At 64.5% G+C, this 57,061-nt stretch carries 53 protein-coding genes and 1 pseudogene (2 of these 54 only partly in view); 33 read left to right on the top strand and 21 right to left on the bottom strand.

Annotation, left to right across the window (positions count from 1 at the left end; genetic code table 11):
• Both LB538_RS09335 and LB538_RS09330 read right to left on the bottom strand, forming a co-directional pair.
• Nucleotides 1–1,732 carry the 5' portion of an NADP-dependent malic enzyme gene (locus LB538_RS09335; protein WP_095766100.1) on the bottom strand. It extends 548 nt beyond the left edge of the window, so 1,732 of the gene's 2,280 nt are visible here — the first part of the coding sequence; its start codon is at nt 1,730–1,732; its stop codon lies beyond the left edge, outside the window.
• Nucleotides 1,733–1,867: 135 nt separating this feature from the next.
• Nucleotides 1,868–3,052: a glycosyltransferase gene (locus tag LB538_RS09330; protein ID WP_224526990.1), complete on the bottom strand. Its 1,185-nt coding sequence runs from the start codon at nt 3,050–3,052 to the stop codon at nt 1,868–1,870.
• 166 nt (nt 3,053–3,218) lie between these two features.
• On the opposite strand from LB538_RS09330, the gene mutS reads away from it, so the two are divergent.
• From mutS to LB538_RS09315, 3 genes are all read left to right on the top strand, one after another.
• Entirely contained in the window at nt 3,219–5,951 is a 2,733-nt protein-coding gene (gene mutS, locus LB538_RS09325; protein WP_224526992.1) for a DNA mismatch repair protein MutS, read from the top strand.
• Between the two features lie 77 nt (nt 5,952–6,028).
• Nucleotides 6,029–6,493, top strand: coding sequence for a DUF1348 family protein (locus LB538_RS09320; protein ID WP_224526995.1), 465 nt, complete (start codon nt 6,029–6,031; stop codon nt 6,491–6,493).
• A 64-nt stretch (nt 6,494–6,557) separates the two neighbouring features.
• Nucleotides 6,558–7,127, top strand: a complete 570-nt coding sequence (locus LB538_RS09315; RefSeq protein WP_224526998.1) for a TetR/AcrR family transcriptional regulator — start codon at nt 6,558–6,560, stop codon at nt 7,125–7,127.
• A 9-nt stretch (nt 7,128–7,136) separates the two neighbouring features.
• Here LB538_RS09315 and LB538_RS09310 read toward each other — a convergent pair whose 3' ends face one another.
• From LB538_RS09310 to LB538_RS09295, 4 genes are all read right to left on the bottom strand, one after another.
• Nucleotides 7,137–7,946 (bottom strand): MBL fold metallo-hydrolase, encoded by an 810-nt coding sequence (locus tag LB538_RS09310; protein ID WP_224527000.1) that lies wholly within the window; start codon nt 7,944–7,946, stop codon nt 7,137–7,139.
• Nucleotides 7,947–8,373: 427 nt separating this feature from the next.
• Nucleotides 8,374–9,219 (bottom strand): aldo/keto reductase, encoded by an 846-nt coding sequence (locus tag LB538_RS09305; RefSeq protein ID WP_224527003.1) that lies wholly within the window; start codon nt 9,217–9,219, stop codon nt 8,374–8,376.
• 88 nt (nt 9,220–9,307) lie between these two features.
• Entirely contained in the window at nt 9,308–9,697 is a 390-nt protein-coding gene (locus LB538_RS09300) for a DUF305 domain-containing protein (protein ID WP_224527005.1), read from the bottom strand.
• 41 nt (nt 9,698–9,738) lie between these two features.
• Nucleotides 9,739–12,237 carry a heavy metal translocating P-type ATPase gene (locus LB538_RS09295; RefSeq protein WP_224527007.1) on the bottom strand — a complete coding sequence of 833 codons (2,499 nt, stop codon included), beginning with the start codon at nt 12,235–12,237 and terminating at the stop codon, nt 9,739–9,741.
• Between the two features lie 185 nt (nt 12,238–12,422).
• On the opposite strand from LB538_RS09295, the gene LB538_RS09290 reads away from it, so the two are divergent.
• Together LB538_RS09290 and murJ are read left to right on the top strand one after the other, a co-directional pair.
• Nucleotides 12,423–15,224: a [protein-PII] uridylyltransferase gene (locus LB538_RS09290; RefSeq protein ID WP_224527011.1), complete on the top strand. Its 2,802-nt coding sequence runs from the start codon at nt 12,423–12,425 to the stop codon at nt 15,222–15,224.
• 39 nt (nt 15,225–15,263) lie between these two features.
• Nucleotides 15,264–16,871, top strand: a complete 1,608-nt coding sequence (gene murJ, locus LB538_RS09285; RefSeq protein ID WP_224527013.1) for a murein biosynthesis integral membrane protein MurJ — start codon at nt 15,264–15,266, stop codon at nt 16,869–16,871.
• On the opposite strand, the gene LB538_RS09280 is transcribed toward murJ, so the two are convergent.
• Nucleotides 16,846–17,250: a type II toxin-antitoxin system VapC family toxin gene (locus tag LB538_RS09280; protein ID WP_095766110.1), complete on the bottom strand. Its 405-nt coding sequence runs from the start codon at nt 17,248–17,250 to the stop codon at nt 16,846–16,848. The two genes, murJ and LB538_RS09280, sit on opposite strands and share 26 nt — an antisense overlap.
• Nucleotides 17,250–17,495, bottom strand: a complete 246-nt coding sequence (locus LB538_RS09275) for a type II toxin-antitoxin system VapB family antitoxin (protein WP_095766111.1) — start codon at nt 17,493–17,495, stop codon at nt 17,250–17,252. The genes LB538_RS09280 and LB538_RS09275 overlap by 1 nt, the downstream gene beginning before the upstream one ends.
• A gap of 233 nt (nt 17,496–17,728) precedes the next feature.
• On the opposite strand from LB538_RS09275, the gene trpS reads away from it, so the two are divergent.
• The 3 genes from trpS to LB538_RS09260 all read left to right on the top strand — a co-directional run bounded on the left by trpS (nt 17,729) and on the right by LB538_RS09260 (nt 20,157).
• On the top strand, nt 17,729–18,796 hold the full coding sequence (trpS, locus tag LB538_RS09270) for a tryptophan--tRNA ligase (protein ID WP_224527015.1): 1,068 nt from the start codon (nt 17,729–17,731) through the stop codon (nt 18,794–18,796).
• A gap of 98 nt (nt 18,797–18,894) precedes the next feature.
• Entirely contained in the window at nt 18,895–19,386 is a 492-nt protein-coding gene (locus tag LB538_RS09265; protein ID WP_095766113.1) for a universal stress protein, read from the top strand.
• A gap of 201 nt (nt 19,387–19,587) precedes the next feature.
• Complete coding sequence (locus LB538_RS09260; protein WP_095766114.1) at nt 19,588–20,157, top strand: NifU family protein; 570 nt, start codon at nt 19,588–19,590, stop codon at nt 20,155–20,157.
• Between the two features lie 157 nt (nt 20,158–20,314).
• On the opposite strand, the gene LB538_RS09255 is transcribed toward LB538_RS09260, so the two are convergent.
• Complete coding sequence (locus LB538_RS09255) at nt 20,315–20,932, bottom strand: L,D-transpeptidase (protein ID WP_140802045.1); 618 nt, start codon at nt 20,930–20,932, stop codon at nt 20,315–20,317.
• A gap of 227 nt (nt 20,933–21,159) precedes the next feature.
• Here LB538_RS09255 and cueR point away from each other — a divergent pair, with 227 nt between their 5' ends.
• Nucleotides 21,160–21,549, top strand: a complete 390-nt coding sequence (cueR, locus tag LB538_RS09250) for a Cu(I)-responsive transcriptional regulator (RefSeq protein WP_095766116.1) — start codon at nt 21,160–21,162, stop codon at nt 21,547–21,549.
• A gap of 13 nt (nt 21,550–21,562) precedes the next feature.
• On the opposite strand, the pseudogene LB538_RS09245 reads toward cueR, so the two are convergent.
• Nucleotides 21,563–22,032, bottom strand: a pseudogene (locus tag LB538_RS09245) (nucleoside deaminase).
• Nucleotides 22,033–22,157: 125 nt separating this feature from the next.
• On the opposite strand from LB538_RS09245, the gene LB538_RS09240 reads away from it, so the two are divergent.
• From LB538_RS09240 to LB538_RS09220, 5 genes are all read left to right on the top strand, one after another.
• On the top strand, nt 22,158–22,403 hold the full coding sequence (locus tag LB538_RS09240; protein ID WP_224527017.1) for a hypothetical protein: 246 nt from the start codon (nt 22,158–22,160) through the stop codon (nt 22,401–22,403).
• Between the two features lie 409 nt (nt 22,404–22,812).
• Entirely contained in the window at nt 22,813–23,160 is a 348-nt protein-coding gene (locus LB538_RS09235; RefSeq protein ID WP_224527019.1) for a hypothetical protein, read from the top strand.
• Nucleotides 23,161–23,251: 91 nt separating this feature from the next.
• Entirely contained in the window at nt 23,252–23,752 is a 501-nt protein-coding gene (locus LB538_RS09230; protein WP_224527021.1) for an MmcB family DNA repair protein, read from the top strand.
• A 180-nt stretch (nt 23,753–23,932) separates the two neighbouring features.
• Nucleotides 23,933–24,679 (top strand): SDR family NAD(P)-dependent oxidoreductase, encoded by a 747-nt coding sequence (locus LB538_RS09225; protein ID WP_224527022.1) that lies wholly within the window; start codon nt 23,933–23,935, stop codon nt 24,677–24,679.
• A gap of 42 nt (nt 24,680–24,721) precedes the next feature.
• A complete protein-coding gene (locus LB538_RS09220) occupies nt 24,722–25,756 on the top strand; it encodes an RNA polymerase subunit sigma-70 (protein ID WP_224527024.1) in 1,035 nt (344 codons plus the stop codon).
• Here the strand turns inward: LB538_RS09220 and nhaA are convergent.
• The 5 genes from nhaA to LB538_RS09195 all read right to left on the bottom strand — a co-directional run bounded on the left by nhaA (nt 25,753) and on the right by LB538_RS09195 (nt 33,063).
• The gene (gene nhaA, locus LB538_RS09215; RefSeq protein WP_224527027.1) at nt 25,753–26,943 is read right to left on the bottom strand and encodes a Na+/H+ antiporter NhaA; all 1,191 of its coding nucleotides are present in this window, start codon (nt 26,941–26,943) and stop codon (nt 25,753–25,755) included. The two genes, LB538_RS09220 and nhaA, sit on opposite strands and share 4 nt — an antisense overlap.
• A gap of 427 nt (nt 26,944–27,370) precedes the next feature.
• Nucleotides 27,371–27,934 (bottom strand): ActR/PrrA/RegA family redox response regulator transcription factor, encoded by a 564-nt coding sequence (locus LB538_RS09210; RefSeq protein WP_140546716.1) that lies wholly within the window; start codon nt 27,932–27,934, stop codon nt 27,371–27,373.
• Between the two features lie 293 nt (nt 27,935–28,227).
• A complete protein-coding gene (locus LB538_RS09205; protein ID WP_224527114.1) occupies nt 28,228–29,553 on the bottom strand; it encodes an ActS/PrrB/RegB family redox-sensitive histidine kinase in 1,326 nt (441 codons plus the stop codon).
• A gap of 101 nt (nt 29,554–29,654) precedes the next feature.
• Nucleotides 29,655–32,117 carry an ATP-dependent helicase HrpB gene (gene hrpB / locus LB538_RS09200; RefSeq protein ID WP_224527030.1) on the bottom strand — a complete coding sequence of 821 codons (2,463 nt, stop codon included), beginning with the start codon at nt 32,115–32,117 and terminating at the stop codon, nt 29,655–29,657.
• Nucleotides 32,118–32,172: 55 nt separating this feature from the next.
• The gene (locus tag LB538_RS09195; protein ID WP_224527033.1) at nt 32,173–33,063 is read right to left on the bottom strand and encodes a DMT family transporter; all 891 of its coding nucleotides are present in this window, start codon (nt 33,061–33,063) and stop codon (nt 32,173–32,175) included.
• Nucleotides 33,064–33,086: 23 nt separating this feature from the next.
• Between LB538_RS09195 and LB538_RS09190 the strand changes: the two genes are divergently transcribed.
• The 16 genes from LB538_RS09190 (at nt 33,087) to LB538_RS09115 (ending at nt 48,311) form a co-directional block, all read left to right on the top strand.
• Nucleotides 33,087–33,785, top strand: a complete 699-nt coding sequence (locus tag LB538_RS09190; RefSeq protein ID WP_140846461.1) for a PIG-L deacetylase family protein — start codon at nt 33,087–33,089, stop codon at nt 33,783–33,785.
• A gap of 234 nt (nt 33,786–34,019) precedes the next feature.
• Complete coding sequence (locus LB538_RS09185) at nt 34,020–35,351, top strand: ABC transporter substrate-binding protein (RefSeq protein ID WP_095766128.1); 1,332 nt, start codon at nt 34,020–34,022, stop codon at nt 35,349–35,351.
• Nucleotides 35,352–35,457: 106 nt separating this feature from the next.
• Nucleotides 35,458–36,405: a carbohydrate ABC transporter permease gene (locus tag LB538_RS09180; RefSeq protein ID WP_140544131.1), complete on the top strand. Its 948-nt coding sequence runs from the start codon at nt 35,458–35,460 to the stop codon at nt 36,403–36,405.
• Nucleotides 36,402–37,352 (top strand): carbohydrate ABC transporter permease, encoded by a 951-nt coding sequence (locus tag LB538_RS09175; protein WP_224527036.1) that lies wholly within the window; start codon nt 36,402–36,404, stop codon nt 37,350–37,352. Before LB538_RS09180 ends, LB538_RS09175 begins: the two co-directional genes overlap by 4 nt.
• Nucleotides 37,353–37,566: 214 nt before the next feature.
• Entirely contained in the window at nt 37,567–37,770 is a 204-nt protein-coding gene (locus tag LB538_RS09170) for a hypothetical protein (protein WP_224527039.1), read from the top strand.
• A gap of 2 nt (nt 37,771–37,772) precedes the next feature.
• Nucleotides 37,773–38,879, top strand: a complete 1,107-nt coding sequence (locus tag LB538_RS09165) for an ABC transporter ATP-binding protein (protein ID WP_140845640.1) — start codon at nt 37,773–37,775, stop codon at nt 38,877–38,879.
• Entirely contained in the window at nt 38,872–39,885 is a 1,014-nt protein-coding gene (locus LB538_RS09160; protein ID WP_224527043.1) for an ABC transporter ATP-binding protein, read from the top strand. The genes LB538_RS09165 and LB538_RS09160 overlap by 8 nt, the downstream gene beginning before the upstream one ends.
• Before the next feature lie 62 nt (nt 39,886–39,947).
• Nucleotides 39,948–41,588, top strand: coding sequence for a dihydroxyacetone kinase subunit DhaK (locus LB538_RS09155; RefSeq protein WP_224527046.1), 1,641 nt, complete (start codon nt 39,948–39,950; stop codon nt 41,586–41,588).
• A gap of 10 nt (nt 41,589–41,598) precedes the next feature.
• Entirely contained in the window at nt 41,599–42,198 is a 600-nt protein-coding gene (gene dhaL, locus LB538_RS09150) for a dihydroxyacetone kinase subunit DhaL (RefSeq protein WP_224527049.1), read from the top strand.
• Nucleotides 42,198–42,587: a dihydroxyacetone kinase phosphoryl donor subunit DhaM gene (dhaM, locus tag LB538_RS09145; protein ID WP_140544084.1), complete on the top strand. Its 390-nt coding sequence runs from the start codon at nt 42,198–42,200 to the stop codon at nt 42,585–42,587. The genes dhaL and dhaM overlap by 1 nt, the downstream gene beginning before the upstream one ends.
• 19 nt (nt 42,588–42,606) lie before the next feature.
• Nucleotides 42,607–42,909 (top strand): HPr family phosphocarrier protein, encoded by a 303-nt coding sequence (locus LB538_RS09140; RefSeq protein WP_095766133.1) that lies wholly within the window; start codon nt 42,607–42,609, stop codon nt 42,907–42,909.
• A 41-nt stretch (nt 42,910–42,950) separates the two neighbouring features.
• Nucleotides 42,951–44,525, top strand: coding sequence for a phosphoenolpyruvate--protein phosphotransferase (gene ptsP, locus LB538_RS09135; protein ID WP_224527051.1), 1,575 nt, complete (start codon nt 42,951–42,953; stop codon nt 44,523–44,525).
• A gap of 7 nt (nt 44,526–44,532) precedes the next feature.
• On the top strand, nt 44,533–44,964 hold the full coding sequence (locus LB538_RS09130) for a hypothetical protein (RefSeq protein WP_224527053.1): 432 nt from the start codon (nt 44,533–44,535) through the stop codon (nt 44,962–44,964).
• A 77-nt stretch (nt 44,965–45,041) separates the two neighbouring features.
• A complete protein-coding gene (gene dhaK / locus LB538_RS09125) occupies nt 45,042–46,028 on the top strand; it encodes a dihydroxyacetone kinase subunit DhaK (RefSeq protein WP_224527055.1) in 987 nt (328 codons plus the stop codon).
• Between the two features lie 266 nt (nt 46,029–46,294).
• Complete coding sequence (locus LB538_RS09120) at nt 46,295–47,320, top strand: nucleotidyltransferase family protein (protein WP_224527058.1); 1,026 nt, start codon at nt 46,295–46,297, stop codon at nt 47,318–47,320.
• A 7-nt stretch (nt 47,321–47,327) separates the two neighbouring features.
• Complete coding sequence (locus LB538_RS09115; protein ID WP_224527059.1) at nt 47,328–48,311, top strand: formyltransferase family protein; 984 nt, start codon at nt 47,328–47,330, stop codon at nt 48,309–48,311.
• Nucleotides 48,312–48,318: 7 nt separating this feature from the next.
• Here the strand turns inward: LB538_RS09115 and LB538_RS09110 are convergent, their stop codons facing one another.
• The 4 genes from LB538_RS09110 to LB538_RS09095 form a co-directional block, all read right to left on the bottom strand.
• The gene (locus LB538_RS09110) at nt 48,319–49,299 is read right to left on the bottom strand and encodes a serine kinase (RefSeq protein ID WP_224527062.1); all 981 of its coding nucleotides are present in this window, start codon (nt 49,297–49,299) and stop codon (nt 48,319–48,321) included.
• Nucleotides 49,296–49,727 (bottom strand): lasso peptide biosynthesis B2 protein, encoded by a 432-nt coding sequence (locus LB538_RS09105; protein WP_224527064.1) that lies wholly within the window; start codon nt 49,725–49,727, stop codon nt 49,296–49,298. The genes LB538_RS09110 and LB538_RS09105 overlap by 4 nt, the downstream gene beginning before the upstream one ends.
• Nucleotides 49,727–50,014, bottom strand: a complete 288-nt coding sequence (locus LB538_RS09100; RefSeq protein WP_095766141.1) for a PqqD family protein — start codon at nt 50,012–50,014, stop codon at nt 49,727–49,729. Before LB538_RS09100 ends, LB538_RS09105 begins: the two co-directional genes overlap by 1 nt.
• Nucleotides 50,015–50,127: 113 nt before the next feature.
• A complete protein-coding gene (locus tag LB538_RS09095; protein ID WP_224527066.1) occupies nt 50,128–50,217 on the bottom strand; it encodes a putative RiPP precursor in 90 nt (29 codons plus the stop codon).
• Nucleotides 50,218–50,728: 511 nt separating this feature from the next.
• Here LB538_RS09095 and LB538_RS09090 point away from each other — a divergent pair.
• The 3 genes from LB538_RS09090 (at nt 50,729) to LB538_RS09080 (ending at nt 53,921) form a co-directional block, all read left to right on the top strand.
• Nucleotides 50,729–52,636 (top strand): propionyl-CoA synthetase, encoded by a 1,908-nt coding sequence (locus LB538_RS09090; protein WP_224527068.1) that lies wholly within the window; start codon nt 50,729–50,731, stop codon nt 52,634–52,636.
• A gap of 121 nt (nt 52,637–52,757) precedes the next feature.
• Nucleotides 52,758–53,057, top strand: coding sequence for a hypothetical protein (locus LB538_RS09085; RefSeq protein WP_224527070.1), 300 nt, complete (start codon nt 52,758–52,760; stop codon nt 53,055–53,057).
• Nucleotides 53,058–53,207: 150 nt separating this feature from the next.
• Entirely contained in the window at nt 53,208–53,921 is a 714-nt protein-coding gene (locus tag LB538_RS09080) for a metallophosphoesterase (RefSeq protein WP_224527072.1), read from the top strand.
• Between the two features lie 62 nt (nt 53,922–53,983).
• Here LB538_RS09080 and LB538_RS09075 read toward each other — a convergent pair whose 3' ends face one another.
• Together LB538_RS09075 and galU are read right to left on the bottom strand one after the other, a co-directional pair.
• Nucleotides 53,984–56,365 (bottom strand): polysaccharide biosynthesis tyrosine autokinase, encoded by a 2,382-nt coding sequence (locus LB538_RS09075; protein ID WP_224527074.1) that lies wholly within the window; start codon nt 56,363–56,365, stop codon nt 53,984–53,986.
• A gap of 167 nt (nt 56,366–56,532) precedes the next feature.
• Nucleotides 56,533–57,061, bottom strand: the 3' portion of a protein-coding gene (gene galU / locus LB538_RS09070; RefSeq protein ID WP_095766145.1) for a UTP--glucose-1-phosphate uridylyltransferase GalU. The gene runs 368 nt beyond the window's last position; 529 of the gene's 897 nt are visible here — the last part of the coding sequence; its start codon lies beyond the right edge, outside the window — the gene reads right to left on this strand; its stop codon occupies nt 56,533–56,535.

Here is a 57,061-nt window from a genome sequence, read left to right as displayed (position 1 = left end):
CAATGATGCGGCGCACGTCGTCGAGCGCGGTGGAATAGTTGCGGGTCACACCCGTGACGATGCCGTCGGCGTCGCCCAGCGCCACCATGCAGGCGGCGAAATGGTTGCGGTCGTTGTTGATCAGCCGCTGGCAGTCGCGGAACAGGAAACCCTTCCGCTGCATGCGCTCGTAGAGATAGTCGGTGTAGATGCCGTTGCGGCGCGACAGCCTGGCGTTGATGATCTCGATGCCCGGCTTGTTGAGGTCGATGCCGGCATTGCGGGCATTGTCCTTGATGACGTCGTCGCGGCCGAGCAGGATCGCCGTGCCGAGCCTCTGGTTCACATAGGAGACGGCGGCGCGCATCACCTGCTCCTCCTCGCCCTCGGCAAAGACGATGCGCTTGGGCTGGCGGCGCACACGGTCGTAGATGCGCTGCAAGGTCGAGGCGATCGGGTCACGGCGCGCGGACAGTTCCTGCGCATAGCGGTCGAGATCGAGGATCGGCTTGCGGGCGACGCCGGATTCCATCGCCGCCTTGGCCACCGCCAGCGGGATCGCCGAGATCAGGCGCGGATCGAATGGCACCGGAATGATGTAGTTGGGGCCGAATTTCGGCCGGTTGCCCTGATAGGCGGCGGCGACGTCGTCCGGCACGTCCTGGCGCGCCAGCTCGGCAAGCCCCCTGGCGGCCGCGATCTTCATCTCGTCGTTGATGGTGGTGGCGCGCACATCCAGCGCGCCGCGGAAGATATAGGGGAAGCCCAGAACATTGTTGACCTGGTTTGGGTAGTCGGAGCGGCCGGTGGCCATGATGGCGTCGGTGCGGATCTCGGCCACTTCCTCCGGCGTGATCTCCGGATCGGGATTGGCCATGGCGAAGATGATCGGGTTCTTGGCCATCGACTGCACCATGGCGGTGGTGAGCGCGCCCTTGGCGGACAGGCCAAGGAAGACGTCGGCGCCGTCCAGCGCTTCGGCCAGGCTGCGCGCCTCGGTCTTGACCGCATGCGCCGACTTCCACTGGTTCATGCCTTCGGTGCGGCCCTGGAAGACCACGCCCTTGGTGTCGCATAGGATGATATTTTCGGGCGAAAAACCCATCGCCTTCATCAATTCGATGCAGGCGATGCCGGCGGCGCCGGCGCCGTTGCAGACCATTTTTGTGGTCTTCATGTCGCGGCCGGTGATCTCCAGCGCGTTGATCAGCCCGGCCGCCGAGATGATGGCCGTGCCATGCTGATCGTCATGGAAGACGGGAATGTCCATCAGCTCGCGCAGCCGCTGCTCGATGATGAAGCACTCGGGCGCCTTGATATCCTCGAGATTGATGCCGCCGAAGGAAGGCCCGAGGAAGCGCACGCAATTGATGAACTCGTCGGCGTCCTCAGTCGCCACTTCGAGGTCGATCGAATCCACATCGGCGAAGCGCTTGAACAGCACCGCCTTGCCTTCCATCACCGGCTTCGAGGCCAGCGCGCCGAGATTGCCGAGGCCGAGGATGGCGGTGCCGTTGGAGATGACGGCGACCATGTTGCCGCGCGTCGTATAGTCGAAGGCGCGGCTCGGATCCTCGGCGATGGCGCGCACGGGAACGGCGACGCCCGGCGAATAGGCGAGGCTCAGATCGCGTTGCGTCGCCATAGGCTTGGTGGCGACGATCTCCAGCTTGCCGGGTCGTCCCATGGCGTGGAACTCCAGCGCCTCCTCGGGACTGACGGAGGGGCCGCTGCTTTCCGTTTTCCTGGCCATGTCGCTGACGCTTCTCCCACCTTTTCGCGCTCTTGTGGCGCATTGTTTTGAATTACCCGCTTAAGGCTACACGCCGCCGCTGTAAACCGCCAAGCGATCCAGCGATTTTGTTCCTCCGTTGGCAGAGACAAGCGGTCAAATCTTGCCCGATGAGATCGCGGCAATCTCGCGCAGGTGCTCGCGTACCGAGGCCCAGCGCGTCAGCCCCGAGGTCCCGGCGAACGGCCATTCGGAGAAAGGCGGATCGTTGCTTCCCATGCGCTGCTTAAGCGCCGAGAGATAGGCCATCAGTTCCAGCCGTTGCGCCCGCACCCTTTCCAGCGTGCGGCCACGAATCTCCTCGCGCGGGATGGCGCGGTCGCGAAGTCGCTCGACCGCGCGGCGGATTGCGGCCGGCTCCGGCTCGGCGATAACGCAGTAGTCCGGATCGAAATAGACGTCGCGGCCGCCGATGCTCGGCGTCGAGACGATCGGCAGGCCGGCCAGCAGATACTCCATGCTGGAATACATCGCCCCTTCCACCGCCGACAGGCAGAGCCCGACCGCGGCCCGGTTGTAGACGCGGTTGACCTCGTAAGGCGGCATCCGCCCGGGCAGGCCGTCAACGAGGGGATTGGCGATGCTGTGAAGCGGCGATTGCGCCTGCAGCCGGCGGATGAAGGCGCGGTCGCCGGCCGGCGGCAATTCGCCGATCGAGGACGTCACATGGACCAGTCTTTCGATCTCGAAGGCGAGGTGGTGCCGCTTGGTGTGCGAGATGCGGCCATTGTAGACGGCATCGTACTCGACCGGCACGTCCGGCAGCGGCCGGAAGACGTCTTCCGAAATCATCAGATTGTGATTGGAGAAGATCGCTGTGCCGCCAACGCCTGCAATCAGACGGCGCTCTTCCTCTGTGTTGCAGAGGAAGATCAGGTCATGGTGGGGGCAGACCGCGGCGAACCACGCGAGATCCTTGCGTATCTGCTCGACGACGGTGGGCCTCTCCAGCGTCCAGTTCGGCATCAGAAGGAAGGTAGCGCGCGCTGACACCATGCGGCAGAGGGCAGCGAGTGCGTAAAGCGGGCGCCGGCCGCCGACAGGTATGTAGAGGATCAACGGATCGCGACTGAAGATATGGACGGGTATGTCGATGCCGCCGTCGAGGCCGGAGAGCGGCCCGCGTGTCGGCAGGATGAAGGGAAACCGTGTCCGCACCCACGCCTTGATTTTGGTTCTGGTGCGGTTGGCACGGTTGGTGGCAAGAAGCCGCACACGCCTGAGCGGCGAGCCGACCGGGCCGACCATCTCCTCGAACGTCTCGTGTCCGTCCTTCTTCATTGCCCCGCTATCTTCTCCTGATCCCGAACGATCCATATGTCGGCCGCCGGCATGAGGCAACACGCCCTACGCGTCCGTCCTGCCGATGGCAGCAACGGCCCACTCGTCCCCCGTTTTTGCAACCGCCGGCATTAAACCGCCCGCTCACATCTGCTAGCGTGCCGGGATGGATATGCGTACCCCGGAAGAACACAACGCCACGGCGGCACCGGCACCGTTTGTCACGGCCGGCGTCACGCCGATGATGGAGCAATTCATCGAGATCAAGGCGGCGAACCCGGATTCGCTGCTGTTCTACCGCATGGGCGATTTCTACGAGCTGTTCTTCGACGACGCGGAGAAGGCGAGTCAGGCGCTTGGCATCGTCTTGACCAAGCGGGGCAAGCACCAGGGCAATGACATACCGATGTGCGGCGTGCCGGTGCATGCGGCGGACGACTATCTGCAGAAGCTGATCGCGCAAGGCTTTCGCGTTGCCGTGTGCGAGCAGATCGAGGACCCGGCCGAAGCCAAGAAACGCGGCTCCAAATCGGTGGTGCGCCGCGACGTGGTGCGGCTGGTCACGCCAGGCACGATCACCGAGGACAAGCTGCTCGCGCCCTCGGAATCGAGCTTCCTGATGGCGCTTGGCCGCGTGAAGGGAGGCGCGACCAGCCAGGCCGGCTTCGCGCTGGCCTGGATCGACATTTCGACAGGCGCCTTCCGCGTTGCGGAGACGAGCGCCGAGCGGCTGCTTGCCGACATCTTCCGCGTCGACCCGCGCGAGCTGATCGTCGCCGAGCCGGTTTTCCATGATCCGGAGCTCAGGCCCGTGTTCGACGTGCTGGGCCGCGTCGCCAATCCGCAGCCGCCGTCGCTGTTCGATTCGGCCTCGGCCACCGGACGCATCGCGCGCTTCTTCGAGGTCGCGACGCCGGACAGTTTCGGCACCTTCTCGCGCGCCGAGCTGTCGGCGATCTCGGGCGCCATCGCCTATGTCGAAAAAACGCAGAAAGCGGAGCGGCCGCCGCTGTCGCGGCCCGAGCGCGAGGAGCAGGGCTCGACGCTGTTCATCGATCCGGCGACGCGCGCCAACCTGGAACTGCTGCGTACGCTGTCCGGCAGCCGCGACGGCTCGCTGTTCAAGGCGATCGACCGCACTGTGACGGGGGGCGGCGCGCGATTGCTCGCCGACCGGCTGATGGCGCCGCTGACCGATCCAACGGCAATCGGGGCCAGGCTGGATTCGGTGTCGTTCTTCCGTTCCGAGATGCGGCTCTGTCAGGGCCTGCGGGCGAGCCTCAAAAGCGTCGCCGACATGCCGAGGGCATTGTCCAGACTAGCGCTCAACCGCGGCGGACCGCGCGACCTGGGCGCGCTGCGCGCCGGCTTCGAGGCGGCCGGCGCAATCGCCGAATTGTTCGCGGCGGCCGATCTGCCCGCCGAGCTCGCTGCGGCATTGGCCGCGATCAAGGCCTTGCCCGAGGCGCTTGCCCGCCACCTCAGCGAAGCGCTCGACGACGAGCTGCCGCTGATCAAGCGCGACGGCAGCTTCGTGCGGTCGAGCTACAATGCCGAGCTCGACGAGATGCGGGCGCTGCGCGACGAATCGCGAAAGGTGATCGCCGGGCTGGAGCGCTCGCTGATCGAAGAGACCGGCATCCGCTCGCTGAAGATCCGGCACAACAATGTGCTCGGCTATTACATCGAGGTGACGGCCAATCACCATTCGATCATGACCGGCAGCGATGCCGCCAAGGCGCGCTTCATTCATCGCCAGACGATGGCCAACGCCATGCGCTTCACCACGACCGAGCTGGCGGAGCTGGAATCGAAGATCGCCAACGCCGCCGACCGGGCGCTAAGCATCGAGCTCGCCGCTTTCGACCGGCTGACCGCGGAAGTGGTGGGCGAGGCCGAACGGATCCGCGCCGGCGCCGACGCGCTTGCGGCTCTGGATGTTTCGTCGGCGCTGGCATTGCTTTCCGAAAGCGAGGGCTGGTGCCGGCCGCTGGTGGATTCGAGCCTCGCCTTCGAAATTGCCGGCGGGCGCCACCCTGTGGTCGAGCAGGCGCTCAGGCGTTCCGGCGATGGCCCGTTCGTCGCCAATGATTGCGACCTGTCGCCTCAGGGCGGCGCCAAGGCCGGCGCGATCTGGCTGCTCACAGGCCCGAATATGGGCGGCAAATCGACGTTCCTCAGGCAGAACGCGCTGATAGCCATCCTTGCCCAGACCGGTTCCTTCGTGCCGGCGCAAAGCGCCCATATCGGCGTGGTCGACCGGCTGTTCTCGCGCGTCGGCGCCTCGGACGATCTGGCGCGCGGCCGCTCGACCTTCATGGTCGAGATGGTCGAGACGGCGGCGATCCTCAACCAGGCCGGCGAGCGGGCGCTGGTCATCCTCGACGAGATCGGCCGCGGCACGGCAACTTTCGACGGCCTGTCGATCGCCTGGGCGGCGGTCGAATATCTGCATGAGAAGAACCGCTGCCGGGCGATTTTTGCCACGCATTTCCATGAGATGACGGCGCTGGCGGGCAAGCTCCCCCGGCTTCACAACGTCACCATGCGGGTGAAGGAATGGGAAGGCGACGTCGTCTTTCTGCACGAGGTCGGCAAGGGCGCGGCCGACCGCTCCTACGGCGTACAGGTGGCGCGGCTCGCCGGCCTGCCGGAAGCCGTCGTCGCCCGCGCCAAGGAAGTGCTGCACCAGCTCGAAGAGGGCGAAGTCTCGGGCAAGACCAATCGGCTGGTCGACGATCTGCCGCTGTTTTCGGTGGCGGTGAAACGCGAAGCGCCGAAACCCGCCAAAAGCGATGCGCTGGGCGAAGCGCTCGGCGCGATCAATCCGGACGAGATGACGCCGCGCGAGGCGCTGGAGGCGCTCTACCGGCTGAAGGGGCTGGCAACGAAGCAGTAGAACCAGGCGTGGCCTTGACTGATTGTACCGGTCGGTACAATGTCGGTTATCGACGATTGGAACCGACAGGAGATTTCATGAGCCGTCCGCCATTGCCGCCCTTCACGGCCGAGACAGCGGCGCAAAAGGCGCGCCTCGCCGAGGATGCCTGGAACAGCCGCGACCCGGAACGGGTCTCGCTCGCCTATACCGAGGACAGCAGATGGCGCAACCGGGCCGAGTTCATCTCGGGTCGCGGCGAGATCGTCGATTTCCTCAAGCGCAAATGGGCGCGCGAGTTGGATTATCGCCTGATCAAGGAGGTCTGGACCTGGAATGAAAACCGCATCGCGGTGCGCTTCGCCTATGAATGGCGCGACGACAGCGGCCACTGGTTCCGCTCCTACGGCAACGAGAACTGGGAATTCGACGAGGCCGGGCTGATGCGCCGGCGCGTGGCGAGCATCAACGACCTGCCGATCACGGAGCGCGAGCGGAAATACCACTGGCCGCTCGGCCGCCGGCCGGACGACCATCCCGGCCTTTCGGAACTCGGGCTTTAGAGCATGACCCCAAAAAGTGTGTAGCGGTTTTGGAAAAGATCATGCTCGAACAAGAACACTAAACATGCGGCGCATCGCTCCGGACCACGACCAGTTGCTGGCGATCGTGGCCGAGGTTTTCCGCGAGCACGGCTATGAGGGCGCCAGCCTGGCCCTGATCGGCGAGGCGGCGGGGCTCGGCAAGGGGAGCCTTTACCACTTCTTTCCGGGCGGCAAGGAAGAGATGGCGAGGGTCGTCATTGCCCATATCGACGGCTGGTTCGAGGACAATGTCTTTGCGCCGCTGCGCGACGGCGGCGATCCGTCGGCCGGGATCGAGCAGATGCTCGCGGCGACGGACAGCTACTTCCGCTCCGGGCGCCGGATCTGTCTCATCGGCGCCTTCGCACTGGAGGCATCCCGCGACCTCTTCGCCAGCCAGATAAGGGACTATTTCGGCCGTTGGGTCGCGCACCTCGCCGATGCACTGGCGCGACTTGGGCATGGGAAAACCGAAGCCGTCGAACTGGCGGAGGAAACCGTCGCCGCCGTCCAGGGCGCGCTCACCCTTGCCCGTGCCGCTGACGATGCCGGGGTATTCTCCCGTACGCTGCGCCGGCTGCGCACGCGGCTCGGGCTGTCGGCCAAGACCTAGCCCCAGTTCCTACAGAGGTTCGAAGCGGTAGCCTGTCTCGGTTCGGGAGATCCGGCCGACGCCCGGTGAATCGAGATGCGCTCCTGCAACGCACCAGGCATTGTCGGCGGCAAGGGCCAATATCTGCAGCCGGGTTATCCGCGCCTGTTCCTGGTCGGCGTCGAATTCCCATGTGATGTCCGGCCGATCGAACTGAAGCGACGGCACGTGCACAAGGTCGCCCCAGGCCAGCAATGTTTCGCCGTGGCTCGCAACACGAAAGCAGGTATGGCCGATTTCATGACCCGGCGCGGCGATCGCCTCGATGTTCGCACTCAAGTGCTGTCCCGGATCCAGAGGCTGCGCTCGGTCATGGAAGCGGCTCAACCTCGCTTCCGACCGGAACATGTCGAGCTCGGCTCGAGGGACAAGCAAGCGGGAGAGCTGCGGGAAACCGTTCCCGCCATCCGGAAGGATGAGCCCTTGGATATGGTCGAGGTGGGTGTGGGTGAAGGCGACAGTGTGTATCCGATCGAGGGCGATCTTCGCTTCGCTCAGCGCCTGCGGCAGAAAGCCCATCGTCGGGCGCCAGGCGTTCGAGGATCCGGTATCGATCAGCGTGATGTCTTCGCCGTCGTCGATGGCAAAGGCATTGACCGACAATCGGAGCGCGCCGTCGAAGAGCGGCACCTGCGGCGGCAGATCGTCGCCGAAAGGCTTGTCTCCCGGCTGGCGCAGTCTCCGGACGGGCATGTCGACGTAACCGTCGCGCAGGGAGGTGACCGTCAAGTCGCCGATTTTATAGGTCGCGTAATGAGGTCCGGCTGAAATTCGTTCCAATGCCTGCTCTCTTTCAAACGCGCATCCCGACGCGAGGTTTTCGGTTATTCCCTCGACAGGGATTTTGAAAGGTTGCCGTTTGTCTTGGTGCTAGATTTTCCGTTCATTTCCGTGAAATCATCGCAAACGCCGGGGATTGGTTGAAGCCGCCGCAACCTCGTCATTCTATGGCGGAGCAAGGAGCGAAGCGACGCGGCGCAGACCATAGAATCCATTCCGTGACATCGAGGCGTAGCAAGGGTGCAGAATTCTGCTTCGCCGCATCCCACGCCCCAGGTCACGGAATGGATTCCAGGGTCTCCGCGACGCCGCTTCGCGGCTGCTCCGCCCTGGAATGACGATCGCGATGGGCGTTTCGGCCAATCTTCAGCGCATGCCGCCTGCCATACAACAGAGCCGGCAGATCAACATCCCTGTGGCAGTGCCACTAAATCATCTCCAGGCCGCGCTTGCGCGTCGGCGGCGGGAAAGCGCGATCGAGCTCGGCAAGGTCTTCCGCCGTCAGAGCGATGTCGAGCGCGGCGGCGTTCTGGCGGACATGCTCCTGGCGGCCGGCCTTCGGGATTGCGATGACGCCGTCCTGCATCATTATCCAGGCAAGTGCGATCTGCGCCGCCGTGGCGTTGTGTCGGGCGGCGACCGCCTCGAGCCGCGCATTGCGGGCCAGCGCGCCCTGCTCCACCGGCGAATAGGCCATCAGCGGTATGCGGCGCTGCCGGCTCCACGGCGCAAGGTCGAATTCGAGCCCGCGCCGCGACAGGTTGTAAAGCACCTGGTTAGTCTGGACATTGCCGCCGGACGGCAGACTGACTAGATTCTCCATCTCGTCCGTGTCGAAATTGCTGACGCCCCAGTGGCGGATCTTGCCCTCCGTTTTTAGCGCCTCGAACGCCTGCACGGTTTCGGAAAGCGGCACACTGCCCGGCCAATGCAGCAGATAGAGATCGATGCGGTCGGTGGCGAGGCGCTGCAGGCTGCTCTCGCAGGCCCGTTTCACGCCGGCGCGCGAGGCGTTGGAGGGCAGCACTTTGGAGACCAGGAAGGTCTCGTCGCGGCGCCCGGCGATGGCTTGCGCCACCACCTCCTCGGCGCCGCCATCGGCATACATTTCGGCCGTGTCGATCAGCGTCATGCCGAGGTCCAGCCCCAGCCTCAGCGCCGCGACCTCATCGGCGTGGCGCCGTCGATCCTCACCCATCTTCCAGGTGCCTTGGCCCAGCACCGGGACGGTTTCGCCCGACGGCAGCTTCAAGGTTCTGATCAACGAGGGCATGGCCTTCTCCGCGTAAGGCTGGATCGCAGCACAGCCACAGCTGGAATCCAGACCGACGCCGGCTGGCCGCCCGGATTTCCCGCAGTGACTATTTCGCCGAATGCTTAGCGAGCCAGTCCTGCATCTGCTTGATCTCGGCTTCCTGTGCCGTGACGACGCCTTCAGCGAGCTTGCGTATCTCCGGGTCCTTGCCGTTGGCTATCACCACCTTGGCCATGTCGATGGCGCCCTGATGATGCGGGATCATGCTGCGGACGAAATCGACATCGGCATTGCCGGTGTATTTGATCGTCATGTCCTTATGCATCTTCTTCATCGCTTTCTCGTAGCCGACGGTGGCCGGGCTCTGGGCGCCCATCGCCATCTTGGACATGTCGTGCTTCATCTCCTCCGACGAGGCCGGCACGCTTTCGAGGAACACGGCGAGCAGCATTCCGGCCGCCATCAAAAGCAGCACGATTTTCTTGGCCAGGGTCATTCAAGTCTCCTTCTGTTGGATTGCGTATCTGGGGGTCTTGCTCAGAGTTTCAACGTTCTCAGCCGCAGCGCGTTGCCGATTACGGAGACCGATGACAGGCTCATCGCCGCCGCCGCCAGCATCGGCGACAGCAGCGTGCCGGTAAGCGGATAAAGCACGCCGGCCGCGACCGGCACGCCGAGCACGTTGTAGAGGAAGGCAAAGAACAGGTTCTGGCGGATGTTGCGGATCGTCGCCTGGGCGAGAGTGCGTGCCCTGACGATGCCGTTGAGGTCGCCCTTGACCAGCGTGATGCCGGCGCTTTCGACCGCGACATCGGCGCCGGTGCCCATGGCGATGCCGACATCGGCGCCGGCCAGCGCCGGCGCGTCGTTGACACCGTCGCCGGCCATGGCGACGCCGGCGCCCTTGGCACGCAGTTCCTCGACCAGCGCGCCCTTCTCATCCGGCAGCAACCCGGCGCGGACCTCGTCGATGTCGAGCCTGCCGGCGATCGCTCGTGCCGTGCGCTCGTTGTCGCCTGTCGCCATGATGATGCGCAGCCCCTTCTCATGCAGCGCCTTGATCGCCTCGGCCGTCGTAGTCTTTACCGGATCGGCGACAGCGACGATGCCGGCGAACCTGCCGCCGACGGCCACGAACATGGCCGTCTTGCCGTCGGCCTGCAGCGCCTCGGCATCGGCCGCCGGCGTTTCGACGCCGAGATCAGTCATCATGGCCGCATTGCCGAGCGCGACCTTCCTGCCCGAAACCGTGCCCGAAACGCCCTTGCCGGTGATGGCTTCGAAATCGACCGCGTCGGCCAGCTTCAGGCCGCGCGCGGCGGCGCCCTCGACGATCGCCTCGGCCAGCGGATGCTCGGAGCCCTTTTCCAGCGCGGCCGCGAGTCCCAGCAGCTCGTTCTCGTCGATGCCGTCGGCGGCAACGACATCGGTAAGCCGCGGCTTGCCCTCGGTCAGCGTGCCGGTCTTGTCGACGATCAGCGTGTCGACCGAGGCGAAACGTTCCAATGCCGCCGCTTCCTTGATCAGCACGCCGGCATGCGCGCCGCGCCCGGTCGCCGTCATGATCGACATCGGGGTGGCGAGGCCGAGCGCGCAGGGACAGGCGATGATCAGCACCGACACCGCCGAGACGATGGCGAAGATCAGGCTCGGTTCGGGGCCGACGAGCGCCCAGGCGATGAAGGCCAGGATCGCCACCAGCACGACGGCCGGGACGAAATAGAAGGACACGCGGTCGGCGAGACCCTGGATCGGCGCCCGCGAGCGCTGCGCCTTGGCGACCAGCTCGACAATGCGCGACAGCGTGGTCTCGGCGCCGACCTTCTCGGCGCGCATGACCAGCGAGCCGTTCTTGTTCAGCGTGCCGCCGGTGAGCATGTCGCCTTCCGTCTTCTCGACCGGCAGCGGTTCGCCGGTGATCATCGATTCATCGATCGCCGACCGACCCTCGAGCACGATGCCGTCGACCGGCACGGCATCGCCGGGACGGATGCGCAAGCGGTCGCCCGACTTGACGCTGTCGAGCGGTACGTCCTTCTCGGAGCCGTCGGCGCCGATCAGCCGCGCTGTCTTCGGGGCAAGGTCGAGCAGGGCGCGGATGGCCGAGCCGGTGCGCTCGCGGGCCTTGAGTTCCAGCACCTGGCCGAGAAAGACCAGCGCGACGATGACGGCGGCGGCCTCGAAATAGACCGGGACGGCGCCGTCATGACCGCGGAACTGATGCGGGAAGATGTCCGGGAACAGGGCGGCGATCACGCTGTAGAGGTAGGCGGCCCCGACACCCAGCGAGATCAGAGTCCACATATTCGGGCTACGGTTGAGGATCGATTCCCAGCCGCGATGGAAGAACGGAAACGCCGCCCACAGCACCACCGGGCTCGCCAGCGCCAGTTCCACCCAGGTCTTCGCGCGACCGTCGATGAGGGTTTCGAAGCTGAAGCCCAGCATCGGCGCCATGGCAATGATCAGGAGCGGCACGGAGAGCACCGCGCTGACCCAGAACCGGCGGGTGAAATCGACGAGCTCGGGATTCGGGCCTTCCTCGCCTGTCGGCACGCCCATCGGCTCCAGCGCCATGCCGCAGATCGGACAGGAGCCGGGCTTGTCGCGGATGATCTCGGGATGCATCGGGCAGGTGTATTGCGTGCCCTTGGGCATCGGCTGGGGCTCCGGCCGGCCGGCGAGGTATTTTGCCGGCTCCGCCTCGAATTTGGCCTTGCAACCGGGGGAGCAGAAATAGAAGCCCTGCCCTTCATGGCGAACGAAGTGCTTCGCGCACGCGCGGTCGACGCTCATGCCGCAGACGGGGTCCGTGGCCGTCAAATAGCCCTCGGGCTCGGCCTGGAATTTCGTGCGGCAGCGCTCGCTGCAGAAATGAAAGGTGCGGCCGCCATGCTCGGCCGTCGGCTTGCCGGCCGCCGGATCGACCGTCATGCCGCAGACAGGGTCGCGAATCACCGCTTCGGTGTCGGGTGCGACATTCTTCGCAGAGCAGCAGCCGCCATGCGCATGATGGTGGTGGTCGGAATGGGTCATCAGCAATACCTCGGAATTCTCGAATTGAGGCGGAGGTAGTCCTTCCAGTAACTGGAAGGTCAAGAGCCGGTTTCGACTTTTGCGAAAATCGGCCGGGCGATTGCGGATTACGCTTCTGCGCGATGGCAATCGCGGCCGCCTGCCCCATACACAGCGCCGCGAAAACAGGCTATAGACGCCGCCGAATGGCAAAGATCTCCCTGAAACTCGACGAAATCATCGATGGCGATGCGTTGCGCCGCGACTTGACCGCGTTGACGGCGGCGAGCGCCGGCGACGGTTCAGGACCGGCTGCCCGCACGGCCGTCCTCCAACTGCTCAAGGCCAGGATGGCCGAAGGGCGAAAGATCGCCGAGACCATGCTCAAGCAGGACGGCGGCGGCAATGCCTGCGCCGAGCGGCTGTCGCATCTGATGGATGAACTGATCCGGGCGCTCTATGATTTCGCCGCCACCCATGTCTATCGGGTCAAGAACCGGTCCGCGGCCGAGCGCATGGCGGTCGTTGCCGTCGGCGGCTACGGCCGCGGCACGCTGGCGCCGGGTTCCGACATCGACCTGCTTTTCCTGCTGCCCTACAAGCAGACCCCATGGGGCGAGCAGATCGTCGAATACATGCTCTATATGCTGTGGGACATGGGGCTGAAGGTCGGCCACGCCACCCGCAACATCGACGAGTGCCTCAGGCTGTCGCGCGGCGACATCACCATCCGCACGTCGATCCTCGAGGCGCGCTTCCTGTGGGGCGAACAGAAGCTCTATGAAGAACTGCTCACCCGCTTCGACCATGAAGTGGTGCGCACGACCGGGCCGGAATATGTGCAGGCCAAGCTCGCCGAGCGCGACGAGCGCCACGCCAAGGCCGGCGAAAGCCGCTATCTGGTCGAGCCCAATGTCAAGGACGGCAAGGGCGGCCTGCGCGACCTGCAGACGCTGTTTTGGATCGGCAAATATTTCTACCGCGTGCGCACCGGCGAGGAACTGGTCGAGAAGGGCGTCTTCACCGAGGCCGAATATCGCGAATTCCAGAAGGCCGAGGATTTTCTCTGGGCGGTGCGCTGCCACATGCATTTCCTCACCGGCAAGGCGGAAGAGCGGCTGCATTTCGACATCCAGCGCGAGATCGCCGAGCGGCTGGGCTATACGACGCATCCCGGCCTGTCGGCGGTCGAGCGCTTCATGAAGCACTATTTCCTCGTCGCCAAGGACGTCGGCGACCTCACCCGCATCTTCTGTGCGGCGCTCGAGGAAGAGCAGGCCAAGCATGTGCCGGGCTTCAACCGCATCTTCCTCACCTTCCAGCGGCGCAAGCGCAAGCTTGCCGGCACCTCCGACTTCATCGTCGACAACCACCGCATCAACATCGCCGACGACAGCGTGTTCGAGCGCGACCCGGTCAACCTGCTGAGGCTGTTCTGGTTCGCCGACAAGCACGGATTGGAATTCCACCCCGATGCGCTGAAGCTGCTCACCCGCTCGCTCGGGCTCGTCAACAAGTCGCTCCGGCGCGACGAGGAGGCCAACCGGCTGTTCCTCGACATCCTGACATCGGACCGCAATGCCGAGCTCAATCTCAGGCGCATGAACGAGGCGGGGCTGCTCGGCAGACTGATCCCGGACTTCGGCAAGATCGTCGCCATGATGCAGTTCTCGATGTACCACCACTATACGGTGGACGAGCATCTGATCCGCTGCATCGGCGTGCTGGCCGAGATCGAGCGCGGCGACGGCGCGAAGGTGCATCCGCTGTCGCACACGCTGATGCCTGGCCTGAGAAAGAGCCGTGAGGCGCTCTATGTCGCGGTGCTGCTGCACGACATCGCCAAGGGCCGGCCCGAAGACCATTCGGAAGCCGGCGCCAGGATCGCGCGGCGCATCTGCCCGCATATGGGGCTGTCGGCCGCCGACACCGAGACCGTCGCCTGGCTTGTCGAGAACCATCTTGTGATGTCGATGACAGCGCAGACGCGCGACCTCAACGACCGCAAGACGATCGAGGATTTTGCTTCGATCGTGCAATCGGCCGAGCGGCTGAAGCTGCTTTTGATCCTCACCGTCTGCGATATCAGGGGCGTCGGGCCGGGCGTGTGGAACGGCTGGAAGGGGCAGTTGCTGCGCACGCTCTATTATGAGACCGAACTGCTCCTGACGGGCGGCTTTTCGGAAGTCTCGCGCGCCGAGCGCACGGCCGCGGCGCGCGAGCGGCTGGCCGAGGCACTGTCTGCCTGGCCGGCGAAGGAGCGCAAGCGCTATGTCGCGCAGCACTACGAGAATTACCTTCTGGCGGTTGACCTTGCCGACCAGCTTCGCCATGCCGAATTCATCCGCGAGGCGGATGCGGCCGGCAAGAAGCTTGCCACCATGGTCAAGACGCATGAGTTCGAGGCGGTGACGGAGATCACCGTGCTGGCGCCGGACCATCCGCGCCTGCTTTCGATCATTGCCGGAGCTTGCGCCGCGGCCGGCGGCAACATCGTCGACGCGCAGATCTTCACCACCTCGGACGGCCGCGCGCTGGATTCCATACTGATCTCCAGGGAGTTCGACCGCGACGAGGACGAGCGCCGCCGCGCCGAGCGCGTCGGCCGGCTGATCGAGGACGTGCTTTCGGGCAAGAGCTGGCTGCCCGAGATGATCGAGAAGCGCACCAAGCCGAAGCGCGGCGCCAAGGCGTTCCGGATTCCGCCGCGCGCCGAAATCCGCAACACGCTGTCGAACCGTTTTTCGGTGATCGAGGTCGAGGGGCTGGACCGGCCGGGCCTGCTGTCCGAGATCACCGGGACGCTCTCCGACCTTTCGCTCGACATCGCCTCGGCGCATATCACGACGTTCGGCGAGAAGGTCATCGACACGTTCTACGTCACCGACCTGACCGGACAGAAGATCGACAGCCCGACGCGCACCGCCACCATCCACAAGCGGCTGATCGATACGCTTGAAGGCAATTCGTCCGAACGTAACGGCAAGGCCAAGGCGGCGGCCGAGTGACATCCATTTGACGCAATTTTTCTGGCAGTCGTTCCCAGCATGAGTCTAGTCAAGAAATTCGCCACCGTCGCCTCCGGCACGCTGATGAGCCGTGGGCTGGGCTTCGGCCGCGAGATGCTGATGGCGGCGGCGCTCGGCACCGGACCGGTCGCCGACGCCTTCAACGCCGCCTTCCAGTTTCCCAACACCTTCCGCCGGCTGTTCGCCGAGGGCGCCTTCAACGCCGCTTTCGTGCCGCTGTTCGCCAAGGAGATCGAGCAGCATGGCACCGACGGCGCCAAGCGCTTCTCGGAGGAAGTGTTCGGCGTGCTGTTCTCCGCGCTTCTGGCGCTGACCATCGCGATGGAACTGGCGATGCCGCTGATCGTGCGTTACCTGGTGGCGCCGGGCTTTGCCGACATTCCAGGCAAGTTCGAGACGACCGTCCGGCTTGCGACAATCATGTTCCCGTATCTCATATGCATGTCGCTCGGCGCCATGATGGCCGGGATGCTGAACTCGCTGCGCCGCTATTTCGCGGCGGCGATCGCGCCGGCCTTCCTCAACATCATCCTGATCGGCGTGCTCGCCTATGCCTGGTATCATGGGCTGGACGCGCATGATGTCGGCTTCGGCCTGTCCTGGGGCGTGCTGGCGGCAGGCATCGTGCAACTCGCCATCGTCTGGATCGCGGTGCGCAATGCCGGCATCTCGATCGGCTTCCGCCGGCCGAAGATGACGCCCAACGTCAAGCGGCTGCTGATCCTGGCACTGCCGGCGGCGATCACCGGCGGCATCACGCAGATCAACCAGCTGATCGGCACGGCGATCGCCTCGGCGCAGAACAGCGCAGTGTCGTCGCTCGCCTATGCCGACCGAATCTATCAGCTGCCGCTCGGCGTCGTAGGCGTGGCCGTCGCCATCGTGCTGTTGCCGGAACTGTCGCGGGCGCTGAAGTCGGGCAATTTGGTCGAGGCGGCCAATTTGCAGAACCGCTCGGTCGAATTCACCTTGTTCATGACGCTGCCCGCCGCCGCGGCGCTCTGGGTGATGTCTGAGCCGATCGTGCGGCTGGTCTATGAGCGCGGCGCCTTCGCCGCCAACCACTCGACGCCGATCGTCGCCTCGATTCTGGCGATCTTCGGCCTCGGCCTGCCCGCCTTCGTTTTGATCAAGGCGTTCACGCCCGGCTATTTCGCCCGCGAGGACACGCGCACGCCGATGATTTTTGCCGCCATCTCGGTCGGCGTCAACGTCGCGACGGCGCTGAGCCTGTTCCCGTCGATGGGCGCGCCGGGCATTGCGGTCGCCTCGGCAGTCGCCGGCTGGGTCAACGCGCTGATGCTGCTCGCCATGCTGATCAGGCGCGGGCATTGGGGCCGCGACATGCCGCTCTTGCGACGCATTCCCCGGCTGGTGCTTTCCGCCGTGATCATGGCCCTGGCGCTTTACTTCGCGGAGCGCCACTTTGCCGCGCAGATTGGGCCTGGCTCGCCGCTCGTGGTGAAGGCGACGACGGTGCTTGGGCTGGTCGCCGGAGGCGCCGCGCTCTACTTCATCGCCGCCTTCGGCACCGGCGGCGCCGATTTCGGGATGCTCCGGCGGAATGTGAAGCGTCGTTCACCCAAGGCGCTACCGCCCGTCAGGGAACAGTCTCCAGATCCGTGAGTCGGAATTCGTTGGCCGTAGAAAGTATCGGAACGGCGTAGTATCGGGCGCAAGCGTAGTGGAAGCAGTCCGCCATATTTAGGCGGATAGCATTGTTGCGAAACCGCGCAGCGGCCTCGACGGATAGGGATGTTGCCTCGGATGCAGGCGGAAGCTCGTGCAAGGCAATTGCCCGCTCTTCCAGAAAGCGGTCTACAATCTCCGCGCTTCTGGCGACCGGAATCGCCAGCTTTTCTGGTCGCGCGAGCGCCATCGCTGCCTCCCAAACGGCTATCGCCGACGTGAACGGTGCCGATGCCTTCATGACGGCCTGCGCGCATCGCTCGGCTTCCGTCTCGTTGCTTAGGATTGCGACGATGGCTGCGGCGTCGACAAACATCAGTCGTCGCCGGAAAGTTCATCATAAACGGACTGCGGCAGCGGTTTGCGCGCTTGTTCGCTAAGCTTGATTCCAAACTCGGCTCGCAGTCGTGCCGCCGTTTCCAGCGGCGTCTCGCGATTGCGGCGCCGCTCCAAGGCTTCGCGCATGGCGATCACGATTGCCTCGGTGATGCCGACCCCTTCAGCTTTGGCGAAAGCGCGCGTCAACCTGTCGGCTTCCTTATTGTTGATGTTGATGGTCATGGCTACATTCCTTCATGTAGTTAGAAATATGTAGCCTATGCCCGGCAAATGTCAACATACCGATGCCCATGCCAGCTCGTCCGCGCCTCTTGATCCCGCAACGTGCTTCGTCCATAAGCGCGCCGTCGCAAGACTTTCGCCGCGCGCGGTTTCCAGCCGCATGATTGGCTCCAAAAAGTCTGCAACTTTTTGGAATCATGCTTAGACGGCCCTCCACAAGCCATGAGGAATTCATGTCCGCCTTCAAGCCACTCGTCTTTTCGGGCGTCCAGCCGACCGGAAACCTGCATCTCGGCAACTATCTCGGCGCCATCAAGAAATTCGTCGCCCTCCAGGATCAGTCCGACTGCATCTATTGCGTCGTCGACCTGCACTCGCTGACGGCGCAGCTCGTGTATCAGGACCTGGGCGACCAGACGCGCTCGATCACCGCGGCGTTCCTGGCCTCCGGCATCGACCCCAAGAAGCACATAGTCTTCAACCAGTCGCGGGTCATGCAGCACGCCGAGCTCGCCTGGATCCTCAACTGTGTGGCACGCATCGGGTGGATGTACCGGATGACGCAGTTCAAGGACAAAGCCGGCAAGGACCGCGAGAACGCCTCGCTCGGCCTGCTTGCCTATCCGAGCCTGATGGCCGCCGACATCCTGCTCTACCGCGCAACGCATGTGCCGGTGGGCGAGGACCAGAAGCAGCATCTGGAGCTGACCCGCGACATCGCGCAGAAATTCAACAACGACTTCTCCGAGAAGATCGCAGCACTTGGCGTCGGCGTCGAAATGCAGGTCGGCGAAGAGACGGTGAACGGCTATTTTCCGATTACTGAACCGGTGATCGGCGGCCCGGCGGCGCGCATCATGAGCCTGCGCGACGGCTCGAAGAAGATGTCGAAGTCGGACCCGTCGGATCTGTCGCGCATCAACCTGACCGACGATGCCGACACGATCTCGAAGAAGATCCGCAAGGCCAAGACCGATCCGGAGGCCTTGCCGAGCGAGGTCGACGGGCTGGAAAGCCGGCCCGAAGCGGAGAATCTCGTCGGCATCTATGCCGGCCTCGCGGAAATCTCGAAGGAAGAGGTGCTGAAGGAGTATGGCGGGCAACAGTTTTCCGTGTTCAAGCCGGCGCTTGCCGATCTTGCCGTGGAGAAGCTGGCGCCGATCGCTTCCGAGATGCGCCGCATCGAGGGCGACCGCGCCTATGTCGACGCCGTGCTCAAGGATGGCGGCGACCGGGCCCGCGCAATCGCCGAGGGCACGATGAAGACGGTGCGCGACATTATCGGCCTTCTGCAGGACTGATCCAGCGACCTCCTCGGACCATTGCCGCGCCGACCGGCGGCTTGCCGCCGGTTCGCGGCAGTGGCAGATTGCGACCGAACCATACCGAGCAGATAGACATGGTCTCCAAACGCCTCAGCCGCGAAGCCGGCCATCGCCGCAAGTTCCTGGCGATCATCGACGACACGCCCGAATGCGAGCGCGCCGTCGCCTATGCCTCGAAGCGGGCGCAAAGCACCAGCGGCGTGCTGGTGCTGCTCTACGTCATCGAGCCGGACGACTTCCAGCACTGGCTGGGTGTGGAAAAGATCATGCGCGAGGAAGCCACGGCGACAGCTCGCGCGGCGCTCGACGGCTACGCCAACAAGGTGCGCCAGCATGCGGGGATCGAGCCGGAGCTGGTGGTGCGCGAAGGCAAGCCGACGGAAGAAATCCACAAACTGATCGAGGAAGACCAGGACATCGCCATCCTTGTGCTGGCCGCCGGCGCCGGCAAGGAAGGCCCAGGGCCGCTGGTCAGCGCGGTCGCCGGGCGGGGAGCCGCATTCCCGATCCCCGTCACGGTGGTTCCGCAGAACCTGTCCGACGAGGAGATCGACAGCCTAGCTTGAGGTGCTTCGATATTCAGGTGAGGCCGGCGTGCAAATGGCCGCCTGACCCGAATCTCGATCCACCTCGACATTCGTGATAGAAGCCGAAAAGCATTCCGCCAGCCAGCCGTTCCAGCGACGCGTTTCGCTTGAATGTCCAGCCGATAGAGCCTATTTAGAATTATTCCAAACTATCGGCCCGGGAAGGGCCTGGAGATACCCATGTTCATCCAGACCGAATCGACGCCGAACCCGGCGACGCTGAAATTCCTGCCGGGCAAGGAAGTGCTGCGCGAAGGCACAGCCGATTTCCGCAACGCCGAAGCCGCGGCTGAGGCCTCGCCGCTGGCCGGCCGCCTGTTCGAGATCCCGGGCGTCACCGGCGTCTTCTTCGGCTATGATTTCATCACCGTGACCAAGGATGGTCCGGACTGGCAGCACCTGAAGCCGGCGATCCTCGGCGCCATCATGGAGCATTTCATGTCCGGTGCGCCGGTCATGGCCGCGACCGCTCCGGCGAGCGAAGCCGGCGAGACCGGCGAGTTCTACGACAAGGCCGACGAAGAGCTGGTGCTGACCATCAAGGAACTGCTCGACACGCGCGTGCGCCCGGCCGTCGCCCAGGACGGCGGCGACATCACCTTCCGCGGCTTCGAGAACGGCACCGTGTTCCTGCACATGAAGGGCGCCTGCGCCGGCTGCCCGTCATCGACGGCAACGCTGAAGCACGGCATCCAGAACCTGCTTCGCCATTTTGTTCCGGAAGTACAGCAGGTCGAGCAGGTCGCCTGAGAACCCACTGGCCGGCCGCGTCGTGCGGCGAAGCGAATTCCGATCCAAGATCGCAAAAACAAAAAACCGGGCCCCAACAGCCCGGTTTTCTGTTTTTGGACGTCTTGTTGTTGCCTAGACGGTCCGCTTGCGAAGCTTTTGGCCTCGGCCTTCGTGATCACATCACGATGACCTTGGCGCCGACCGACGTGCGGTCGTAAAGATCGATAATGTCCTGGTTCATCAGCCGGATGCAGCCCGACGACATCGCCTTGCCGATCGAGAACCATTCCGGGCTGCCATGCAGGCGGTAGCCCATGTCGCCGCCCTTGTTGAAGAGATACATGGCGCGCGCGCCGAGCGGGTTCTTCAGGCCCGGCTCCATGCCGCCGGCGAACTTGGCGAGCTCGGGCTGGCGCTTGATCATCTGCGAGGGCGGTGTCCAGGTCGGCCATTCGCGCTTCAGCGCGATATGGGCCGTGCCGTGCCATTCAAAACCCTCGCGGCCGACGCCGATGCCGTAGCGCATCGCCATGCCGTCGCCCTCGATGAAATAGAGAAACTTGTTCTGCGTATCGACGATGATAGTGCCCGGCTTTTCCGACGAGTCGTACCGCACTTCCTGGCGGTGGTACCGGGCGGGGACCTTCTCGATCGGGATGCGCGGCAGCTGATAGCCGGCATCGGTCATCGCGCCATAGTTGTTGGTGAACATTTGCCCACCGATGGTGCTGCACCCGCTGATCGCGGTCGACAGCGCAAGAGCGGCGAGGATTGCAAATGACTTCAAGCGCATGAAAAGGTCCGACGCCCCGCCTCGATACCAGCGGCACGAGTCGGCCGCTTTGTTGCCACCATTCATGCTGGCATTTCTTTTGCTTGCCAAGCGCGCACTGCCTATATGCAAGGCCTTACGCGCCGGTAAGTGCCCGACTGCGGCATTTTCGCAACAGGCCTTACAGGATTATGAAGCAAAATCAATGGGGCGACTCAAGGAGCTGCCTGCGATGCGAGGAGAGCGCCATGAATGTCGGTGATGCCGCGGAGCGTTCCGGCCTGCCGGCCAAGACCATTCGCTACTATGAGGAAATCGGGCTGATCCGCCCGGCGCGGGCCGAGAACGGCTATCGCGATTACTCCCGCGACGATATCCACCGGCTCGCCTTCCTGCGCCGTGCGCGCAATCTCGGCTTCTCAATCGACGATTGCAGGCAGCTGATGGCGCTCTATCAGGACCGCGGCCGCGCCAGCCATGATGTGCGCGAGATCGCCGCCGCCCATGTCAGGGCGATCGAGGAGAAGGTACGCGAATTGCAATCGATGCGCTCGACGCTGCAGACACTGATCCACGCCTGCCACGGCGACGACCGGCCGGACTGTCCGATCCTGGACGACATGGCGGGCGCGGCCTAAGGGCGGAGCTCGGTCAGCGCTTCCAGAAATCGCGGTGCGGGGCGAGCATCTCGTCCGCGATTTCGGGAAAGGGGCCGAACACGTCGATCTTTTTCTGGCCGGAGGCGAAGACGGCGCGCGAGGCGAGGTTCATGGTCGGGTTCTCCGCATGGTCCCCGGTGAGCGCCAGGAGGCTGGCTTCCTCGACCCCGTAGACCAGACGCCCGATATTCGCCCAATATATCGTGCCGGCGCACATCGCGCATGGTTCGAAGGTCGAGACAGCGTGCATTGCCACAGGAACTCCGGCTCATAGGCCGCCGCGGCGCGGCGGGCGAGCTCGGTCTCGGCATGGCGCACCGTATCGAGATTGCCCTGCCGCATCAAAATGCGATCGTCCGGCCCGACCAGCACGCAGCCGAACGGATGATGCCCATGCGCCGCCGCCTCGCGCGCGACGACATCGGCGGACCGGAGGTGGGCGAGCATCTGGTCGCGGGTCATGGGAAAATTCCTTTCATGGCGAGATTGCTGCCATGAGGCATGACCAGCAAGGCTAATCTTCTCTGAACCACGGCTCAAGCATCTACTTGGCTTTGCGCTCCACCCGTTCCTGGTTTGATGCTATTTTGACGATCACCTACAATGAGATTGCCGGGATGGCCATCCACGAGGACATCGAACGGGTCGAGCAGCATATCCGCGAGATCGAACAGCGGATCGAGCGCCAGCGCGCGGTCATCACCCAGGCCGAAGAAAACGGCCTGCCGACCGACGGTCCGAGCAATTTCCTGTGGTTCCTGAAAGAGACATTGAGCCTGAGCCGCGACCACTTGGCCAGGCTTCTGGCGGATGAATTTCGAGCGGGGGACTAGCAGTAGCGGGCCTCGCCGTAGACATCTGCTGTCTTCGCGGCGGTCCGCGTCCATTATGTCTGGCATTGGCAGATCGCAATCGTCGTAGCGCTCACCATAGTTATGAGTGTTGTCTATCCCGCTATCAGAACCCTGATACGCAAGCGTTCTGCTTGACACGGCCCGCCGAAAAAAGGCAGGGGCCGAGCTAGCGAGAAATAAGGTAACATAACCTAAGCGATTCCTGATGCAGTGGCGCTGCCATACCCGCTTTTCACAGACCAAAACGCGAGCGGGCCGCAGCAAACGGCGGGCCAACCGCTGGTTTGGGGCTGGGCCACGATAGTGCCGCGCTTGTGATTGGTCTTATCTTATTATCTGGGCCCATGGTGGCCTCGGGTCAGTCGTGGCCTGCGGATCGTCTAGAGCCATGCCACAAGACCCCATCCGAATTGACCAGTTTTGGGATAAGAACCCGCTGGTGATGCCATGGATGGAGAAATACCTTCCGATAGATCGTATGTGGCAAGATGCGGTCGCCACCGTAATGGGTATTACTGCTATTACTTGTATAGGCTTGGCGATGCTTTTCCTATTCCTTCCAAATAACGTATTCACTGGGATAATATGCGTATTGCCCGGCGGCTATCTTTTAGGAAGTTTCAATGAGAGAATGTCACGCGCGCAGACGAAATTCTTCCACGCCAAGAGAGACGAGGGAAGAATTGGCAACGCCAATAATGCAACTGGCTCAAACGGCCCCGTTGCGGACAGGTAGCCACCAACCGCAGAGCGTGGGTTTGTCAACCAGATGATGGCCGGCCTGACAGGGGTTCAAACCGTGAACAAAATCTGGCATGGTGCCTCCCATGCCACTCGTTTCCCCGATTCCCCTTAACCCGCTGATCGACGGCCGCCAGTCGGAGCGCGCCATGCTGGTGCGGCGCGGCGTGCAGCGGCTGCTCACCGAAATGGGCGCGCGTGTGCTGCCGGAGCTGTCTTTGGCCACAGGGCGCCGCGCCGATCTCGTCGCGCTGACCAGGCAGGGCGACATCTGGATCATCGAGATCAAATCCTCGATCGAGGATTTCAGGGTCGACCGCAAATGGCCGGACTACCGGCTGCATTCCGACCGCTTCTTCTTCGCCACCCATCCCGGCGTTCCGGCTGACATCTTTCCCGAGGAATGCGGCTTCATCCTCTCCGACGGCTATGGCGCGGAGATCCTGCGCGATGCGCCCGAGCACCGCATGGCGGCAGCGACACGCAAGGCGCTGATGCTGCGGATTGCCCGCGCGGGCGCCGCGCGGCTCTTGGCGGCCGAGCTTGCCGGCGTCGCCGTGCCGGCGCTGGATGGCGAGAGCGAGTAGTCGTCGCGGTGTGTGGATGCTGGTGCGTAACCGCTGGCGTCCGACCGCAGGCCTGGCTCAGGCCAGCCCTGCGCCAGGCCAGCGAGAATTTTCTTCCCGCACCGATGATTTCCGCTGAACCCGATTGTCTTCACCTATAGGCGCGTCCGGATGGCCGGCGGCCTGGAAAAAGGTGATCAAATGAAACCGTTGCAAAATCAGAATGTCGTCGTCGTCGGAGGCAGCCGGGGTGTCGGCCGCTCGATCGTGGAAGCAGCGCTTGGCGCGGGAGCGACCGTGCTCGCGGTCGCCCGTGGCGCCGCCGACCTGAAGCAGCTCGCCTGGGAACGCCCGGGCTTGAGGACGCTTAGCACGGACGCGACGGCGGAAGGCGCACCGCAAGCGGTTTTCGATGCGCTGGCACCCGACGTGCTGGTGGTCTGCGCGGGCGCGCTCGCCCCTTCGGCGCCGATCCAGGAGCAAAGCTGGGAGGTCTTCTCGGTAAACTGGGAGATGGACGTCAAGGCATCGTTCCTGTTCTGTCGGGAAGCCCTCAAGGGCCGGCTCAAGCCTGGAACCCGTGTGCTGCTGATCGCCAGCGGCGCCGCCTTCAGCGGCGGTCCGCCGAATTCCGGCGGCTATGCCGGCGCCAAGCGCATGCAGATATTTCTGGCCGGCCATTGCCAGAAGGAATCGGACCGCCTCGGCCTCGGCCTGCGCTTCATGGCGCTTTCGCCGGCCCGCATCATGCCGGACACCGGGGTCGGCGATCGCGGCATTGAAGGCATCGCGGCCTATATGGGCATCCGCCCGGCCGACTTCCTGGCCAGCATGAGCGACATGCAGACGCCGGCCGATGTCGGACAGGCTGTGATCCAGCTCTCGACGGGCAAGCCGCAGGGCAGCTCCTTCACCGTAAGCGGCAGCGGCCTTGCGGCGGCGGCATGAGGCGCGCAGGATGGCGGCCGAATTCAGCTCCCCGGGCTTCCCATGACTGACGCTTCCGGCCCTATCGAGCGGCCAGGCCAGCCGGCCCTCGACCGGCTGGCCTTCGAGCGCCTGACCGTCGCCCATCGCCGCGCGCTGAAGCTCCATTGCTATCGGATGATGGGCTCGCTCAACGAGGCGGACGATCTCGTCCAGGAGACGTTCCTAAAGGCGTGGCGCGCGCGGTCGCAATTCGACGGACGCGGCTCGGCGCGCGGCTGGCTCTACGCGATCGCCACCAACAGCTGCCTCAATGCGATCAAGGCACGCTCGCTGGCGCGGCGCATTCTTGAGCAACCCGAGCGGCCGGCCTCTGAGGGCAGAGCGACCGGCGGCCCGGCCACGGAGCTCGCCTGGCTGGAGCCGTATCCGGACGCCGAGCTGCCCGACATCGCCGATGACAGGCCCGGCCCGGAAGCGCGCTATGAGGCCCGCGAGGTGGTGCGGCTCGCTTTCGTGGCGGCAATCCAGCTGTTGCCGCCGAGGCAGCGCGCGGCCTTGCTGCTTTGCGATGTGCTCGGATGGTCCGCCATCGAGACCGCGCAATTGTTGGGCGGGTCGACCGACTCGATCAACAGCGCCTTGCAGCGGGCCCGCGCGACGCTGGGCGAACGCTACCCACAGGGGCGCCCGCCGCAGCGGTCGCGGCCCAACGCGAACGAAGGCGTGCTGCTCGAACGCTACATGCAGGCTTGGCAGGCCGACAATCTCGACGGACTCGTCGAGCTGCTGCGCGAGGACGCCATCTACCACATGCCGCCATGGCGGGAATGGTATCATGGACGCCCGGCGATCGGCGCTTTCCTGGGCAGCGTCTGGGGCAATTTTGCCGGCTATCGCGCGGTGGCTATCGGCGCCAACACCCAGCCGGCAGTGGGCGTCTACGCGCTCGGCCGCCAGAATTCCATGTGGCAGCCGCATTCGCTGCATGTCCTCGAAGCCGCCGGCGACAAGATCGCCTCGCTGACGATTTATGTCCCGCCGCTCGGCCCCGCTTTGTTTCCAGCCTTCGGTCTGCCGCCGGAACCTCGGAGCTAGTTCAGATCTTCTTCCACTCCGCCGCCCGCCGGCGCCATGAGCAGGATGGCGGCGCCCAAGAGGGCGGCAATCAGCGAGCCGGCGAGGATGCCGACTTTCACCGCGTCCTGCAGCGCCGGGTCGCCGGCGAAGGCAAGCAGGCCGATGAACAGGCTCATGGTGAAGCCGATGCCGCAAAGCAGCGAAATGCCCAGCATGTGCAGCCAGCCGGCATTGGCCGGCAGGTCGGCGAGGCCAAACCGGATCGCGAGCGCCGAGGAGCCGAAGACGCCGACCAGCTTGCCGAGCACAAGGCCGGCGGCGACGCCAAGCGTCAGCGGCTCGACCAGTGCTGCAAGGCTCAGGCCGCCGAGCGAGACGCCGGCATTGGCGAAGCCAAAGATCGGGATGACGAGGAAGGGCACCAGCCCATGCAGGCCGTGTTCCAGCCTATGCAGCGGCGAATGCTCGAGATCGCGGCTGATGCCGGGAGACCGCTCCAACGGGATGGTGAGCGCCAGCGCCACGCCGGCGAGCGTCGCATGCACGCCCGACTTGAGCACCAGCACCCACAGCAATGCGCCAAGCAAGAGATACGGCCAGAGCTTCATGACCCGCATGCGGTTGAGCACGACGAGCAGCGCGATGACGACGAAGGCGGCCGCCAAATAAGCGAGCGACAGGCCGCTGGTGTAGAACAGCGCGATGATGATGACGGCGCCGAGATCGTCGATGATGGCCAGAGCGGTGAGGAAGACCTTCAGCGAGGCGGGCACGCGGCTGCCGAGCAGCGAGAGCACGCCGAGCGCGAAGGCGATGTCGGTGGCGGTGGGGATCGCCCAGCCAGAGAGCGCTGCCGCATTGTCGCGGTTGATCAAGACATAGACCAGCGCCGGCACCGCCATGCCGCCGGCGGCGGCGATGCCGGGCAGCACGCGGCGCGGCCAGGTCGAGAGCTGTCCGTCCAGCATCTCGCGCTTGATCTCGAGCCCAACCAGCAGGAAGAACACCGCCATCAGCCCGTCATTGATCCAATGCGATACGCTGAGCGGCCCGAGATAGGCGTGCAGGACGGCAAAATAAGTTTCGGCCAAAGGCGAGTTGGCGACGATCAGCGCAAGGGCTGCGGCCATCATCAGGATGATGCCGCCGGCGGCCTCGCCATCGAGGAATTCACGCAGGATCGATTTCGGCCGCTTATCTTGCATGGTCCCTCCGCCCGTCACCCCGACCTGACGGCCGGAACCTATAACGTATGATGCGCAGCCCGGCTGGCGAAGCAAGCGTTCGAGTTCACATTGACAGATCGCCTGCTTCGGCAGTTGGCCGAAACGCCCGTCTCTTCGTCATCCACGGGCGAAGCAGGAGCGAAGCGACGCGGCGCAGACCCGAGGATCCATTCCGTTACATCGGAGCGGTGCCAACGGTGCAGAATTCCGCTCCGCTGCGTTCTGCGGCCGGGATCACGGAATGGATCCCAGGGTCTTCGCGACGGAGCTTCGCTCCTGCTTCGCCTAGTGCGTTTCACCGTTTCACGGAAACGGCGAAACGCCCTATCTCTTTGTTTTTTACGCAATTCCGGACGGAAAACCGCTCACACTTTTCCTGGAATTGCTCTAGGATGACGACACTCGTTTAACGCGGCGCGCGCTTTGCGAGAATCCGCTGCAGGGTGCGGCGGTGCATATTGAGGCGGCGCGCCGTCTCGGAGACGTTGCGGTCGCACATTTCGTAGACGCGCTGGATGTGCTCCCAGCGCACGCGGTCGGCCGACATCGGGTTTTCCGGGGGCGCGGCGCGCTCGCCGGAGGTGCGGGTAAGCGCGGCGAAGACGTCGTCGGCGTCGGCCGGCTTGGACAGGTAGTCGATGGCGCCGAGCTTCACCGCCGTCACCGCCGTGGCAATGTTGCCGTAGCCGGTCAGGATGATGGCGCGGGCGTCGTTGCGCTTTTCGCGGATGACCGCCACGACATCGAGGCCGTTGCCGTCGCCCAGGCGCATGTCGACCACGGCATAGGCTGGCGGATGAGCGCGCGCCTTGGCGACCGCCTCTTCCACGCTCTCCGCCGTCTCGACCACAAAACCCCGGGTCTCCATGGCCCGGGCAAGCCGGGTGAGGAACGGCTTGTCGTCCTCGACGATGAGCAAGGAGGTGTCCTCCCCCTCGACCATTGCGCCCGTCGTTTCGTCTCCGTTCATCTTATTGGCATCCTACCGATCCAAAGCGCGCCGCGCCGAGACCCATTCTGGCGAAGGCCCTTCAAATCCTTGTTTCCGAGCATGTCGACTTCCTGAAATCGCTGCACAGTTTTGGGCGACATGCCTCACTTTTACGCAGATACAGTCCTGCAAGAGCAATGTCCAATTTTTAGAGCCGGCAACAGAGCTGCCATGCGGTAATTGCAAGGCTTTCTCACCGTTTCGCAATTCCGGACGGAAAGCTGCGGCGAAGTTGCCGAGCCCAACCGCTGCGCACTTTTTCTGGAATTGCGCTAGGCATTGTCGAACATGGTGGCCGAGGCCTGTTCCTGGTTGAGGAAGAGGCCGCGCGGCCAGGAGATCTGCACCACTGCGCCTTCGCCGAGCCCGCTCGAATTGCGGAAATCGATGGTGGCGCCGGAACGCTCCAGCAAGGTCTTGGCGATGAACAGCCCGAGCCCCAGGCCGCCGCCGGCCTCAGTGCCCTGGCGCGTCGACATATAGGGCTCGCCGATGCGGTCGATGATCTCGGCGGGGAATCCCGGCCCGTCGTCGGTGATGGAGAAGATGACCTTCTCATCGTCCCAGCTCCAGCTGACGGTGACGGCGTTGCGGGCGAAATCGACGGCATTCTCGACCAGATTGCCGAGCCCGTAGATGACGCCGGGATTGCGCTGGCCGACCGGCTCGGGACCGATGCGCTCGCCGGGCCGCAGCCGGATCGAGATGCCGAAATCGCGATGCGGCGCCGTCACCTCCTCGACCAGCGAGGTGAGCGGCATGCGCGACAGATGCGCTTCGCCTTCCGAGGAAAGGCTGGTCAGCCGCTTCAGTATCTCGCGGCAACGCTCGCTTTGTGAGCGCAAGAGCTTCACGTCCTCGCCATATTTCGGATCCTTGCCGAGCGCCTTTTCCATCTCCTTGGCGACGACAGTGATGGTGGCCAAGGGCGTGCCCAGCTCGTGCGCGGCCGCCGCCGCCAGCCCGTCCAGCGCCGAAAGGTGCTGCTCGCGCTGCAGCACCAGTTCGGTGGCGGCCAGCGCATTGGCGAGCAGGCGCGCTTCCGCAGCGACGCGGAAGGCATAGATGGCGGTGAAGGCGATCGAGGCAAACACAGCCATCCACATGCCGGCGACATAGATGAAGGGCATCGGCAGCGGCGAGCCCTCATACCAGGGCAGCGGCAAATGGAAGAACACCAGAAGCGTGGCCGCCAGTATGATCAACGCGCCAAGGATGGCCGTGAACCGCAGCGGCAGCGAAGCGGCGGAGATGACGACCGGCACCGACAGCAGCACGCAAAACGGATTGGTCAGGCCGCCCGTCATGTAGAGCAGGCCGGTGAGCTGGACGCCGTCGAAGGTGAGGATCACGAAGGCCGAAAGCGGGGTGAGCCGATGCGCCGCCGGATAGCGGAAGGTGAGCCACAGATTCATCCAGGCCGAGCAGGCGATCAGCGCAAAGCACATCGACACCGGAAGCGGGAATTTCAGGCCATAGGCGACGACCAGCACGGTCAGGCTCTGCCCGACAATCGCCAGCCAGCGCAGACGGATCAGCGTGTTGAGCCGCAGCCGCTGGCTTTGCTGGGAATCGGGCGCGCGCAGGATGTTGGTCATTGCCAAGGATTACAGCCGCAGGAGCGGAAACGATAGAGCATCGTCTTTGCCTGATGCATGTCGTTGTCCCAAAACCGCTGCGCACTTTTGGGCGACATGCATTACGTTCCGCGCGGTTTGGCGCGGCTGGTGGCGGCGGCCAGCAGCGGGTTTTCCGGCCAGACATGTTTTGGATAGCGACCGCGCATATCGGCGCGCACATCCGCCCAGGAGCCGCGCCAGAAGCCGGGGAGATCGCGCGTCGTCTGGATCGGCCGGTGCGCCGGCGAAAGCAATTCGAGCGTCAGCGGAACGGTTCCGTTTGCGATCGCCGGATGACGGTCGAGGCCGAACAGTTCCTGCACGCGGATCGAAAGCACTGGCCACTCGCCGTCATAGCGGATCGGCACGTGACTGCCGGACGGCGCCTCGAAATGGGTCGGCGCCAATGCGTCGATCTTGCGCTGCAGGTCGTGCGGGACCAGCGCCATCAGCGCCGACGACAAAGTCGCCGGCTTAATGGCTGCGAAAGAGGCATCGCCGGACAGAAACGGCAGGAGCCAATCGTCGAGGCCCTCGATAAGCGCTTCGTCGGAAACGTCGGGCCAAGGCGCCCCCAGGCCGCGATTGAGCCAGCCGAGCCGCTGGCGCAGCGCCTCCGCTTCCTTGCCCCAGTCGAGCAGCGACAGGCCGTGCTCTCTCAAGGCGTCGAGAATGGCGCGGTCTGCATCGGCGCTTGATGGCGCCGGCAGCATGCGTTCGGAAAGCGTGATGGCGCCGAGACGCGCGGTCTCGCGCACGCGCACGGCGCGGCGCTCGCGGTCGAAACTCGTCTCGCGTTTTGTCTCGATGCGGTCGGCAAGGGCGGCGCGGATATCGGATTCGCCGACCGGCGCGGCGGCGGTGATGCGGGCGTTCTGCGCCTTGCCCTGCAGGTCGGCGACCACAAGCCAGGTTTCATTGGCGAGCGGATCGGCGGCATCGACCATGGCGCCCGAACCATTGGCGAGCACGAAGCGGCCGCGCTCGCCGCGCGCCCTTGCCACGCGATCCGGCCACGCGTGGATCAGAAGGGCGCCTCCAGAGGCCGCCTCGCCGCTCTGCTCGCCACCGGCCTGCCTGGCCAAACGCTCGGCGAGCTGCCTGGCGGCATTGGCGCGAGGGGATTTCTCGCCACGAAACCGGAGCAGACGCCGCTCCAGATCGGCGCTGTCGCCGCCCAGCCCTCGCTCGGTCAAAAGCACGGCCAGCACGGCCGCTTCCCGCGCATGGCCTGTCTTCGCCGCTTCGGCCACCATATGCGCCAGCCGCACCGGCAGCGCCAGCTTGCGCATGGCGGCGCCCGCCTCGGTCAATCTGCCGGCATCGTCGATGGCGTGAAGGGCCTTGAGCAGCACCCTCGCCTCGCTGAGCGCCGGGGCCGGCGGCGGATCGAGGAAGGACAGGCTCGACGGATCGGCGACACCGAAGGCGGCGCAGTCCAGCAGCAGTCCAGACAGGTCGGCCTCGAGGATTTCGGGCGGCGTGAAGGCGGGAAGCGACGCGGTCTGCTCGGCCCGCCACAGGCGCACCGCCACGCCGGCTTGAGTGCGGCCGGCGCGGCCGGCGCGCTGGTCGGCCGAGGCCTTGCTGACGCGCACCGTCTCAAGCCTGGTCAGGCCGTTCGCCGGCTCATAGCGCGGCAGCCGCGACAGGCCGGAATCGATGACGACGCGCACGCCGTCGATGGTGATCGAGGTCTCGGCGATCGAGGTCGCCAGCACCACCTTGCGGCGGCCGGCCGGCGCCGGCCTGATCGCCGCGTCCTGCGCCCTGTTGTCGAGCTGGCCATAGAGCGGAACGATGTCGGTGTCGGCGGCGACGTTGCCCGCGAGCCGCTCGGCGGTGCGCTCGATCTCGCGCTGTCCGGGCAGGAAGGCAAGCACGCTGCCCGGCTCGCCGGCCAAAGCCGCGCGCACGGCCCTGGCCATGGCGTCCTCGATCGCCGTGCCTGCCGGCCGCTCGTCGTAGCGGATCTCGACCGGATAGGCGCGGCCCTCGCTTTCGATCACCGGCGCCTCCGACAAAAGCTTTGCCACGCGCGCGCCGTCGAGCGTCGCCGACATGACCAGCAGACGCAGGTCCGGCCGCAGCGCGCCCTGCACGTCGAGCGCCAGCGCCAGGCCGAAATCGCCGTCAAGCGAGCGTTCATGGAATTCGTCGAAGATCACCGCCGAGACGCCGGGCAGCTCCGGATCGTCGAGAATCATGCGCGAGAGCACGCCTTCGGTGACGACCAGGATCCTTGTCCGCGCCGAGGCGCGGTTCTCCATGCGCATGGCGTAGCCCACCGTGCCGCCGGGCTCCTCGCCCAGTAATTCGGCCATGCGGCGGGCGGCGGCGCGGGCGGCGAGCCGCCGCGGCTCGAGCAGCACGATCCGGCCCTCACCGAGCCAAGGCGCGTCGAGCAGCGCCAGCGGCACCAGCGTCGTCTTGCCGGCGCCGGGCGGCGCCACCAGCACGGCGCTGCTGCGCCCGGCAAGCGCGGCTGCGAGCGCCGGCAGCACGGCTGTCACAGGTAGTTCCGGCAAGGGTTTCGTCGTCATGTCGCCCGCATATCAGCGGTCGCGGTCGCCGTGCAATGTGTCGGACCCGTGCCGGTCAAAGCCGGGCACGCGTAAACGGGTTCCAGCGCACTGTGCCAAGCCGCACTTCCTCGCGCACCATGGTGAGGAGGCCTGAGGCGCCGACGACGGCAAGGCCGACCAGCGTCATCGCGTCGGGATATTCCCTGAAGAACATCGCGCCGAGAATGACCGCCCAGACGATCTGCGAATAATGCGTGGGGGCGATGCGATTGGCCGGGGCGTATTTGGCCGCCAGGAGATGAAGCAATTGGCCGCCGGCGGTGAACAGGCCGCCCAGGACCAGCCAGCCCAATTGCCACAGATTGGGGAGCGTAAATGACGTCGCGACCGCGCCGACCCCGTTGAAGAGCAGCCCATAGCCGATCAGCGAGCCCAACATGGTCGTGCGCTTTTCCTGCTGGGCAAGCGAGCGCATCAGGATGACGATGGTCGCCGCGACGAAGGCATTGGCGAAGGCGGCGAGATGGCCAAGATGCAATTCGCGGAAGCCCGGCCTCACCACCAGCATGACACCGGCGAAGCCCGCGACCACGGCAAGCCACCGCCAGGGACCGACCTCCTCCTTCAGGATGACGGTCGACAGCACGGTGACGAGCAACGGGGCGAGGAAGAGCAGCGCGTAAACCTCCGCCAGCGGAATGGTGGTGAAGGCATAGACGCTGAGCACGCCCGAGGCGATGCCGGCCCAGGCGCGTGCCTGCACGGCCCAGGGCCGCCCGGTGCGCCAGAAATCGCGCCAGCGCTCCTCCTTCGGCCGGGTGAAGAAGAGGAAACAGCCGGCAAACAAGGTCATGAAGAAGCCGATCTCGAAGACGGTGAACTGCCCGCCCAGACCCTTGATGACGGCGTCGCTGAACGAATAGTTTGCGTAGGCGAGAAGGGCGGGCAGGATTCCGTTCGGCACGATTCCATTTCCGGGAGAGAGACGTGAAGATACTGGCGCTGGGGGCACATCCCGACGATATCGAGATATTCATGTTCGGTACGCTGGCCGCCTATGCCGCGCAAGGCGCAGAACTGACTTTCGCCATAGCCACGGACGGCGCCAGGGGCGGCACGGGCGACCCCAAGGCGCTTGCCCGCTTGCGGCGCAAGGAAGCGACCACGGCGGCAGGCCTGCTCGGCGTCGAGCCGCGCTTCCTCGACTTTCCCGATGGGGAGCTCGTCGCCGATGCCGCGCTCATTGCGGCGCTGAAGGCGCTGATCGGCGAGGTGAAGCCCGACCTCGCCATCACCCATGCGCCCTACGATTATCATGGCGACCACCGCGCCTTGTCCGACGGCGTACGGCTAGCCGCATCCTTCGCGGTACCAGTGCTGCATGCCGATACGCTCGGCGGCACAGGCTTTTCGCCGACGCATTACGTCGAGATTTCGCATCATTGGGACATCAAGGCGAAAGCGATCCTCGCGCACCAGTCGCAAGGTCCGGAGCACTATGTGCACAGGGCGCGTCTGCAGAACGAGTTTCGCGCCGGACAGTGCAACGGCGCCTCCGGCGCACTGGCCGAGGCCTTCCGTTTCGAGCCGACCTTCCCCTTCGCCGACATACGCGCGCTGCTGCCGCCCGCACCGCCGATCCGGCCGCTGACGACCAGTCCAGACCCCGCCAACGCGGTCAGCTGACGTCAGCAGGACCCAGGTCCGGCGATCATTTCCCAACGATTTCAATGGTGCGTTTCGCCATGCTGCGGCGCAGCAACGAATTTGCTTGCGTTGTTTAGTAAAAAGCGCATCACTAAACAAATTACTAAACATCGGGCGGCGCATTAGCCCGCCGTGTTTGGGCCCTCGGAGGAGCGAGGGTTGAGGGCTCTTGAAACCGTCATCCGGACGCGTTTCGCAAATGGGAGGTAAGGCATGAAATCGACCTTGAAACTGGCGTTGGGACTGGCCTCGGCGATCTTTGCGTCGACAGCCGTCTCGAACGTCGCGCATGCGGAAGACCTGACGCTGTGCTGGGCGGCCTGGGATCCGGCCAACGCGCTCGTGGAACTGTCCAAGGACTTCACCAAGGAAACCGGCATCGGCATGAAATTCGAGTTCGTGCCGTGGACCAATTATGCCGACCGCTTCCTCAACGAGCTCAACTCGCACGGCAAGCTCTGCGACCTGATCATCGGTGACAGCCAGTGGATCGGCGGCGCCGCCGAGAACGGCCACTACGTCAAGCTGAATGACTTCTTCGACAAGGAGAAGATCAGCATGGACGACTTCGTGCCGGCGACCGTGGTCGGCTATTCCGAATGGCCGAAGAACACGCCGAACTACTGGGCGCTGCCGGCCATGGGCGACGTCGTCGGCTGGACCTATCGCAAGGACTGGTTCTCGCGGCCCGAGTTGCAGAAGGAATTCAAGGAGAAGTATGGCTGGGACCTCGCCCCGCCGACCACCTTCGACCAACTGAAGCAGATCGCCGAATTCTTCCAGAAGCGGCAGATCGACGGCAAGACCGTCTATGGCGCCTCCATCTACACCGAGCGCGGCTCGGAAGGCATCACCATGGGTGCCATGGACGTGCTCTACAGCTACGGCTTCCAATATGAGAACCCGAAGAAGCCCTACGAGATGGAGGGCTTCGTCAACTCCGAGAAATCGGTGAAGGGGCTGGAATTCTACAAGGCGCTCTATGACTGCTGCACGCCGCCCGGCGCTTCCAACAGCTACATGGGCGAAGGTGTCGACGCCTTCAAATCCGGCCAGGTGGCGATGCACATGAACTTCGCCTTCACCTGGCCGGGTCTGCAGAAGGACGAGAATGTCGGCGGCGACAAGATCGGTTACTTCGTCAATCCGAAGGGTCCCGACGGCGACCAGTTCGCGCAGCTCGGCGGCCAGGGCATTTCGGTGGTCTCCTATTCCGACAAGCAGGAATCGGCACTGAAATACATCAAATGGTTCGCCAACAAGGATGTGCAGGCCAAGTGGTGGTCACTCGGCGGCTATTCCTGCCTGAACTCGGTGGTCAAGGATCCGAAATTCCCGTCCAGCCAGCCTTATGCGCAAGCCTTCCTCGACTCGATGGCAATCGTGAAGGACTTCTGGGCGGAACCCAGCTACGCGCCGCTGCTGCAGGCCTCACAGAAGCGCTTCCATGACTATGTCGTGGCCGGCCAGGGCTCGCCCAAGGACGCGCTCAACGGGCTGGTCAAGGACTGGACGCAGGTCTTCCAGGACGACGGCAAGATGTAAGCTCCTCCCGAGCTTGATCCACGCGTCCCGTGCCGCCCTTGGCACGGGACGCAGTTCAGATAAATTCCACAGTCGAGACTTACCCGTGACCGAAGCAGGACTTACCATGCTCGATCGGACTGCGGACAACGTTGCCCGGGCAACACCGGAACCGTTGGCCAAGAAGATCCGGGGCATCAGCGACAAGGGCCTCGCCTGGCTGTTCATCTCGCCGACGATCCTTTTGCTGTTGGCCATCAACATCTTCCCGCTGTTCTGGGCGATCTATCTCTCCTTCACCAATTTCCGCGCCAACCGGCCGAACGAGGCGGTGAAGAACCTTGGGCTCGCCAATTACCAGCGTATCCTCGGCGACCAGGACATCTGGATCGCCATGCAGACGACGGCGCATTTCGTGTTCTGGACGATCCTCTTGCAGACCGTCATCGGCTTCACGCTGGCCTGGCTGATCGACCGCAAGTTTCGCGGCCACGCCTTCTGGACCACCATCATCCTGGTGCCGATGATGCTGTCGCCGGCGGTGGTCGGCAATTTCTGGCGCTTCCTCTACGAGCCGCAGATCGGGCTGTTTTCCTATGTCGTCTCATTCGTCACCGGCATTCCGCCGACGAATGTGCAGATGCTGTCCAATGTCGAGTTGGCGCCGTGGGCGATCATCATCGTCGACACCTGGATGTGGACGCCTTACGTGATGCTGATCTGCCTCGCCGGCCTGCGCTCCATCCCCGAATACATCTATGAGGCGGCCGAGGTCGACCGCGCCTCCAACTGGCGGCAATTCTGGTCGATCACGCTGCCGATGGCCCTGCCCTTCATCATGCTGGCGGTGCTGTTTCGCGGCATCGAGAACTTCAAGATGTTCGACATGGTCAACCTGCTCACCGGCGGCGGACCTGGCTCGACCACGGAGGTCGCCTCGATCACGCTGAAGCGGCAGGCCTTCGAGAGCTGGCGTACCGGTTATTCCTCGGCCTTCGCCATCATCCTGTTCGTCGCCGTGTTCGGGCTGGCCAACATCTACGTCAAGGCGCTCAACAAGGTGAAGCAGAGATGAGCCTGACCACCGCCCATTCCGTCGTAGCACCCTCGTCGAACGCGAAGCTGGTCGCCGGCACGATCATCATAGCCTATGCGCTGATCTCGATCGTGCCGCTACTCTGGATTTTCGCCACCAGCTTCAAGACGCCGCCGGATTCGATCGCCTATCCGCCCAAGATCGTCTTCCAGCCGAGCATCGAGGGCTATTGCAACCTCTTCACCACACGCACAAGGCAGACGCCGGACTATATCAAGTCGCTCGGACCGGCGACCGGCTTCTGCGACGAGACCGTGCGCAAGCGCAACATGGTGATCGCCGGGCCGTCGAACTTCCTGCCGCGCTTTGTCAATTCGCTGATCATCGCCTTCGGCTCGACCTTCTGCGCGGTGTTCCTCGGCACGCTCTCGGCCTATGGCTTCTCGCGCTTCAAGGTGCCTCTGGCCGACGACCTTTTGTTCTTCATCCTGTCGACGCGTTTCATGCCGCCGATCGCGGTGGCGATTCCGATCTACCTTATGTATCGCGAGCTCGGCCTCTCCGACACCGCGCTCGGCATGATCCTGCTCTATACCGCGGTCAACGTGTCTTTGGCCGTGTGGCTGCTCAAGGGCTTCATCGACGAGATCCCACGCGAATATGAAGAGGCCGCGATGATCGACGGCTATACGCGGCTGCAGGCCTTCTGGCGCACTGTGCTGCCGCAGGCGACGACCGGCATCGCCGCGACCGCCATCTTCTGCCTGATCTTTGCCTGGAACGAATACGCGTTCGCAGCGCTGCTCACTTCCGGCACGGCGCAGACTGCGCCGCCCTTCATCCCGACCATCATCGGCGAGGGCGGCCAGGACTGGCCGGCTGTTGCCGCCGGCACGACCATCTTCCTGGTGCCGATCCTCGTCTTCACCATCCTGCTCCGCAAGCAGCTCTTGCGCGGCATCACCTTCGGCGCGGTGCGCAAATGACTAGTGTGGGAATAAGTCGACCCCCACTCCGTCGAGCTTCGCTCGACACCTCTCCCCCGATCGACGGGGTAGAGGAAGGGCGCGAACTTCATTCAGCCAGGTTCCCTTCCTCTCCCTCCGGAGGGGGGAGAGGTGGCGCTGCGAAGCAGCGACGGAGTGGGGGAACCACTTGGCAACCATCTCTCCCCTTGAACGAGAAGGAAGGGAGGAACGCATGAACCGCTCTGTTGCCTCCAAGCGCTCCTCTTGGCCGCGATGGGCAAGGCGCGGCCTGATGGAAAACATCGCGACCGCGATCATCGCGATCGGCTTCCTGATGTTGTTCCAGCCTTTCGCGCTGTCGCTCTACACCTATTCCTTCTTCACCATGCTTGCCGGCACGGTGATGTTCATCATCGTCTCGAAATTCCCGGAATAAAGATGGCCGAGATCCGTGTTCAGAACTTGAGGAAGGCCTTCGGCGCATTCGTCGCCGTGCAGGATTCCAATTTCGTCGTCGAGGACGGCGAGTTCTTCGTCATGCTCGGCCCGTCCGGCTGCGGCAAGACGACGACGCTGCGCATGATCGCCGGTCTCGAGCTGCCGACCGGCGGCAAGATCCTGCTCGGCGGCGAGGACGTCACCATGCGCCGGGCGCGCGAGCGCGACATCGCCTTCGTCTTCCAGCTCTTCGCGCTCTACCCGCACATGAATGTGCGCAAAAATATCGGCTTCCCGCTGCTGGCGCAGGGCATGCCCTCGGCCGAAATCCGAAGCCGCGTCGAGGAGACAGCAAAGCTACTGCGCATCGACCATCTGCTCGACAAGTCCGTTTCCGGCCTTGCCGGCGGCGACCGGCAGCGCGTCGCGCTCGGCCGCGCCATCGTGCGGCGGCCGAAATGTTTTCTCATGGACGAGCCACTCGGCACCCTCGATACCGAGTTCCGCGACCTGATGGTGCATGAGCTGCGCGAGCTGCACAACCGCATCCATGCCACGACGGTCTATGTCACGCACGACCAGATGGAAGCGATGTCGATGGCCGACAAGATAGCGGTGATGAACCATGGCGTCATCGAGCAGTTCGGCACGCCGCGCGAGATTTACGACCGGCCGGCGACCATGTTCGTCGCCGATTTCATCGGCTCGCCGCCGATGAATTTCCTGAAATTCGGCGGCGGGCTCGCCAGGGGCGCGAAGGAGATCGTCGTGCAGGGCGCCAAGGTCGCGGTGCCGGAGGTACGCGAGGATGTGGCACCCGCCGACATGGCGCTCGGCATCCGGCCCGAGCACATCCGCTTCGACGATGGCTCGAAGCTGCGCGGCGCGATCTACGGCACCGAATATCTCGGCACCACGCAGATCGTCGCCGTCGAGACGGCCGACGGCATCATCAAGGCGCGCGTGCCGGCGGGCATCCATCTCAGCCCCGGCGAACAGGTCGGGCTGGCGCTGAACGGTGCGAGGCTGTCGCTGTTCGAGAAGGGTTCCGGCCGCGCGGTCAGGACCGCCATGCATGATCAGGCAGCGGAGGCGCGCCATGGCTGACGTTCACATCCAGGGCGTGACCAAGAGCTTTGGCGACACCGTCGCGATCGACGATCTCGACCTTGCGATCAAGGATGGCGAATTCGTCGTGCTGCTCGGGCCGACCGGCGCCGGCAAGACAACGACGCTGAGGCTGATCGCCGGACTGGAACGGCCGGACAGCGGCACGATCCACATCGGCGGCCATGACGCGACGGCGCTGTCGCCGGCCGAACGCGACACCGCCTTCGTCTTCCAGCAATATTCGCTTTATCCGCATCTTTCGGTGTTCGACAATCTCGCCTTCCCGCTGCGCTCGCCGGCGCGGCGGTTTCCCGAAGAGGCGGTGCGCCGCCGTGTCGAGGAAGTCGCGCGCATGGTGCGCATCGACCACAAGCTCGACAACCGCTCGACGAAACTGTCCGGCGGCGAGATGCAGCGAGTCGCCATCGGCCGTGCCCTGGTGCGCAAGCCCGCGATCTACCTGATGGACGAGCCGCTGTCCTCGCTCGACGCCAAGCTGCGCGCCGATCTCAGGCTCGAGCTGAAGCGCATCCAGTCCGAGCTCGGCGCCACCATGCTCTATGTCACGCATGACCAGATCGAGGCGATGACCATGGCCGACCGCATCGGCATTCTCGCCGATGGCATGCTGGTGCAGATCGGCACGCCGCGCGCGATCTATTCTGAGCCGGCAAATCTTCATGTCGCGGCGCGCCTCGGACAGCCGGCTATCAACCTTCTGCCGGCCGGACTGCTGCCTGACGGCGGCGCCCCGACCGGAACGACGACGATCGGCGCGCGCACCGAGCATCTCGCGATCGAGAAGTCGATGAACGGCCATGCCGACGGGGTCGTCGACTGGGTCGAGCATTTGGGCGACCAGAACCACCTGCATGTGACGGTTGGGCCGAAGAAGCTGGTGACGCTCACCGATCCGGACACGCCTTTAGCCAAAGGGGATAAGGTGACGATCCGCTACCTGGCGCCGCTCTATTTCGGCTCGGACGGGCAAAGATTGATGTAGCCGGCTCGCGCATAAATTTGCAAACCGATTGAACGACCGCAGATACGGACTGGACGAAATTCATGAAGCACTTTTTCAACCGCAAGGACACGATCGTCACCGAGGCGCTGGACGGCTTCCTCGCCACGGCGGGATCGGGCGCGCTGGCCCGCCTCGACGGCTATCCCGAGATCAAGGTCGTGCTGCGCGCCGACTGGGACAAGTCGAAGGTGGCGATCGTTTCGGGCGGCGGCGCCGGGCATGAACCCTCGCATGCCGGCTTCGTCGGGGCCGGGATGCTGACGGCGGCCGTCTCCGGCGAGATCTTCGCTTCGCCCAGCGTCGAGGCGGTGCTGGCGGCGATCCGCGCGACGACGGGACCGGCCGGCTGCCTGCTGATTGTCAAGAACTACACCGGCGACCGGCTTAATTTCGGACTGGCCGCGGAGAAGGCGCGCGCCGAGGGGCTTGCGGTCGAGATGGTGATCGTCAGCGACGACATCGCCCTGCCCGATATCGCGCAGCCGCGAGGCGTCGCCGGCACGCTGTTCGTGCACAAGATCGCCGGTCACCTGTCGGAAGCCGGTCACGACCTGGCGTCGGTTGCCGCGGCGGCGCGGGCGGCGGCCAAGGATATCGTTTCGCTCGGCATCTCGCTTTCCTCCTGCTCGATCCCCGGACAGGCGCATGAGGAGCGCTTCGGCGCCGAAGACGGCGAGCTCGGCCTCGGCATTCATGGCGAGCCGGGCGTCGAGCGCATCGCGCTGCAGAGCGCCAGCTCGCTCGTCGCCATCATGGCCGAGCGCCTCGCCGCGCGGCTCGATGCAGGCAGCCGCTACGCCCTGCTGGTCAACAATCTGGGATCGGTGCCGCCGCTCGAAATGTCACTGATCGCGAATGCCGTGCTGTCTTCGTCGCTGGCAAAGGCGGTGGCGCTGACGATCGGGCCTGGGCACCTGATGACCGCGCTCAACATGAACGGCTTTTCGTTGTCGCTGATCAAGCTGGATGCGGAACGCGAGGCAGCGCTGCTGGCAACCGTCGGGCCGCCTGCCTGGCTGCCGGCAAAGCCGGTTCGTCAGCCGGTCGTTATCGCGATGGCCAAGCCTGCCGCCAGCCCAGCCACAAAGCCCGCCAGCCGCGATGCAGCCGCCGAGCGGCTGATCAAAGCTGCCTGCCAAAAGCTGATCGCGCTCGAAGAGCCGCTCAACGGGCTCGACGCGAAGGCAGGCGACGGCGACACCGGCTCAACCGTGGCGACCGGCGCGCGCAGCATTCTCGAACGCATCGACACGCTGCCGCTCGCCGACAAGGCCGCGACATTTGCCGCAATCGGCGATACGTTGGGCACCTCGATGGGCGGCTCCAGCGGCGTGCTGTTGTCGATCTTCTTCACGGCCGCCGCACAGACTTTGCGTTTCGGCGCAACTTTACCCAAGGCGCTGCTCGCCGGGCTAGACCGCATGACTTTCTACGGCGGCGCCAAGGTCGGCGACCGCACCATGGTCGATGCGCTGGAGCCGGCACTGCGGGCGCTTGATGCAAGCGGGCTGGAAGCGGCGGCAGAAGCGGCGCGGCAAGGCGCCGAGGCAACCGAGGCGATGCAGAAGGCGAAGGCCGGCCGCTCCGCCTATATCGGCAGGCAGCTTGACACAGCGGATCCAGGCGCCTTCGCGGTAGCCGAGGTTTTCGCTGCCGTGGCGGCGCTATTCGCCCCGGCATGAAGGACAGACAATGGCCGCAGCCGATTTCTCCCGACTGATCGCGGCGGCGGCCGATACGATCGCGGCGCATGCCGAGGAGTTGACGGCGCTCGACCAGGCGATCGGCGACGGCGATCACGGGCTGAACATGAAACGCGGCTTCGAGGCGGTGCGCGCCGAGGCCGACGCCTTCGCGGCGAAACCGCTGCCCGAGGCGCTGAAGGCGGTCGGCACCAAGCTGGTGATGACCGTGGGCGGCGCCTCGGGCCCCTTGTTCGGCACGTTGTTCATAGCGCTCGGCAAGGAGCTGCCCGCTGCCCCGGATCGCAACGGGCTGGCGGCGGCATTGGGGAAGGCGATCGAAGCGGTGGCCGCGCGCGGCAAATCGCAGCCGGGACAAAAAACCATGCTCGACGTGCTGCAGCCGGTGTATGAGGCATTGGCGCAAGGCAAGACGGCTGGCGAGATCGCCGACGCAGCCGACAAGGCGGCCGAGGCCACGGTGCCGATGAAGGCCCTGCGCGGGCGCGCTTCCTTCCTGGGAGAGCGCTCGATCGGGCATATGGACGCCGGGGCGCGCTCGACCGCGCTGCTGGTGCGCGCAGTCGCGGAAGCGATAGAGGGCAATTGATGAGCAATGTCGGTATCGTCATCGTGTCGCATTCGCCTTTGGTCGCCGAGGGCACGGCCGATATGGTGCGCCAGATGGTGGGCGACGAAGTGCCGCTTGCCTGGTGCGGCGGAAATGGTCATGGCGGGCTCGGCACCAGCGTCGAGGCGATCATGGGCGCGATCGACAAGGCCTGGTCGGAAGCGGGCGTCGCCATCCTGGTCGATCTCGGCGGCGCCGAGACCAACTCGGAGATGGCGGTCGAGATGATCGGAGAGCCGCGCTCCCACAGAATAGTCGTCTGCAACGCGCCGATCGTCGAGGGCGCGGTGATGGCGGCAACCGAATCCTCCGGCGGCGCCTCGCTCAAGGAAGTGGTGGCGACGGCGCATGAATTGTCGCCGTCGTGAACGAACGGGAACCGACAGAATGTCCGCATCCGCCGAAGCAACGGTCCTGATCACCCACGCGGTGGGACTGCATGCGCGCCCTTCGGTGAAGTTCACCAAGCTTGCCAAGTCGTTCGCGGCCGAGGTGGAAGTGGCGGTCGCGGCAAATGGCCCCTGGTTCGACGCCAAGAGCATCGTCAAGGTGATGGCGGCAAAGGCGCCGAAAGGGACCATGCTGCATATCCGCGCCAAGGGCGACGGCGCGACCCAGGCGGTGAAGGCGCTGGTCGATCTGGTGCAGCGGGACTTCGACGAGGACGCGGATCATGCCCGGTCCGCTTGAGACCGATCTGAATGTCGCCAGGCCCGCAAGGAATGCGAGCCATGCGGGTTGAGGGTATCCCCGCCTCACCCGGCTACGCCGAAGGCCCGCTGTTCGACCTCGACCAGTCTCCGGCCAGCTACAAGGCCAAGGCGAGCGCCGAGGAAGAACAAGCCGCATTGGTGAGCGCAATCGGCAAGGCCGTCGGCCGGCTGGCGGCGCTGGTCGAAACAGCCAATGGCGACGCCGCCGGCATTCTCGAATTCCACATCGCCATGCTGGAGGACGACGCGCTGAGCGGACCGGCCTTGGCGGCGATCGGCTCCGGACAGCCGGCGGACGCCGCCTGGCGCGCGGCGCTGGACAGCGAGATCGCCGGCTATGAAGCGTCGGACCAGGACTATTTCCGTGCCCGCGCCGCGGATTTGCGCGATATCCGCGACCAGGTGCTGCGGGCGTTGAGCGAGGACAGCGAGGCCGCGACACCGCCGGGCGCGATCCTTTATGGCGACGACATCGCGCCGACGCGCTTCCTCGCAACCGATTGGAGCAAGGGCGGCGGCATCGCGCTCAAGCGCGGCAGCACCGCCAGCCATGTCGCCATGCTGGCGCGCTCGCGCGGCGTGCCGATGGTTGTCGGCATCGGCGACGAGGCTGAAACGCGTACCGGTGTCGCGCTGCTCGATGCCGAACGCGGCGGAATCGTCTTTTCGCCCTCACCGGCCGAGATCGAGACCTTCCGGCAGTCCGCCTCCACCTTCGCCGACCGCCAGGGCGCTGCGCGGACGTTCCTGACGGAGCCGGCGGTGACCAAGGCCGGCACCGCCGTGCGCGTCCAGGTCAACATCGCCTACCCTTCCGACGTTGATGGCATCGAAATCGAAAGCTGCGACGGCGTCGGCCTGATGCGCACGGAGTTCCTGTTCGGCAAGACGTTGCCGGACGAGGAGACGCAATACCGTGCGTATCGCAAGGTGCTGGAATGGGCAGGCGACAAGCCGGTGACCATCCGCACCGTCGACGCTGGCGGCGACAAGCCGGTGCCGGGTTTCACCGTCGAGGAAACCAACCCGTTTCTCGGCCTGCGCGGCATAAGGCTTTCGCTCAAGCGGCGCGGCATTTTTCGCGTGCAGATACGGGCATTGCTGCGTGCCGCCATCCACGGCAATCTGAAGGTGATGTTCCCGATGATCGCCACGCCCGAGGAGTACAGCCAAGCCGCCGCGCTGTTCGCGGAAGAACAAGCCGCGCTTGCCGCGCAGGGCGTCGCGCATAGGCTGCCGCCACTCGGCATCATGGTCGAGGTGCCGTCCGTCGCACTGGCGCCGGAGGATTTCGCCGATGTCGCCTTCCTCTCGATTGGCTCCAACGACCTGACGCAATATGTGATGGCGGCGGCGCGGGACAATGCGGCGGTCGCGCATCTCAACGCCGTCCGCAACCCGGCGGTGCTGCGGCTGATCGCTGCGATCACGGCCTTTGGGCGGGAGAGAGATATTCCGGTCAGCCTATGCGGCGATGCGGGCGGCGATCCGGCAGCCATCCCGGCCCTGCTGGAGGCGGGCTTGCGCGACCTGTCGGTCGCCCCTGCGCAACTCGCCATGGCCAAGGCGGCCATCGCGGACATTCTAGTGTAGACGCGGCATGGCCAGGACCGAGAAGATATCGGAAACAGGCTCGGAGGAGGCGATCCGCGCCTACAAGACGATCCTGTCGCAGGTGATCGACCAGCGTCCGTCGGGCATGCGCCAGCGTCTTGCCGACGCGCTCGGCAAGCACCGCAGCTTCGTCACCCAGATTTCCAGTCCGGCCTATTCGATCCCGATCCCGTCAAAGCATCTGCCGTCGATCTTTTCGGTCTGCCATTTCAGCCAGGCCGAGCGCGACCAGTTCATGGCCGCCTATCACCAGGCGCATCCCGGCAAGGCGCCCGCGGCCTCCGGGCCGCGCAAGACACGCCATGTCTCACTCATCGTGCCGGATTTCGGCGACGACAGGCAGAACGCCGCGCTCGACCGGGCGATCAACGAATTCATCCAGAAAATAACCAGCATCGCCGGCAAGGGCAGCGGCTGAGCAAGAGCAATTCCAGGAAAAGTGTCCAGCGGTTTTCCGTTCGGAATTGCGTAAACTAAGACGTCGGGAGGACTGCCATGAAAAAATTTATCAATTCGGTGGACACGGTCCTGGCCGAAAGCCTCGATGGCTTTGCGACGGCTCATGCCGACATCCTCGTGCTTGGCGACGACCGCAAATTCATCCGCCGCAGGGCGTTGAAGCCGGGCAAGGTGGCGCTGATCTCGGGCGGCGGCTCCGGCCACGAGCCGCTGCATGGCGGTTTTGTCGGCCACGGCATGCTGGACGCCGCCTGCCCCGGCCAGGTCTTCACTTCGCCCACGCCCGACCAGATGCTCGCGGCCGTCCAGGACGTCGACACCGGCGCCGGCTGCCTGTTCATCGTCAAGAACTACGAAGGCGATGTGATGAATTTCGACATGGCGGCCGAGATGGCGGACCGCGTGCTGCAGGTGGTGACCAATGACGACGTCGCGGTCGAGAACTCGTCCTACACGACCGGACGGCGCGGCGTCGCCGGCACGCTGGTGGTGGAAAAGATCGTCGGCGCCGCCGCCGAGCAAGGCGTGCCGCTGCCCGACCTCAAGGCGCTGGGCGACCGCGTCAACGCCGCGACACGCTCGATGGGCGTGGCGCTGACCAGCGGCACGGTGCCCGCCGCTGGCAAGCCGACCTTCGCGATAGGCGACGGCGAGATGGAATTCGGCGTCGGCATCCATGGCGAGCCCGGCCGTCGGCGCGACACGCTGAAGAGTGCCGACGCCATCGCCGAGGAGGTTTGCGCCGCGATTGCCGGCGACTTCGGCGATCGCGCCAAAGGGCCGGCACTGCTGTTCGTCAACGGCTTCGGCGGCACGCCGTCGATGGAGCTCTATCTGATGTACAACAGCGCCCGCAGGGTGTTCGAGAGGCAGGGCGTGACGGTGGTCCGCTCGCTCGTCGGGTCCTATGTGACGTCGCTCGACATGGCGGGGTGCTCGATCACGCTGACCATGCTGGACGACGAAACGTCAGCACTTTGGGACGCGCCGGTACACACGGCGGCGCTGCGCTGGGGGATGTAGCCGGCTTCAGCCAAGACCGAAGCCCGAAGCCTCAAAGCGTCTTTGACGCCACGGCCACCACGCTGGAGAGTTTTCCAGCCTTGCGCAGCAACGGCGCCTCATATTTCTTCTTCGTCATTTCCAACACCCTCCGGATCAATCCACAGAATGGACGATCCGCGCGGAAAGTCAAACTCACAAGCCGGCTTTGCCGCCGCGCACTGGTTTCCAGTGTGCTTTTCTGTAAGCATGGGCTTGTTGCTATCATTCGAACGCCGTCCGGGTTGATGCTGCCTTCTCTTGCGCCTGCCGATGAAAAACTGCTGCTGACCTTCGCCGATCCAGAGGCATCGGCCGCCATTGGCGATGGCCCTGCGGCCGCGACCCTGCTGGCGCTGCTCGCCAATGCGGAGTTTCACGGCGTGCTACCGATCATGCTGCGCAAACTCCGGGAGATCGGTGAAGCCCGACTGCCGCAGGACGCAACCCTGCAGCGGAGACTGTCGGAGTTGCGCGACGAGGCAACGATGGCGGCCGGCCAATCGATGCTGCTGCAATACCATGGCGACCGCATCATGAAAGCGCTGGCGGCAAAGGGCGTGCCGGCCCGGATCGTCAAGGGGCCGGTGTTCGCGCGCAAGCTTTACAGCCAGATTGCGGACCGTCCCTTCACCGACATCGACATTCTCGTCGACCCCGCCAGCATCGAGGCGGCCAACAAGACCATCGGCGAATGCGGCTTCGAGCTCGGCAGCGACGAGGCCAAATCGCACGAGCTGCAGGAATTCAAATGGCTGGAGAAAGAGAACTCCAGCCTGCTGATCGAATTGCATGGCAATCTGGTGCACGACACCGGCATGCGCAGACGACTGTCGCTTGGCTTCCGCGAGTTGCAAGCGATCGACGGCGGCGAAACCGACACGCCGGCCGCGCTGCTCACCATCGCCATCGTCCATGCCGCCGGCGGCCACAAGTTCCACCGCCTGCAGCTCTGCGTCGACGTGCTGCAAGGCGTGCGGGCGCTGAAATCGCCTCAAGAGGAAGCGCGGCTGCTCGATGCTGCCTGCATGACCGGCATCGAGCTCGAGCTGGCCACAGTCCTCAACGTCACCGGACGCCTGTTCGACGCGCCGCGCGCGATCGAGCTTGCCGACCGCATCAAGCCGGACCTCTCGATACGGTTGGCCAAATGGCTGATCACCGGCAACATGCTGCTTCGGGTCAATTCCCGCGAAAAGCTGCGCTCGCGCCTCAGCCGCGACGCCTTCCGCTGGGTGCAGAGGCTGGCGCGGCCGCGACCGTATCCACCCTGAGCTCGGCATGGAGAACCCGCTCTCGGCCGTATTCATCACCGAGATTTCGTCCGTCACTGCGCCCATGCTTGCGCGCTGGGCAGATAACGGCCATCGCGTTGCTGCCGTGGTCGTGCCGGGCCCACCTGCCGGCAAGCGCTTCAGCTTCAGTGCCCTGCGCCGCCGCCTGCGGCGACGGTTTGCGTTGAGGTCTCATCTCGGCCACGCCATGCCCCCATTGATCGAATTCAGCTCGCCCCATGACTGGGATGCGCTTGGGCCGCGGCTCAGCGCGGCCCGCGCCGATCTTTTGATCTGTTTCGGATACAGCAAACTGATCCCGCAAACCGTGCTGGAGCTGTTTCCGAAGGGCGGCCTCAACCTGCATCCCGCGCTTCTGCCGCACTATCGCGGCCCGCATCCAATGCACCGGCTAATTATCGACCAGATGCATGAAGCCCATGGCGGCGTGACCTTGCACAAGATGACATCCGGCTTCGATGCGGGCGATATCCTGGCGCAGGTTAGCTTTGCAGCAGAGGATTGGCGTTCGGCCGCAACGGTGAACCAGGCCCTGGCCAACGCAATGGCTGTGCTCGCGACGGATGTTGCGCCTGAGTTTTGTAGAGGCAGGCTTGCCGGAATGCCCCAGCCGGATGGGGCCTATGTCTGGGCGCGCATCGAGCGCGGCCCGTTTATCGTCGGCAAACAATTTTCAAGCGAGCATGTCGCGCGGCTATGCCGGATCGTCGGGTCGAGTGTTCCGGTCAGTGTCCTGATCAATGGCAGACCGGTCCGGCTCGCTCAGCCGATCCGCCGCCTGGGACCACCCAGCGGCGAAGCCGCGAAATGCCGACGGGGACTTGTGGAATTCGACTGCGCCGACGCGCGCGTCGTGCATCTGGTCTACAACAAGCTGTCCCGGCTGTTCTTGCGTTGGCAGTCAAAACCCCGCCACCGCGGTCGAGAGCAGCCATCCCTCGACATCCGGCGTTTCGGCGCGAAGGACTGAGCACGCGTCAACTTGGCAGCGCAGCCTGCATCAACTCCGCCGCCTCGGCCGGACTTGCCCCGACTTCGAGCGTGAAGGTCGGCACCGCCTTCACCAGCGCCGCGATCGTCGCCATGCGCCTTTTCTGCAGCGACAGCAGGCCGGTCATGCCGGTCCTTACATTGTCGGTTGCCAAAGCCACCATGGCGTCTGTCCTGGCCATCGGCAGCAGCCGGGTCTCGGCGTCTGCCGAGCGTACAAGGTGCAGGAGCGCTGTGACGGGCCTGGCGCGCACATCCTCGACACGGATGATGTCGCCGAGGCGGTCCAGCGAAACGGATTGCTCGCCCTCGGCGTCCCACTTCTCGCCCAGGCAGGGTGCGATGAAGGGCAGCATCGCCGCCGTGTTGCGGTGGACCTTCACCTTGCGCGGCATGCCCCAGGCCGTGATGCCCTGCGGGCTTGCGTTGAGGATCATCACGTCGTCCGAGCAGAGGCCGAAGCCGCGCGAGGCAAGCGCGAGCGATGTGGTGGACTTGCCCGTGCCGCTTGGCGCATGGATGAGGACCAGGCCGTCCTTTCCAGGCAAGGTGAGACCCGCAGTGTGCAGCATATGCTGGCCGTCCGCATCGAGTGCTGCATCCAGCACCATCATCAGCAAAGTCCACTTGATCTTGCTGTCGGGATGAAGACGGATTTCGGCCCGGCCCTCGCCGTCGTGGATCGACAGCGTCTGCTGGCCCGGAAAGACGAGATGGAAGACGCTTCCGGCATCGATCATGCGGCAATGGCCGTCCAGCGGCACGTCGCCGTCGAAAGCCAGCTTTCCTTCGGGGTGCTCGTGCAACTCAAGCGTTTCGACGATGTCGACGCGAAAACCGAGCTGGACAGGCTCGTTCACACGCAGGGCGCCGAGCATCAGGTCGAAGCTCGGCCACAGGTCGGCACGCGCGGCGGTGATGCCTATGACCTGGCCGTTGAGATCATAGCGGAAGGTCTGCTCGCTCAAGCGGCTGGCGCCTTCATGCTGGCCGGGTGGCGGTAGATCTCCACCATGCCGGGCTGGCTGTCGCTCACCACTGGCTTGCCGTCGAGGCAGACCCAGCAATGCGCCGACAGGCGAGGCTCGTGCATCGACCTGGCGTCGACGCCGAAATGCAGCTCTGGATTAAGACCAGCCATGCGCAGAAAGCGGAAGCCGAGCAGACCTTCGCGAAGGCATCTGCGGTCGCGCATCAGCCAGGGGCGTCGCACCGTCCGCTTGACGCGATGGACGATGTAGGTCCAGGGCAAGTCGCGATAGGGTGCGGGCGACTGCAGCGGCGCCAGTTTCAACACGCTTTCGAAATCGCGCCGGCCAACCAGCACCGGCATCAGCCGGGCGCTGAGCCACAAATGGACGCGGAACAGGGCGCGCAGGACCGGTCCGTCGGCCATCACGCGTCCGGGTCGGCGAGAATGCCTTCAGCCACCAGCTCGGCGGCCAATTCGGCCATATCCTGATCGAGCGTTGCCTTGTCGACCTCGAATTCCTCCGACAGCAGATCGACGATCTGGTCGAGCTTGCGCGCGCCGTTCACCTTGTCGAGAAAAGCCTCGGTCGTGTCGTTGCAGGTGTAAAGCTGGCCGCTGCGCGCCAAAAGCACGACCGCGCCATCGCCGACATGCTGCACGGACGCATCGTCCGCCATGCGCAGCACCGTTTCAGAGCCGATTTCAGCCATGCGCCCGCTTCCCTTCGCCCGGGAGCAAATAGCGCGCCAACCTTGCGCTGTCCATCATCTCGCGCCGAAGTTGCGCAGTTGCGGCGGCCGTCTTGCGGTAAATGGCCGAAGCGTCAGCGGATCGGACCGCTTATGATATCCGCCACGACATGCGACAGCTTCTCGCGCTTGACCAGCACCGGTTTCTCGTAAGTTTTCTTCATAAGAAATCCCCCAAGGAACAATCCACGGCATGAGCATGACGGGTAGCCGCGCCCACTGTCAAGCCGGCGGACAGGCCGCCAGGGTTGCCTTCCTGCCCTTGGGTAAGCTATGAGTCCGCCGGGCTTTGGGGAGTGATCTGTATGCGTTACAATTGGGAACGGGCTCCGACGGCGTTCGAGCGCCATCGGAAGGCGCTTGCGGCGGCCATCCTGATCGCGGGCGGCGTCGGGCTGATGCTGGCGGCGCTGCCGCTTTAAGCCTGCTGATATTGCGGACCGTGACGGCGTCGTGTCAGGCAGGCGCCGGACGGAGCCGTTTGCCGGCGATGTCGACCAAAATGTAGGAAGACATGGCCGGCAAGAACGACTTGGAGCGTTTCGCCCTTCACAGAACGGCGAACCGCTCCATCTCCTTGTTTTTACGCAATTCCGGACGGAAACCGTTTCACACTTTTTCCTGGAATTGCTCTAAGCTATTCCCAGACGGCAGAATGTCCTGGGAGGAAGGCGGATGGCCTCACGTTACCATGAAGTCTATGAGGGCTGGAAACGCGACCCCATAGGGTTCTGGGCCGAGGCGGCGAAGGCGATCGACTGGTATAGGCCGGCCGAAAAGGTCTTCGATCCGGAAGCCGGCGTCTATGGACGCTGGTTCACCGGTGCCATCTGCAACACCTGCCATAACGCAATCGACCGCCATGTCGCCGGTGGCCGCGCCGACCAGCTGGCGCTGATCCATGACAGCGCGATCACCGGCACGATCCGGACATTCACCTATGCCGAATTGAAGCGCGAGGTCGTCGCGCTGGCTTCGGTGCTGAGGCATCGCGGCATCGGCAAGGGCGACCGTGTCATTATCTACATGCCGATGGTGGCGGAAGCCGCTATCGCCATGCTTGCCTGCGCGAGGCTGGGCGCCGTGCACTCGGTGGTGTTCGGCGGCTTCGCCTCGCACGAGCTCGCCACCCGCATCGACGACGCCAAGCCGAAGCTGATCATCACCGCCTCCTGCGGCCTGGAGCCAGGCCGCGTCGTCGCCTACAAGCCGCTGCTCGACAAGGCGATCGAGATATCGAAGCACAAGCCGGACGCCTGCCTCATCCTGCAGCGCGAGCAGCTGCGCTGCGAGATGAAGGACAATTACGACTTCGACTATGCCGATGCGGTTGCACGCGAACGCGCCGCCGGCGCCAATGTCGACTGCGTGCCGGTTTTAGCCACCGACCCGCTCTACATCATCTACACCTCCGGGACGACCGGGCAGCCGAAAGGCATCGTGCGCGACAATGGCGGCCACATGGTCGCGCTGAAATGGACCATGGACAACGAGTTCGGCGTCAAGCCGGGTGAAGTGTTCTGGGCGGCTTCCGATGTCGGCTGGGTGGTCGGCCATTCCTATATCGTCTACGGGCCGCTTCTGCATGGCTGCACCAGCGTGCTGTTCGAAGGCAAGCCGATCGGCACGCCGGATGCCGGCACCTACTGGCGGGTGATCTCTGCGCATGGCGTGGTGGCGCTGTTCACCGCGCCGACCGCGTTCCGCGCCATCAAGGGGCAGGATCCCAAGGGCGAGTTCGTGCCGAAATACGACCTGTCGAAGTTCCGCACTTTGTTCCTTGCCGGCGAGCGCGCCGACCCCGAAACGATAAAATGGGCGGAGCAGAAGCTCGACCGTCCCGTCATCGACCATTGGTGGCAGACCGAGACCGGCTCGCCGATGACGATCAATCCGGCGGGGCTCGGGCTTTTGCCGGTGAAATACGGCTCGCCCGGCGTGCCGATGCCGGGCTACGACATTCGCATCCTCGACGATGCCGGCCACGAGGTGGCGCGCGGCACGCTCGGCAATGTCGTGGTCAAGCTGCCGCTGCCCGCCGGCTGCCTGCCGACGCTGTGGAACGCCGACGCCCGTTTCCGCCAGGCTTACCTCGAGGAGTTCCCCGGCTACTACAAGACGGCCGACGCCGGCATGATGGACGAGGACGGCTACCTCTATGTGATGGCCCGCACCGATGACATCATCAACGTCGCCGGCCACCGGCTCTCGACCGGCGCCATGGAAGAGGTGCTGGCGGCTCATCCCGATGTCGCCGAATGCGCGGTCATCGGCATTGCCGATGCCATGAAGGGCCAGGTGCCGCTCGGCTTCGTCGTGCTCAATGCCGGCGTGTCGCGCGATAGCGGCACGATCGAAAGTGAGGTTGTCGGGCTGGTGCGCGAGCGGATCGGCCCGGTTGCGGCCTTCAAGACCGTGGTGACGATCAAGCGGCTGCCCAAGACCCGCTCCGGCAAGATCCTGCGCGGCACGATGCAGAAGATCGCCGACAAGGAGGAATGGACCATGCCGGCGACGATCGACGATCCGGCGATCCTGGACGAGATCACGGCGGCGCTGAAGGGACGCGGCATCGGGGTGTAGTCGCCGGTAGACGACCGCGTTAACGATCAATTTACCAATTTGTACCGCGCTGCAATCGCTTATTGTGCAGCGCAGCAATAAACTTTAAAGTTTGCGTGGGGGGCCATACCGAAGGCACCGCATGGCCCAGCACAAGACGACATTCGGCGGCGTCGATATACCGCGATTCCCGGCTGCCGTCCTGGTGATGCTCTATCACAGTCTGGCGGCTGTCGCGCTGATGGCATTGTCGCTGCGCCTCGACCTTTCCTGGCCCGGCTGGCGACGGATCGGGCCGATGACCTATCCGCTCTATCTCATCCAAGATGTCGTCGGCGCGGCCATGATCGCGGTGAGCTGGCTGATCGCGACCGAGGCCGAGCCGCGCATCCGGCTGCTCTTGGACCATACGCTGTTCCGCTATCGGTTGAAGGCCGCCTGACGACGCGACTGCCGATCGCGCGCCGGTGTGGAATTGTTTGCATTCGGCATGATATCGAGGCGCAGATCAGTGCAAGTAGCCGAGCCTCAATCCGTGAATCTTTTCCAACGATCGAGACGCCCTCGACCCGCGCCACGCGAGCGCCTCGTCATGGACATGCGCGACATGGTCGTCTACGCAATCGGCGACGTGCATGGCTGCCACGACGAACTGCGCGCGCTGGAGCAAAAGATCCAGATCGATGCGCAGCGCTTCAGCGGTCGCAAGATCATCATCATGCTGGGCGACTATATCGACCGCGGGCCGCATTCGCGGCGCGTGATCGACCATCTGATGGCGCCGCCGCCGAAGGGCTTCCAGCGCATCTGCCTCGTGGGAAATCATGAAGTCGCGCTGCTCCTCTATCTGGACGGTCATCTCTCGCGTGAAACCTGGCTCGGCTATGGCGGCCGCGAAACCCTGTTCTCCTACGGCGTTGACCCTGACCGGCTGATAAGCCTCTACGGTTCGAGCGAGCAGGCGGATGCGCGCATACGCGAAGCCATTCCAGCCAGCCATGTCGACTTCCTGCGCACGCTGCCGGCGATGGTCTGCTCCGAGCATTTCGTCTTCGTGCATGCCGGCATCCGTCCCGGCGTCGCGCTCGAGGCGCAGGACGAGGGCGATCTGCTCAACATCCGCGAGGAGTTCTTCCAGGCGGCGCACCGCCTCGACCGCTGGGTGGTGCACGGACACACGATCGTGGATGTTCCGTCACTCGACGGACGCCGGCTCGACATCGACACCGGCGCCTTTCAAACGGGACGACTGACGGCGCTCAGGATCGTCGGCAAATACGGCCGGCTGCTGTCTTCGCGGGATTAGGACGGTTCACGCTCCTAGGCTGAACCGCCCCCGATCTCTGTCTTTCCGAACGGAACCACGCCTCAGGCGGCCTGCTTGGGACGCTGCTCCGATTTTTCCAGATAGTAGCTCGAATAGCGGTCGAAGAACCTTTCCGAGCCGCCGAGCGAGCCGTATTTCGCCAGCTTCTTCAGATCGACCTTGTTGAGCACTGCGCCGATCACCTTATTGGCGATATAAGGCTCGGATTCCAGCATCGAGCGCACCATGTTGCGGGGCGTGCGGCCCCATTCGGTGACCAGCACAAAGCCGTCAACCAGCGGTGCGAAGGCCTTGGCGTCGACGACGGGTCCGAGCGGCGGCAGATCGACGATGATGTATTCGAACGTCTCCTTGGCGTTTTCGATGAAGCGCCGCATGCCGGCCGAGCCCAGAAGCTCGCTGGTGTGCGAGAATTGGCCGCGCAGCACGGCGGGAATGATCGCCAGCTTGGTCTGGCGATCGACCTTGCCGACGGACTGCCAGCTCTGGCCGTTGACCACCGCTTCCATCAGGCCCTGCTCGGCCTCCATGCCGAGGCTGCGGCTCAGGCCCGGATTGCGCAGGTCGCCGTCGATGAGCAAGGTCTTGGCACCGTTGGCCGCGAGCAGGCCGGCGAGGTTCGCGGCCACCGTTGACTTGCCTTCCCCAGGCAGCACCGAAATGACGCCGATGACCCGGCTGCTGCGGTCTTCCATCACCACGTCGAAGGCGATCTTGGCGTTACGCAGCGTCTCGGCGAACATCGAGGCCGGGGCGTCGATGCTGACGCGCATGCGCGCCCGTCTCTCAGCCGCGGAGAGGCTGGCCACCTTGCCGTCGGCCGGCAGGTCGTCGGCTTTGGTATCCTTGGCTTTGCCGCCGCCGATCGTCGGCAGATAACCGAGGAATTTCAGGCCGACGCGGTCGCGAACGTCCTCGCCCGTCCTGAAGAAACGCTCGTTGAACTCGTTGAGGCCGCCGAAGCCGGCGCCAAGCATCAGGCCGAGCACCAGCGAGAGCGCCAGCACGCGCAAGGTGCGCGGGCTGGAGGCCGCGAGCGGCATCGTCGCGTCGGAAATGATGCGGACCTTGCCGACCGGGAAGGATTGCTGCTGCGAAGCTTCCTCATAGCGGCTGAGGAAGGTCTGATAGAGCGTGGTGAGCGCCTGTGCCTGCTGATCGAGCTCCTTGAGCTTCACCTGTGACTGGTTGTCGATCGAGCTCTTGCCGGCAGCGGTGGAAATCTTGTCGCGCAAAGCAGTTTCGCGCGCCTGCGCCACCTCGAAATCGTTGCGGTAGCTTTCGGTGAGCTGTTTCAACTGGTCGAAGATCTGCGCCGAGACATCGGCCTTTTCCTTGGCCAGCGCGACCGCTTGCGGGTGATCCTTGCCGAAATTAGTCTCGATGTCCTGCAGACGCTTGGCAATGGCCAGATAGCGGGTCTTGAGCGCGATGATGACCGAGCTGCTCGGCTGGTCGGCGCCGATGGCCGAATCGTTGAAGGCGCTTTCGGAACCGCTTTCGACGATCGCCTTGTATTGTTGATAGCGGGCGCTGGCTCTGGCGGTATCGGCCTGGGCGACGATGAGCTGTGCGTTGAGATCGGCGAGTTGCTTGTCGCTCAGGAGCTGGCCGTCACTGTTGGCAGACAATCCATGTTCGGCCCTGAACTTCTCGACGGCCAGGGCTGCCCGCTGAGAGCTCTCACGCAACTCCGTGAGCCGGCCCTGTAGCCACAAGGCCGCGCGCTCGGTGGCGTCGAAGCTGGCGTTGAGCTGGTCGGCCAGATAGGCGTCGGCGTAGGCCTTGGTGATGGCCGTGGCGAGTGCCGGATTTGTCGACTGATAACCGATGCTGATGACGTTGGCACGGCCGACGCGATCCGCCATCAACCCGGTCTGCAGCATGAGAACCGCGTAATCGTGGGTCGCGGTCTTGATCATGGCTTCGCGCGTCGCGGCGTCGACATTCTCGATGCCGGGGAGCTCGTTTGCCGAGCTGCCGCGGAAATAGCCGACAATACTGCGCAGGAACCCCACACCTTTGGCCAAAGCCGACTGCGGCGGGCTCATGAAGTCGGGGTTTTGATCGAGCTTCAGCTTGTCGACCACCACAGACGCCAGCCGTGCCGAGTTGAGAACCTCTATCTGGCTGAGAATCGTCGCGTCCGTTTGCACCGTGGCGCTCGCAGCCGAGATGTCGTCAACGACCTTGTTCAGCCCTTCATCAATCAAAACGCTGGCGACCGCCGTATACTGCTTGGGTGTAGTCTGCAGATAGATGACGCCCAGGCACAGACCGATAATGGCGCAGACCGCCACCACCTTGGCCTGTCGGGCGGCCATGCCAAGCAGACGCTCGATATCGATGAAGTCTTCACCCTTTTCCGGATCGGTGCTGGGCAACGGCATCCTCTTGTCGAGGGGGAAGGTGGCATAGTTCATCTTCGGTCCAATTCCAGGTTGCAGGCGCTATCGGCCTTGGTAGATCGGCGTCGTGACCAGAAAAGACCGCGCAACGTTGCTGCCAGGATGCGCCGGGCCGGAAGGCCCGGGCGCTGGTGTGGCTGTCGCGCCATCGCGAAACCGCATATGCACCCGAAAGATGGGCATTATGCGGCCACTTCCCGGCGCTCATGCGACCGGACAAATTGCTGCAGCATCTCGAAGACAGGGCCCTTCATGTCGTCGCGCGCCAGGGCGAAAGCGATGGTGGCCTCGATAAAGCCCTCCTTGGAGCCGCAGTCGAACATGCGGCCGTCGAAAGGCCGGGCGTAAAAAGACTGGCTTTGGGCCAGCCGGACCATGGCGTCGGTGAGCTGGATTTCATTGCCGGCGCCGCGCTGCTGATTGCCGAGCAGGGCAAAGATCTCCGGCTGCAGAACGTAGCGGCCGTTGATGTAGAAATTCGACGGCGCATTGGCCGGCGCGGGTTTTTCGACCATCGCCGTCACTTCGAAGCCGGATGCCACGTCGGCGCCGCGGCCGACAATGCCGTATTTGCTGGTTTCGGCCGGGTCGCAGCGCTCGACGGCGATCACATTGCCGCCGGTCCGCTGATAGAGATCGACCGTCTCGGCGAGGCAGCCGCGCGCGCCGAAGGACACCATGTCGGGAAGCAGCAGCGCGAAAGGCTCATTG

The organism is Mesorhizobium sp. Ca11, assembly GCF_020165275.1.
In the GTDB taxonomy this organism is placed as follows: domain Bacteria; phylum Pseudomonadota; class Alphaproteobacteria; order Rhizobiales; family Rhizobiaceae; genus Mesorhizobium.
This window is presented reverse-complemented; position numbering and strand designations above follow the sequence as displayed.

Bases quoted from the DNA above. Each gene is read 5' to 3' on its own strand.
- LB538_RS09210 (WP_140546716.1), bottom strand. From the start codon at position 27,934: ATGAACGGAGACGAAACGACGGGCGCAATGGTCGAGGGGGAGGACACC.
- LB538_RS09090 (WP_224527068.1), top strand. From the start codon at position 50,729: ATGGCCTCACGTTACCATGAAGTCTATGAGGGCTGGAAACGCGACCCC.
- nhaA (WP_224527027.1), bottom strand. From the start codon at position 26,943: ATGCAAGATAAGCGGCCGAAATCGATCCTGCGTGAATTCCTCGATGGC.
- LB538_RS09230 (WP_224527021.1), top strand. From the start codon at position 23,252: ATGCCACTCGTTTCCCCGATTCCCCTTAACCCGCTGATCGACGGCCGC.
- LB538_RS09330 (WP_224526990.1), bottom strand. From the start codon at position 3,052: ATGAAGAAGGACGGACACGAGACGTTCGAGGAGATGGTCGGCCCGGTC.
- LB538_RS09165 (WP_140845640.1), top strand. From the start codon at position 37,773: ATGGCCGAGATCCGTGTTCAGAACTTGAGGAAGGCCTTCGGCGCATTC.
- LB538_RS09265 (WP_095766113.1), top strand. From the start codon at position 18,895: ATGGTCTCCAAACGCCTCAGCCGCGAAGCCGGCCATCGCCGCAAGTTC.
- LB538_RS09170 (WP_224527039.1), top strand. From the start codon at position 37,567: ATGAACCGCTCTGTTGCCTCCAAGCGCTCCTCTTGGCCGCGATGGGCA.
- LB538_RS09185 (WP_095766128.1), top strand. From the start codon at position 34,020: ATGAAATCGACCTTGAAACTGGCGTTGGGACTGGCCTCGGCGATCTTT.
- LB538_RS09100 (WP_095766141.1), bottom strand. From the start codon at position 50,014: ATGGCTGAAATCGGCTCTGAAACGGTGCTGCGCATGGCGGACGATGCG.
- LB538_RS09075 (WP_224527074.1), bottom strand. From the start codon at position 56,365: ATGAACTATGCCACCTTCCCCCTCGACAAGAGGATGCCGTTGCCCAGC.
- LB538_RS09120 (WP_224527058.1), top strand. From the start codon at position 46,295: ATGCTGCCTTCTCTTGCGCCTGCCGATGAAAAACTGCTGCTGACCTTC.
- LB538_RS09080 (WP_224527072.1), top strand. From the start codon at position 53,208: ATGGACATGCGCGACATGGTCGTCTACGCAATCGGCGACGTGCATGGC.
- dhaL (WP_224527049.1), top strand. From the start codon at position 41,599: ATGGCCGCAGCCGATTTCTCCCGACTGATCGCGGCGGCGGCCGATACG.
- LB538_RS09260 (WP_095766114.1), top strand. From the start codon at position 19,588: ATGTTCATCCAGACCGAATCGACGCCGAACCCGGCGACGCTGAAATTC.
- cueR (WP_095766116.1), top strand. From the start codon at position 21,160: ATGAATGTCGGTGATGCCGCGGAGCGTTCCGGCCTGCCGGCCAAGACC.
- LB538_RS09300 (WP_224527005.1), bottom strand. From the start codon at position 9,697: ATGACCCTGGCCAAGAAAATCGTGCTGCTTTTGATGGCGGCCGGAATG.
- dhaM (WP_140544084.1), top strand. From the start codon at position 42,198: ATGAGCAATGTCGGTATCGTCATCGTGTCGCATTCGCCTTTGGTCGCC.
- LB538_RS09160 (WP_224527043.1), top strand. From the start codon at position 38,872: ATGGCTGACGTTCACATCCAGGGCGTGACCAAGAGCTTTGGCGACACC.
- LB538_RS09115 (WP_224527059.1), top strand. From the start codon at position 47,328: ATGGAGAACCCGCTCTCGGCCGTATTCATCACCGAGATTTCGTCCGTC.
- dhaK (WP_224527055.1), top strand. From the start codon at position 45,042: ATGAAAAAATTTATCAATTCGGTGGACACGGTCCTGGCCGAAAGCCTC.
- LB538_RS09140 (WP_095766133.1), top strand. From the start codon at position 42,607: ATGTCCGCATCCGCCGAAGCAACGGTCCTGATCACCCACGCGGTGGGA.
- LB538_RS09180 (WP_140544131.1), top strand. From the start codon at position 35,458: ATGCTCGATCGGACTGCGGACAACGTTGCCCGGGCAACACCGGAACCG.
- LB538_RS09085 (WP_224527070.1), top strand. From the start codon at position 52,758: ATGGCCCAGCACAAGACGACATTCGGCGGCGTCGATATACCGCGATTC.
- LB538_RS09295 (WP_224527007.1), bottom strand. From the start codon at position 12,237: ATGACCCATTCCGACCACCACCATCATGCGCATGGCGGCTGCTGCTCT.
- murJ (WP_224527013.1), top strand. From the start codon at position 15,264: ATGAGTCTAGTCAAGAAATTCGCCACCGTCGCCTCCGGCACGCTGATG.
- LB538_RS09105 (WP_224527064.1), bottom strand. From the start codon at position 49,727: ATGGCCGACGGACCGGTCCTGCGCGCCCTGTTCCGCGTCCATTTGTGG.
- hrpB (WP_224527030.1), bottom strand. From the start codon at position 32,117: ATGACGACGAAACCCTTGCCGGAACTACCTGTGACAGCCGTGCTGCCG.
- LB538_RS09315 (WP_224526998.1), top strand. From the start codon at position 6,558: ATGCGGCGCATCGCTCCGGACCACGACCAGTTGCTGGCGATCGTGGCC.
- LB538_RS09235 (WP_224527019.1), top strand. From the start codon at position 22,813: ATGCCACAAGACCCCATCCGAATTGACCAGTTTTGGGATAAGAACCCG.
- LB538_RS09290 (WP_224527011.1), top strand. From the start codon at position 12,423: ATGGCAAAGATCTCCCTGAAACTCGACGAAATCATCGATGGCGATGCG.
- LB538_RS09175 (WP_224527036.1), top strand. From the start codon at position 36,402: ATGAGCCTGACCACCGCCCATTCCGTCGTAGCACCCTCGTCGAACGCG.
- mutS (WP_224526992.1), top strand. From the start codon at position 3,219: ATGGATATGCGTACCCCGGAAGAACACAACGCCACGGCGGCACCGGCA.
- LB538_RS09095 (WP_224527066.1), bottom strand. From the start codon at position 50,217: ATGAAGAAAACTTACGAGAAACCGGTGCTGGTCAAGCGCGAGAAGCTG.
- LB538_RS09305 (WP_224527003.1), bottom strand. From the start codon at position 9,219: ATGCCCTCGTTGATCAGAACCTTGAAGCTGCCGTCGGGCGAAACCGTC.
- LB538_RS09130 (WP_224527053.1), top strand. From the start codon at position 44,533: ATGGCCAGGACCGAGAAGATATCGGAAACAGGCTCGGAGGAGGCGATC.
- LB538_RS09155 (WP_224527046.1), top strand. From the start codon at position 39,948: ATGAAGCACTTTTTCAACCGCAAGGACACGATCGTCACCGAGGCGCTG.
- LB538_RS09225 (WP_224527022.1), top strand. From the start codon at position 23,933: ATGAAACCGTTGCAAAATCAGAATGTCGTCGTCGTCGGAGGCAGCCGG.
- trpS (WP_224527015.1), top strand. From the start codon at position 17,729: ATGTCCGCCTTCAAGCCACTCGTCTTTTCGGGCGTCCAGCCGACCGGA.
- LB538_RS09320 (WP_224526995.1), top strand. From the start codon at position 6,029: ATGAGCCGTCCGCCATTGCCGCCCTTCACGGCCGAGACAGCGGCGCAA.
- LB538_RS09220 (WP_224527024.1), top strand. From the start codon at position 24,722: ATGACTGACGCTTCCGGCCCTATCGAGCGGCCAGGCCAGCCGGCCCTC.
- LB538_RS09275 (WP_095766111.1), bottom strand. From the start codon at position 17,495: ATGACCATCAACATCAACAATAAGGAAGCCGACAGGTTGACGCGCGCT.
- LB538_RS09205 (WP_224527114.1), bottom strand. From the start codon at position 29,553: ATGACCAACATCCTGCGCGCGCCCGATTCCCAGCAAAGCCAGCGGCTG.
- LB538_RS09280 (WP_095766110.1), bottom strand. From the start codon at position 17,250: ATGTTTGTCGACGCCGCAGCCATCGTCGCAATCCTAAGCAACGAGACG.
- ptsP (WP_224527051.1), top strand. From the start codon at position 42,951: ATGCGGGTTGAGGGTATCCCCGCCTCACCCGGCTACGCCGAAGGCCCG.
- LB538_RS09255 (WP_140802045.1), bottom strand. From the start codon at position 20,932: ATGCGCTTGAAGTCATTTGCAATCCTCGCCGCTCTTGCGCTGTCGACC.